The organism is Neorhizobium sp. P12A, assembly GCF_008365395.1.
Taxonomy (GTDB): domain Bacteria; phylum Pseudomonadota; class Alphaproteobacteria; order Rhizobiales; family Rhizobiaceae; genus Rhizobium.
Map to the genome: position 1 here is coordinate 115,344 of NZ_QOVX01000008.1, position 56,125 is coordinate 171,468.

General features: G+C 60.3%; 54 protein-coding genes (2 of these 54 only partly in view). 20 read left to right on the forward strand and 34 right to left on the reverse strand.

Translation table 11 applies throughout. The features are described from left to right. Positions 1–76 carry the 3' portion of a polysaccharide deacetylase family protein gene (locus DTW90_RS21845; RefSeq protein WP_149340890.1) on the forward strand. 671 nt of this gene lie to the left of the window's left edge, so the window shows 76 of its 747 coding nt (coding positions 672–747); its start codon lies off the left edge, out of view; it ends in the stop codon at positions 74–76. On the opposite strand, the gene DTW90_RS21850 is transcribed toward DTW90_RS21845, so the two are convergent. Next, positions 73–903: an MBL fold metallo-hydrolase gene (locus tag DTW90_RS21850; RefSeq protein ID WP_132525706.1), complete on the reverse strand. Its 831-nt coding sequence runs from the start codon at positions 901–903 to the stop codon at positions 73–75. The genes DTW90_RS21845 and DTW90_RS21850 overlap by 4 nt on opposite strands. A 266-nt stretch (positions 904–1,169) precedes the next feature. On the opposite strand from DTW90_RS21850, the gene DTW90_RS21855 reads away from it, so the two are divergent. Genes DTW90_RS21855 through DTW90_RS21870 form a run of 4 tightly spaced genes read left to right on the forward strand, consistent with a single transcriptional unit; the run spans position 1,170 to position 6,016 of the window. Continuing rightward, entirely contained in the window at positions 1,170–2,261 is a 1,092-nt protein-coding gene (locus DTW90_RS21855; protein WP_149340891.1) for an ABC transporter ATP-binding protein, read from the forward strand. Positions 2,262–2,277: 16 nt separating this feature from the next. Further along, positions 2,278–3,234 carry an ABC transporter substrate-binding protein gene (locus DTW90_RS21860; protein WP_149340893.1) on the forward strand — a complete coding sequence of 319 codons (957 nt, stop codon included), beginning with the start codon at positions 2,278–2,280 and terminating at the stop codon, positions 3,232–3,234. 16 nt (positions 3,235–3,250) lie between these two features. After that, positions 3,251–4,930: an iron ABC transporter permease gene (locus DTW90_RS21865; protein ID WP_149340895.1), complete on the forward strand. Its 1,680-nt coding sequence runs from the start codon at positions 3,251–3,253 to the stop codon at positions 4,928–4,930. 3 nt (positions 4,931–4,933) lie between these two features. Then, positions 4,934–6,016: an MBL fold metallo-hydrolase gene (locus DTW90_RS21870; RefSeq protein ID WP_149340897.1), complete on the forward strand. Its 1,083-nt coding sequence runs from the start codon at positions 4,934–4,936 to the stop codon at positions 6,014–6,016. A 23-nt stretch (positions 6,017–6,039) separates the two neighbouring features. On the opposite strand, the gene DTW90_RS21875 is transcribed toward DTW90_RS21870, so the two are convergent. The 3 genes from DTW90_RS21875 to DTW90_RS21885 all read right to left on the reverse strand — a co-directional run bounded on the left by DTW90_RS21875 (position 6,040) and on the right by DTW90_RS21885 (position 10,327). Continuing rightward, entirely contained in the window at positions 6,040–6,807 is a 768-nt protein-coding gene (locus DTW90_RS21875) for an SDR family oxidoreductase (RefSeq protein ID WP_149340899.1), read from the reverse strand. Between the two features lie 196 nt (positions 6,808–7,003). Next, positions 7,004–8,824 (reverse strand): M23 family metallopeptidase, encoded by a 1,821-nt coding sequence (locus DTW90_RS21880; protein WP_149340901.1) that lies wholly within the window; start codon positions 8,822–8,824, stop codon positions 7,004–7,006. A gap of 144 nt (positions 8,825–8,968) precedes the next feature. Beyond that, the gene (locus DTW90_RS21885; protein ID WP_132525720.1) at positions 8,969–10,327 is read right to left on the reverse strand and encodes an Nramp family divalent metal transporter; all 1,359 of its coding nucleotides are present in this window, start codon (positions 10,325–10,327) and stop codon (positions 8,969–8,971) included. A gap of 212 nt (positions 10,328–10,539) precedes the next feature. On the opposite strand from DTW90_RS21885, the gene mntR reads away from it, so the two are divergent. After that, entirely contained in the window at positions 10,540–10,989 is a 450-nt protein-coding gene (gene mntR / locus DTW90_RS21890) for a manganese-binding transcriptional regulator MntR (protein ID WP_132525722.1), read from the forward strand. Positions 10,990–11,028: 39 nt separating this feature from the next. Here mntR and DTW90_RS21895 read toward each other — a convergent pair whose 3' ends face one another. Beyond that, positions 11,029–11,781: a tryptophan 2,3-dioxygenase family protein gene (locus DTW90_RS21895; protein WP_132525724.1), complete on the reverse strand. Its 753-nt coding sequence runs from the start codon at positions 11,779–11,781 to the stop codon at positions 11,029–11,031. A gap of 153 nt (positions 11,782–11,934) precedes the next feature. Between DTW90_RS21895 and DTW90_RS21900 the strand changes: the two genes are divergently transcribed. The 3 genes from DTW90_RS21900 to DTW90_RS21910 all read left to right on the forward strand — a co-directional run bounded on the left by DTW90_RS21900 (position 11,935) and on the right by DTW90_RS21910 (position 13,143). Next, on the forward strand, positions 11,935–12,417 hold the full coding sequence (locus DTW90_RS21900) for an Lrp/AsnC family transcriptional regulator (RefSeq protein WP_132525726.1): 483 nt from the start codon (positions 11,935–11,937) through the stop codon (positions 12,415–12,417). A 91-nt stretch (positions 12,418–12,508) separates the two neighbouring features. After that, positions 12,509–12,748 carry a type II toxin-antitoxin system VapB family antitoxin gene (locus DTW90_RS21905; RefSeq protein WP_132525728.1) on the forward strand — a complete coding sequence of 80 codons (240 nt, stop codon included), beginning with the start codon at positions 12,509–12,511 and terminating at the stop codon, positions 12,746–12,748. Further along, positions 12,748–13,143, forward strand: a complete 396-nt coding sequence (locus tag DTW90_RS21910; RefSeq protein ID WP_149340902.1) for a type II toxin-antitoxin system VapC family toxin — start codon at positions 12,748–12,750, stop codon at positions 13,141–13,143. The genes DTW90_RS21905 and DTW90_RS21910 overlap by 1 nt, the downstream gene beginning before the upstream one ends. A gap of 18 nt (positions 13,144–13,161) precedes the next feature. Here the strand turns inward: DTW90_RS21910 and DTW90_RS21915 are convergent, their stop codons facing one another. From DTW90_RS21915 to DTW90_RS21945, 7 genes are all read right to left on the reverse strand, one after another. Further along, positions 13,162–13,560 carry a tautomerase family protein gene (locus DTW90_RS21915; protein ID WP_149340904.1) on the reverse strand — a complete coding sequence of 133 codons (399 nt, stop codon included), beginning with the start codon at positions 13,558–13,560 and terminating at the stop codon, positions 13,162–13,164. A gap of 227 nt (positions 13,561–13,787) precedes the next feature. Then, a complete protein-coding gene (gene ugpC / locus DTW90_RS21920; RefSeq protein WP_132525734.1) occupies positions 13,788–14,858 on the reverse strand; it encodes a sn-glycerol-3-phosphate ABC transporter ATP-binding protein UgpC in 1,071 nt (356 codons plus the stop codon). After that, positions 14,855–15,790, reverse strand: a complete 936-nt coding sequence (locus DTW90_RS21925) for a PfkB family carbohydrate kinase (RefSeq protein ID WP_149340906.1) — start codon at positions 15,788–15,790, stop codon at positions 14,855–14,857. Before DTW90_RS21925 ends, ugpC begins: the two co-directional genes overlap by 4 nt. After that, positions 15,791–16,810, reverse strand: coding sequence for an SIS domain-containing protein (locus DTW90_RS21930; RefSeq protein ID WP_149340907.1), 1,020 nt, complete (start codon positions 16,808–16,810; stop codon positions 15,791–15,793). It lies immediately after the preceding gene. 2 nt (positions 16,811–16,812) lie between these two features. Then, positions 16,813–17,658, reverse strand: coding sequence for a carbohydrate ABC transporter permease (locus DTW90_RS21935; protein ID WP_149340909.1), 846 nt, complete (start codon positions 17,656–17,658; stop codon positions 16,813–16,815). Next, positions 17,658–18,542 (reverse strand): sugar ABC transporter permease, encoded by an 885-nt coding sequence (locus DTW90_RS21940; RefSeq protein WP_149340911.1) that lies wholly within the window; start codon positions 18,540–18,542, stop codon positions 17,658–17,660. The genes DTW90_RS21935 and DTW90_RS21940 overlap by 1 nt, the downstream gene beginning before the upstream one ends. Positions 18,543–18,616: 74 nt before the next feature. Beyond that, complete coding sequence (locus tag DTW90_RS21945; RefSeq protein WP_149340912.1) at positions 18,617–19,855, reverse strand: extracellular solute-binding protein; 1,239 nt, start codon at positions 19,853–19,855, stop codon at positions 18,617–18,619. Positions 19,856–20,109: 254 nt separating this feature from the next. Here DTW90_RS21945 and DTW90_RS21950 point away from each other — a divergent pair, with 254 nt between their 5' ends. Next, a complete protein-coding gene (locus DTW90_RS21950; RefSeq protein WP_149340914.1) occupies positions 20,110–21,336 on the forward strand; it encodes an ROK family transcriptional regulator in 1,227 nt (408 codons plus the stop codon). 20 nt (positions 21,337–21,356) lie between these two features. Here DTW90_RS21950 and DTW90_RS21955 read toward each other — a convergent pair whose 3' ends face one another. Further along, on the reverse strand, positions 21,357–21,680 hold the full coding sequence (locus DTW90_RS21955) for a hypothetical protein (protein ID WP_149340916.1): 324 nt from the start codon (positions 21,678–21,680) through the stop codon (positions 21,357–21,359). A gap of 239 nt (positions 21,681–21,919) precedes the next feature. Between DTW90_RS21955 and DTW90_RS21960 the strand changes: the two genes are divergently transcribed. Continuing rightward, positions 21,920–22,837, forward strand: coding sequence for an alpha/beta hydrolase (locus tag DTW90_RS21960; RefSeq protein ID WP_149340918.1), 918 nt, complete (start codon positions 21,920–21,922; stop codon positions 22,835–22,837). 1 nt (position 22,838) lies between these two features. After that, the gene (locus DTW90_RS21965) at positions 22,839–23,243 is read left to right on the forward strand and encodes an ACT domain-containing protein (RefSeq protein WP_132525750.1); all 405 of its coding nucleotides are present in this window, start codon (positions 22,839–22,841) and stop codon (positions 23,241–23,243) included. Here the strand turns inward: DTW90_RS21965 and DTW90_RS21970 are convergent. The 10 genes from DTW90_RS21970 to DTW90_RS22015 form a co-directional block, all read right to left on the reverse strand. Next, positions 23,236–25,236 carry a CocE/NonD family hydrolase gene (locus DTW90_RS21970; RefSeq protein WP_149340920.1) on the reverse strand — a complete coding sequence of 667 codons (2,001 nt, stop codon included), beginning with the start codon at positions 25,234–25,236 and terminating at the stop codon, positions 23,236–23,238. The genes DTW90_RS21965 and DTW90_RS21970 overlap by 8 nt on opposite strands. Before the next feature lie 50 nt (positions 25,237–25,286). After that, positions 25,287–26,918 carry an ABC transporter ATP-binding protein gene (locus DTW90_RS21975; RefSeq protein WP_132525754.1) on the reverse strand — a complete coding sequence of 544 codons (1,632 nt, stop codon included), beginning with the start codon at positions 26,916–26,918 and terminating at the stop codon, positions 25,287–25,289. Next, positions 26,911–27,738 carry an ABC transporter permease gene (locus DTW90_RS21980; RefSeq protein ID WP_149340922.1) on the reverse strand — a complete coding sequence of 276 codons (828 nt, stop codon included), beginning with the start codon at positions 27,736–27,738 and terminating at the stop codon, positions 26,911–26,913. The genes DTW90_RS21975 and DTW90_RS21980 overlap by 8 nt, the downstream gene beginning before the upstream one ends. Beyond that, positions 27,735–28,760 (reverse strand): ABC transporter permease, encoded by a 1,026-nt coding sequence (locus tag DTW90_RS21985; protein WP_149340924.1) that lies wholly within the window; start codon positions 28,758–28,760, stop codon positions 27,735–27,737. The genes DTW90_RS21980 and DTW90_RS21985 overlap by 4 nt, the downstream gene beginning before the upstream one ends. 100 nt (positions 28,761–28,860) lie before the next feature. Beyond that, positions 28,861–30,453, reverse strand: a complete 1,593-nt coding sequence (locus tag DTW90_RS21990; RefSeq protein WP_149340926.1) for an ABC transporter substrate-binding protein — start codon at positions 30,451–30,453, stop codon at positions 28,861–28,863. Between the two features lie 133 nt (positions 30,454–30,586). Further along, positions 30,587–31,369 (reverse strand): carnitinyl-CoA dehydratase, encoded by a 783-nt coding sequence (locus DTW90_RS21995; RefSeq protein ID WP_132525762.1) that lies wholly within the window; start codon positions 31,367–31,369, stop codon positions 30,587–30,589. 4 nt (positions 31,370–31,373) lie between these two features. Continuing rightward, complete coding sequence (locus tag DTW90_RS22000; RefSeq protein WP_149340928.1) at positions 31,374–33,431, reverse strand: acetate--CoA ligase family protein; 2,058 nt, start codon at positions 33,429–33,431, stop codon at positions 31,374–31,376. A gap of 4 nt (positions 33,432–33,435) precedes the next feature. Then, positions 33,436–34,596 carry an acyl-CoA dehydrogenase family protein gene (locus tag DTW90_RS22005; protein WP_149340930.1) on the reverse strand — a complete coding sequence of 387 codons (1,161 nt, stop codon included), beginning with the start codon at positions 34,594–34,596 and terminating at the stop codon, positions 33,436–33,438. A gap of 14 nt (positions 34,597–34,610) precedes the next feature. Then, positions 34,611–36,101, reverse strand: a complete 1,491-nt coding sequence (locus tag DTW90_RS22010; RefSeq protein WP_149340932.1) for a carnitine 3-dehydrogenase — start codon at positions 36,099–36,101, stop codon at positions 34,611–34,613. 8 nt (positions 36,102–36,109) lie between these two features. After that, positions 36,110–37,012, reverse strand: a complete 903-nt coding sequence (locus DTW90_RS22015; RefSeq protein WP_149340934.1) for a 3-keto-5-aminohexanoate cleavage protein — start codon at positions 37,010–37,012, stop codon at positions 36,110–36,112. Positions 37,013–37,117: 105 nt separating this feature from the next. On the opposite strand from DTW90_RS22015, the gene DTW90_RS22020 reads away from it, so the two are divergent. Continuing rightward, positions 37,118–38,113: a GlxA family transcriptional regulator gene (locus DTW90_RS22020; protein ID WP_149340936.1), complete on the forward strand. Its 996-nt coding sequence runs from the start codon at positions 37,118–37,120 to the stop codon at positions 38,111–38,113. A gap of 98 nt (positions 38,114–38,211) precedes the next feature. Then, positions 38,212–39,444 carry a peptidase T gene (gene pepT, locus DTW90_RS22025; protein WP_149340938.1) on the forward strand — a complete coding sequence of 411 codons (1,233 nt, stop codon included), beginning with the start codon at positions 38,212–38,214 and terminating at the stop codon, positions 39,442–39,444. A 20-nt stretch (positions 39,445–39,464) separates the two neighbouring features. On the opposite strand, the gene DTW90_RS22030 is transcribed toward pepT, so the two are convergent. The 8 genes from DTW90_RS22030 to DTW90_RS22065 form a co-directional block, all read right to left on the reverse strand. Next, positions 39,465–40,127, reverse strand: coding sequence for a sulfite oxidase-like oxidoreductase (locus DTW90_RS22030; protein WP_149340940.1), 663 nt, complete (start codon positions 40,125–40,127; stop codon positions 39,465–39,467). Between the two features lie 132 nt (positions 40,128–40,259). Then, positions 40,260–40,373 (reverse strand): cytochrome bd-I oxidase subunit CydX, encoded by a 114-nt coding sequence (gene cydX, locus DTW90_RS22035; RefSeq protein WP_132525778.1) that lies wholly within the window; start codon positions 40,371–40,373, stop codon positions 40,260–40,262. 18 nt (positions 40,374–40,391) lie between these two features. Beyond that, positions 40,392–41,546, reverse strand: coding sequence for a cytochrome d ubiquinol oxidase subunit II (gene cydB / locus DTW90_RS22040; RefSeq protein WP_149340942.1), 1,155 nt, complete (start codon positions 41,544–41,546; stop codon positions 40,392–40,394). Between the two features lie 6 nt (positions 41,547–41,552). After that, on the reverse strand, positions 41,553–43,133 hold the full coding sequence (locus tag DTW90_RS22045; protein ID WP_149340944.1) for a cytochrome ubiquinol oxidase subunit I: 1,581 nt from the start codon (positions 43,131–43,133) through the stop codon (positions 41,553–41,555). Between the two features lie 81 nt (positions 43,134–43,214). Continuing rightward, a complete protein-coding gene (gene cydC, locus DTW90_RS22050) occupies positions 43,215–44,906 on the reverse strand; it encodes a thiol reductant ABC exporter subunit CydC (RefSeq protein WP_149340946.1) in 1,692 nt (563 codons plus the stop codon). Beyond that, complete coding sequence (gene cydD / locus DTW90_RS22055) at positions 44,903–46,672, reverse strand: thiol reductant ABC exporter subunit CydD (protein WP_149340948.1); 1,770 nt, start codon at positions 46,670–46,672, stop codon at positions 44,903–44,905. The genes cydC and cydD overlap by 4 nt, the downstream gene beginning before the upstream one ends. A 5-nt stretch (positions 46,673–46,677) precedes the next feature. After that, positions 46,678–47,253: a GbsR/MarR family transcriptional regulator gene (locus DTW90_RS22060; RefSeq protein ID WP_132525788.1), complete on the reverse strand. Its 576-nt coding sequence runs from the start codon at positions 47,251–47,253 to the stop codon at positions 46,678–46,680. A gap of 217 nt (positions 47,254–47,470) precedes the next feature. Further along, the gene (locus tag DTW90_RS22065) at positions 47,471–48,262 is read right to left on the reverse strand and encodes a phenylalanine 4-monooxygenase (protein WP_132525790.1); all 792 of its coding nucleotides are present in this window, start codon (positions 48,260–48,262) and stop codon (positions 47,471–47,473) included. 124 nt (positions 48,263–48,386) lie between these two features. On the opposite strand from DTW90_RS22065, the gene DTW90_RS22070 reads away from it, so the two are divergent. After that, positions 48,387–48,848, forward strand: a complete 462-nt coding sequence (locus DTW90_RS22070; RefSeq protein WP_132525792.1) for an Lrp/AsnC family transcriptional regulator — start codon at positions 48,387–48,389, stop codon at positions 48,846–48,848. A 24-nt stretch (positions 48,849–48,872) separates the two neighbouring features. Here DTW90_RS22070 and DTW90_RS22075 read toward each other — a convergent pair whose 3' ends face one another. After that, the gene (locus DTW90_RS22075; RefSeq protein ID WP_132525794.1) at positions 48,873–49,373 is read right to left on the reverse strand and encodes an Lrp/AsnC family transcriptional regulator; all 501 of its coding nucleotides are present in this window, start codon (positions 49,371–49,373) and stop codon (positions 48,873–48,875) included. Between the two features lie 128 nt (positions 49,374–49,501). Here DTW90_RS22075 and hppD point away from each other — a divergent pair, with 128 nt between their 5' ends. Genes hppD through maiA form a run of 4 tightly spaced genes read left to right on the forward strand, consistent with a single transcriptional unit; the run spans position 49,502 to position 53,722 of the window. After that, positions 49,502–50,611 carry a 4-hydroxyphenylpyruvate dioxygenase gene (gene hppD / locus DTW90_RS22080; RefSeq protein ID WP_132525796.1) on the forward strand — a complete coding sequence of 370 codons (1,110 nt, stop codon included), beginning with the start codon at positions 49,502–49,504 and terminating at the stop codon, positions 50,609–50,611. A gap of 57 nt (positions 50,612–50,668) precedes the next feature. Further along, entirely contained in the window at positions 50,669–52,030 is a 1,362-nt protein-coding gene (gene hmgA / locus DTW90_RS22085) for a homogentisate 1,2-dioxygenase (RefSeq protein WP_149340949.1), read from the forward strand. Positions 52,031–52,067: 37 nt separating this feature from the next. Continuing rightward, on the forward strand, positions 52,068–53,093 hold the full coding sequence (locus DTW90_RS22090) for a fumarylacetoacetate hydrolase family protein (RefSeq protein WP_132525800.1): 1,026 nt from the start codon (positions 52,068–52,070) through the stop codon (positions 53,091–53,093). Beyond that, positions 53,090–53,722, forward strand: coding sequence for a maleylacetoacetate isomerase (maiA, locus tag DTW90_RS22095; protein WP_132525802.1), 633 nt, complete (start codon positions 53,090–53,092; stop codon positions 53,720–53,722). Before DTW90_RS22090 ends, maiA begins: the two co-directional genes overlap by 4 nt. Positions 53,723–53,838: 116 nt before the next feature. Here the strand turns inward: maiA and DTW90_RS22100 are convergent, their stop codons facing one another. Beyond that, positions 53,839–55,041 (reverse strand): MFS transporter, encoded by a 1,203-nt coding sequence (locus DTW90_RS22100; RefSeq protein WP_132525804.1) that lies wholly within the window; start codon positions 55,039–55,041, stop codon positions 53,839–53,841. Positions 55,042–55,134: 93 nt separating this feature from the next. Here DTW90_RS22100 and DTW90_RS22105 point away from each other — a divergent pair, with 93 nt between their 5' ends. Then, positions 55,135–55,911, forward strand: coding sequence for a helix-turn-helix transcriptional regulator (locus DTW90_RS22105; RefSeq protein WP_132525806.1), 777 nt, complete (start codon positions 55,135–55,137; stop codon positions 55,909–55,911). Positions 55,912–55,978: 67 nt separating this feature from the next. Here the strand turns inward: DTW90_RS22105 and DTW90_RS22110 are convergent, their stop codons facing one another. Further along, positions 55,979–56,125: the 3' portion of a mandelate racemase/muconate lactonizing enzyme family protein gene (locus DTW90_RS22110; protein ID WP_149340951.1), read on the reverse strand. 987 nt of this gene lie beyond the right edge of the window; the window shows 147 of its 1,134 coding nt (coding positions 988–1,134); the start codon falls outside the window, past its right edge; its stop codon occupies positions 55,979–55,981.

Below are 56,125 nucleotides of genomic sequence, written 5' to 3' on the forward strand. Positions count from 1 at the left end.
CATCGAGACCTTGTTCGACGTGATGTCGGTCAGTCGTGCCGGCAGCTGGCGGCCCCTTGAGGAGTTTCTCGACTAAAGCTGCAGAGTTTGCTCGTCGAAGGCGACGAAAGCGCCGGGGAATTCCGCTTGCGCCGCAGCCTGAATCTCGTCCAGCTGATCGTCTGTTCGTTCGGGCGCATGATGGAACATGGCAAGGCGTTTTGTTCCGGCGAGTTTGGCGAGCTTTATGCCTTCCTGCCAGGTCGAATGACCGAAGCCGAGACGCTTCGGCATTTCCGCATCGGTATAGGTCGCGTCGTAGATGGCTACGTCCGCATCCTTCATCAGGAAAAGCGCGGCATCATCGGCTTTGCCGGCCATATGCTCGGTGTCGTAGACCAAGGCAACAATCCTGCCTGCCCATTCGATGCGGTAGCCAATGCATCCGCCGGGGTGATTGAGAGTCACGGTCCGCATAACGATGCCGGGATGCGGCTTCAGGACGTCGCCGGCCTTGAAGTCGTGAAAGCCCAGCGTGGCACGGCATATTTCCGGATCGACCGGGAACCATGGCGGACGCATGAACTGATCAACGAGCTCATGCGTCGTGCTCTTGCCGGCAAGGTGACCGGACCAGAGATTGACGGTCACGTCAGAGGAATAAATCGGATCGAAGAAGGGAAGGCCGATCATGTGATCGTAATGCGTATGGGTGAAGAAAAGGTCGATCTCGCCGATGCCGTCGGTCCGGAGCGCGGCAGCGGCTTCCCGAACACCCGTTCCAGCATCGAATAGAATTCTTCTGCCGCCGTGCCGCAGCTCAATACAGGACGTATTGCCACCATAGCGATCAAACTCCGGGCCTGACACGGGAATGCTGCCCCGTACTCCCCAGAATTTGAGTTCGAAATTGTCGTGTTTCATGCGCACGTTGTTACCAGTCCAATCCCCGCCAACTCAATCACACTTTCGTCGTCGTGCGAAGAGTGCATTTTGCGCAATATTTAGTGTCAGGCGCAAAGCGCGTTCGCAAAATCCCTGTTTGGAAGCAATTGTGGCATGGGCAGGTTAGGATTCCACAAACGCTTCATTGAAGCCGATGTCATGCAACTGTCATTAAAATGTCGCCAAACTGTCATTTCGCCTGTCTAAATGTCGCCTTAATTGATCATATCAATCCCCGGTTTCCGATGAATGTTTCGACCCGCCCGCCGCTTGCCGCAGTCTCAGCGGCGGCCCTCGAATTGAGCTATGGGGCGACATCCATCCTGCGCGGGATCGACTTCTCCTTGCCCTCGGGAAAAACGCTGGCGTTGCTCGGCCCATCCGGCTGCGGCAAGACAACCTTGCTGCGATTGGTGGCTGGCCTGCTTGCGCCGACCAAGGGCCGCATCTCCATCGCGGACCAGTTGGTCGCTGACGCGTCCAATGGCACCTTCCTGCCACCCGAGAAACGTGGTCTCGGCATGGTCTTTCAGGATTATGGACTCTGGCCGCACATGACGGTTGGTGGAAATGTCGCTTTCCCCTTGGAAATGCGCGGACTGAACAAGACTGATCGCGAAACCCGCACGATGCGGGCCCTGGAACGCGTTGGCCTTGCTGCCTATGCGACACGCAGACCGAGCGAGCTCTCAGGCGGCCAGCAGCAGCGCGTCGCGATTGCTCGCGCGATTGTCGCCGAGCCTGCGCTCATCCTCTTCGACGAGCCGCTCTCCAATCTGGACCGCGAGCTGCGCGAGACGATGGTCGACGAGATCGGCAGCCTCATCTCGAGTCTCGGCCTGACTGCTATCTACGTTACGCATGATCACAGCGAAGCGTTGAGCCTTGCCGACGAGGTCGCCATCATGCGCGCCGGCCGGATCGAACAGCTGGCGTCGCCTGATATTCTTGTCGATCAGCCGGCGAGTGCCGAGGTGGCCGATTTTCTCCGGCTTGGTTCCGTGATGGCCGTGGAGCGTCGTGATGGGGCCTGGTATCTGGCCCAAGGCGGAGTGCAGATTGCCGCCGATGATAGCGTGCCCGCCGATACCACCCACGCTCTTCTTCCTGCGCGCGCGATGGAAATTGCCGAGGCCTCGCAATCTGCGATCGCCGGGAAGGTCCTCAGATCGCAATTTCGCGGTGATGGCCACATGGCGACGGTCCTTGTCGGATCGCCCGAGAGCAACGCCGAACTGCAATTGATCAGCAGAACGAGACTTCGTTCAGGAGACCATGTCGGTCTGCGGATCGACCCCCAGCGCATTTGCTGGTTTTCACGCCAAGCACATAAATAAGAGGAGATTTTCCAAGATGTTTAAATCGATCAAAAGCATGGCGCTTGCCGCCGTGGCTGCCGCAATGATGGCCGGCGTCGCCCATGCAGACATTACCGTCTATACCGCAGGTCCCCAGGACCTCATCGACAAGCTCTCCCAGGGCTTTACCGCCAAGACCGGCATCAAGGTCAAGGTATTCCAGGCGACGACCGGCAAGGTCATGGCCCGCATTGAGTCCGAAGCCGCCAATCCTGTTGTCGACGTTGTCATCTCGGCTTCCTGGGATACCGCAACCGATTTCGCCAAGCGCGGCTGGCTCGTTCCCTACACCAGCCCGAATGCCGCCAAGGTTCCCGACTTCCTGAAGACCGACACCGCCGTCGCCCAGGGTGTTTCCGCTCTCGGTATCGCCTGGAACCCGAAGAGCAACACGCCGAAGCCGACCGAGTGGGCTGATCTTGCCAAGCCGGAATACAAGGACCTCGTCAACATTCCGGATCCGGCCCAGTCTGGTTCTTCCTTCGAACTCACCGCCGCTCTCGTCGGCATGGACGGCTGGAAGCTGTTCGATGACCTGAAGGCCAACGGTGCCATCGTTGCCGGCGCAAACGCCGACGCTCTGAACCCGGTTCTGCAGGGTGCCAAGGCTGCCGTCTTCGGCGCAGTCGACTACATCGCGCTCGCAAGCAAGGCGAACGGCGAGAATATCGACGTTATCTTCCCAGCTTCCGGCACAGTCATTGCGCCGCGCCCGGCCATGATCCTCAACTGGTCCAAGAACCAGGACGATGCCAAGAAGTTCATCGACTACATGCTGTCGGATGAAGGTCAGAAGGCTGTTGCCGACGACTATCTGATGCCGGCCCGCACCGATGTTCCCGCCAACCGTCCGCTGATCAGCGACCTGAAGGTCATCAAGATCGACACCGCGGCGGTCTATGGCAAGCGCAAGGAAACGTTGAAGGAATTCGCGGACAAGTTCGCGAAGTAAGATTGAAGGCAGGCGAATGAAGACGAACGGCATCAGCGGTGCTGCCCCCGCCGCATGGGTGGCAGCGATAGGACTTGTCGTCCTCGTCGGGGTGCCGTTCGTCGCAGTCGTCCTGCAAGGCATCTTTCCATCTCTCGGGCAGGGCTCCTTCGCGGCGCCCTTCTCGCAGCTCATCGCTACGCTGAGCGACAGCGCGCTCCTTTCGATGAGCGGGAACACGCTGATCCTCGGCGCGTGTGTCGTCCTGCTCTCGGCGCTTGTTGCGGTACCGCTCGGCATCTGCCGCGCGCTTTACAAGGTTCCGTTGGCGTCTTTCTGGGACGTCCTGCTGCTCGTCCCCTTCATGATTCCGCCTTACATTGCGACGCTTGGCTGGATACTCACCCTGCAGCCGCGCGGCTACCTGCAGCAGCTTGCCGGCTTCAATCTGGCGCCGATCCTGTTCTCGTTGTTCGGCATGACCTTCGTCATGGCGATGAATACCTTTCCCATCGTCTATTTCGCGGTCTCGCGTACCGTCGAGGCCGTCGGTTCGCGCTATGCCGATGTGGGTCGCGTTTTTGGCGCTTCTCCGGCGCGCGCCTTCTGGCGCGTAACGCTTCCGCTGTCGGCGCCCGGCCTTGCAGGCAGTCTTATGCTGGTTTTTGCAGCCGCTATCGAGGAATACGGTACGCCGGCGGCGCTCGGGGGCAGGACGAAGTTTCAGGTGCTTGTCACCGGTATCGATCTGCGCATCTCCGATTGGCCGATTGACCTGCCTGGCGCCGCGATACTGTCGCTGATGCTGGTCGCCATGTCGCTGATCACATTCCTGCTGCAGCGCTGGATATTGGCGCGGCGCTCCTATGAGACGACTGGCGGCAAGCCGCAGAATAAGGACAAGCGGCCGCTCGGAGCGCTGGGCGTTCCCGTCCTCATCGCATTTGCCGTCGTGGCATTTCTTGCGACCGGCGTTCCTCTCCTCGCGATCCTTGCGACGGCGACATCCAAGACGATCTCCGGCGGCCTGGCGCTCGATAATCTCGGCCTGAAGAATTTCGTCGCCGTCTTCAACAATGGTGCCGGTGCCTTGCAAGCGCTCGGCAACAGTTTAGCGCTCGGCATCGGCACAGCCCTGCTGACCGGCGTCATTGGCGTGCTGGCCGCCTATACCACGGTCAAGACACGCTATCGCGGCCGCTGGCTGCTCGATGTGATGACCATCCTGCCGAACGCGCTTCCCGGCATCGTCGTTGCGGTCGGCCTGATCCTTGCCTGGAACGCGCCGGGCCTGCCGTTCACGCCCTACAACACGCCTTTCATCCTGCTACTCGCCTATTGCTGCATCCTGTTGCCCCAGCCGGTGCGCTATACGACAGCAGCATTCCAGCAGATCGGTGACAATCTGGAGGCCGCCGCCCGGGTCTGTGGCGCCAGCAGCTTCACCGCCTTTCGCCGGATCATGCTGCCGCTGGTTTTCCCGAGCCTGGCGACCTCGATGCTGCTGGTCTTTGCGGTCGCCTCGCGAGAGCTGGTTGCCTCTGTCGTTATTGCCCCGGTCGGCATGCAGACGATCGCCACTTTCATCTGGCGTCAGTTCGAGCAGGGGTCCATTGGTCTTGGCATGGCCATGGCGTTCATCGCCATATTGATCACGACGCTTCTGCCGCTCTGCCTGATCGGCGTCATGCGCCGCACCAGCGTTATCCAGGACTAAGAAATGAAGATCGAGGCAATTTCGGGCTATGGCGGCAAGACGCCGGCCTGCTTTCTGGTCAAAATCGAGGGGAAGCGTTTCCTGCTCGATCTCGGCGAAGGACCGGAAGCCGGCGTTTTCCCCGATCTTGCAAAGCTTGGTCGTATCGACGCGGTATTGATCAGCCACAGCCACAAGGACCATATCGGCGCATTGCCTTTGCTGGATCAGATCGGCTCCCCGCCGGTTTATACCACTGCCATGGTTCGGGAGATTAGCGCGCACTCCATGCTGAATGTCACACGCGATCTGCCGCTTCAGGGTGCGATCGATATTCTCGGTGTTGCCGTTGAAACGGGCCGCGCATCGCATGCTCCGGGAGGCATCTGGATGAGGATCGGCGGGGAGGGCGGCGTGCTCTATACCGGCGATTGGACGCGCGAAAGCGCACTCTATGGTCTCGATGACTTTCCACGGGCGGCGGCAGCCATCTGCGACGTTTCCTATGGCGATCACGAAGAGCCCTTGTCGATCGGGATAGATCGTATCGCCAAGGAGGCGCTGAGTGGCCCGCTGTTGCTGCCGATGCCGCCTGCGGGGCGGGGTCTCGATTCTGCCGTCTTGCTGAGCGAGGCGGGTTTAAGGGTCGGCCTATGTCCTGCCCACCGAAAAATCGCGGAAAGACTTGCCGCGAGCGGCCGGGGCGAGGTGTCCGCGACAGCCCGGCAGCGCCTGACGGGACTTTTGGAGAAGGCGGCAACGCTCCATGGGGATTCTTCGGCCGAGGGCGTGATGATCGCTGCGGCGGCCGACGCCGGCGATGGCTTGGCTGCTAAGCTTGCTGCCCGCTTCGCCGATAACGACGCGGTCAGGATCATTTTCACCGGTCATGTTGCCGACGGCACGCCGGGAAAGGCGCTGATCGAGGAGGGCATAGCAGGTTTCGCCCGGTGGAATGTCCACCCGCGTGCCAGCGATATTCGCTGGTTTGCTGACCTCGTGCAGCCTCGTGTCATTCTGCCGGCCTTTGCGGGCAAGCCGGCGATGACCCGCCTTGCCGCGCTCTATCCCGACCTTTCGTTCAGCGGGCCGACAATCGACATCTGAAGCGGGACAATTGCGGAAGCGCCCTAAAGGCTCGTCGTGATGCCGCCATCGACCATCAGCATATGGCCGGTCACGAAGGACGACGCGTCGGAGCAGAGAAACACCGCCGCGCCGATGAGTTCCTCCACTTCGCCCCAGCGGCCCGCCGGCGTTCGGGCTTCCAGCCAGGCGGAAAATTTCGGATCGTCGACAAGCGCCTGATTAAGCGGCGTCTTGAAATAGCCGGGCGCGAGCGCGTTCACCTGCAGCCCGTGCCTTGCCCAATCGGTCGACATCCCCCGCGTCAGATTCCTCACTGCGCCCTTGGTCGCCGTATAGGGCGCGATATTGGGGCGCGCGAGTTCGCTTTGAACCGAAGCGATGTTGACGATCTTGCCACGCCCCCGGCGGATCATGTGGCGCGCCACCGCCTGGCCGACATAGAAGATGCTCGAGACATTCGTCTTCAGCAGCTCGTCAAACTTATCGACGGGAAAATCCTCGAGCGGCGTGCGGAACTGCATGCCGGCATTGTTTATCAATATGTCGATCGGTCCCAGCTCCGCTTCGATCCTCACGACACCATCGGAGACCGCCTTTGGGTCGGTGACGTCGAACGCGACACAGTCAGTTTCATAGCCTTCCGCCTGCAAAAGTCGGGCTGCGGCCTGCGCTCTTTCCTCATTGCGCCCGTTGAGCACGATATCGGCTCCGTGCTGGGCGAGACCGAGCGCCAGAGCGAAACCGATGCCTTGGCTGGAACCCGTCACAAGTGCGCGACGACCGCTGAGATCGAATAGGGGGAAGGCCACGATCTTATCCTTTGCCTTGCGAAGGCAGCTTGAGAAGCAGACCGCATTAACTACGGCTCTACCCATTAAGATATTGAGCTGGCATGACTTGTCGACCATGCCCGCGTAAAAACACGCTGAATTCGTGCAAGGATTTAGGAGATTTGGCAGCTCCGCGGAGGCTCGGCACAGATCCCGGATATTGTCGCTCTGACGATCAGGGTCTGCCGAAATGGCCCTTTGGCCTGTGATCGAAGGACGTGAACGGCTCCGGCTGCGGTTCGGGAGCGGCATCAAGCTGCGGCTCAGAGGACGCATCGAGATAGCTCATGATGCTGTCCACGTGGTTGACCTGTGATTTCAGGCTGTCGAGCGACTTGCCTGTCAGGTTGGTGCCGGCCGGCAGATCGGCGGTCAGCGGATTTTCGTATCGGCCGTTGACGCGGAGCTCATAGTAGAGATGCGGACCGGTTGAGTAGCCCGTCGAGCCGACATAGGCGATCACCTCGCCTTGCTTGACACGCTCGCCGACCCTTAGATCGTCCGGCGTGGACGCAATATGAGCGTAAGTCGTCTCATAGCCGCCATCGTGGCGGATGCGAACATATTTCCCGTAGCCGGTCTCCCAGGAAATCTTCTCGACCATGCCATCGCCGGCCGCGAGGATCGGGCTTCCCATCGGTGCGCGGAAGTCGACGCCGTTGTGGAACTTCTTCACCCCGAGGATCGGATGGATACGCCAGGCAAAGCCGTCGCCGAGCTTGCCGCCCGGAACGGGCCGATGTGCCAATACCTTTGCGACCGAATGACCATCTTCGTCATAGAATTCCGACGCGCCGTCCGGCGTGTCCCGATGCAGATAAAAGCGGTGCGCCTCGTCGCCGGAATGGAATTCGATGAACATCAAATCCGTCTTGTTGTTGCCGTCGGACTTGCGGAAAAGAAGATCGACGCTGTCGGGCGCATCATCGCTGCCGTTCAGCGGCACGCCGTTGGCGTCGGCAAGCTTCATCAGATCGTTGGCGGTTACTTCGGAGAGCCCGGCTTTTTCGAGACGGTTGCGCAGCCCCGCCGGGTCGTCGTCATCAAGACCGTTCAAATCGATCGCGGCAACCTCCGAGGAAGAGGGCGCATCCGGCTGGCTTTCGCTATAGAGGGTCGAAAAAAGCCGATCGTCGGAGACGGGTACGAAGCTGTCCGAGTCGTCGCGGGCGACGACCTTCGCGTTACCCTTTTCCCCGTTAAGCTTTGCCATGATCAGCTTCGGGCGGCCGTTTTCCGAATTCTTCTCCATCAGGAGCTCGAGGCTGTTGCCCGGCGCAACCGCATCCGTCGCGAGTGCCCGCTCCAGCTCTTCCCGGTTCTTGTCGCTAACGCCTGCCGTCTCGAGGATGTCCGCCAGCTCCTGGCGGTTCTTCGGCATGGAGACCACCCGCTTGAATTCGCGGGTTGGCACTGCGCCCGCGTTTGCAACGCTGACATTCAGGGGAACACCCCTCACCGGGAAGCGGGAGCGTCGCTGGGACACGAAGGCATCGGGCTGCGGATAGACGCCACTGCGAAAATCGGCAAAGACCGGTGTCGCAACGAGCGCGCCATCCTGTTGGCCTTCGCCTTCGTAATCGGCGTTGACAATGCCACTGCGATCTTCGACATCTTCCTTGAAAACGAGCGTCAGGCGATGGTAGGTGAAGATCTGGGTCTCGCCTGTCGACACCTGCTCGGCCACCTGGGCGAAACGCGCACCATCAAAACGACGCCGCATCGCCAGCCGGCTCGTTTTCGGCATCGCCGGCAAGGACTGGACGATCTGTGCCGGATGAACGGCAACCGCAGGTGCAACGATATAACGATTTACTAGCGGGTAGAGAACTGCGGCCAGAAGGCCAAAAGATCCGATCGCACCCAGCCAGACTGCGATCAAATGCCGGGCATGTGCCGACCGCGGCATGAACGGAAGGTGAAACGTTTCATGGTGGGGCTGTGCAACAAGGGCCGGTTCCGCTGGGAATTGGATATAAAGCGGATTCTCGGCCATTTATCTGTGTAACCTTGCAGATTATATCGGCGCCCAAACTAGGGCGGAACATGGCAAAATGGGGGCAATTATTACGCAGCTATTAATTTTCCCTGGTTTTATCGTACCCAACCGTAATGTCAACAATGACCGCCTTTCCTTGCGTCAACCTGTGATCGTGTCGTAGAGCAGCTTGAAATTCAAAACGAGGATAACCCCGGCAACGCACCACGATAGAATCGCGACGCTTTTGGGAATCACGAATTGCCCCATCTTGCGCTTGTCGGTAACGAACTGGACAAGCGGAATGACCGCGAAGGGCAGCTGCATCGAGAGGATGACCTGGCTGAGAACAAGCAAGTCGGCAGTTCCCTTGTTACCATAGAGGGCCGTGACGAAAACGACGGGGATGATGGCAAGACCACGCGTGAGAAGCCGCCGGGCCCAATGCGGGATGCGCAGCCGCAGAAAGCCTTCCATGACGATTTGACCGGCAAGTGTCGCCGTAACCGTGGAATTGAGACCGGAGGCCAAGAGCGCAACCGCAAAAAGCGTCGAGGCGATCCCAAGGCCCAGCAGCGGCGACAGAAGCTCAAATGCCTGGCCGATCTCTGCCACTTCGGAATGGCCGCTGTCATGGAACGCGACAGCTGCAACGATGAGGATCGAGGCGTTGACGAAGAGGGCCAGCATCAGCGCAATCGTACTGTCGGCGGTTGCCCATTTTATCGCGTCACGCCGGCCCTCGTCGGTGCGCTTGTAGGCGCGGGTCTGCACGATCGAGGAGTGGAGATAGAGATTGTGCGGCATGACGGTCGCGCCGATGATGCCCATGGCTATGTAGAGCATCTCGGGATGCGTCACGATCTCTGTCGATGGGATGAACCCGCGAAGGATCGCTGCAACGGGGGGAGCGGCAGCCGCGATCTGGATCGCGAAACAGATAGCGATGACGGTCAGAAGGGCGACCACGAAGGCTTCCAGGAAGCGGAAGCCCTTGCTCATCAACAGTAGCAGCAGGAAAGCGTCGAGCGCCGTGATGAGTGCCCCGGCGACCAGGGGGATGCCGAAGAGCAGTTGCAGTGCGATTGCCGTTCCGATGACCTCGGCGAGATCGCACGCGATGATGGCGAGTTCGCATGCGATCCACAGCGCGATATTGACCGGCCTCGGATAACTGTCACGACAGGCCTGTGCGAGGTCGCGCCCGGTGACAATGCCAAGACGCGCCGATAGGGCCTGCAGCAGGATCGCCATCAGGTTCGACAGCATGATCACTGTCAGCAGCGTGTAGCCGAATTGCGCGCCCCCGGCGAGGTCGGTCGCCCAGTTGCCGGGATCCATATAGCCGACGGACACCATGTAGCCGGGGCCAAGAAACGCGATCAGCCGCCTGATCCAGGAGCCTCCTTGGGGCACATGGATGGAAGCATTCACTTCAGGGAGGCTCGGTCTCGCATCCTCCGCAGGATCGGAGAATTTCCACGTGCGCCGCGAAATTGCGGCATCCTGAACATCAGACATAAAACACCCAGGGGAGGATCAAATTGTACGGAACTAAATAAATATGATTCTTATAAACATTATGCAATAGGCTATATTCTATACCCATGGCATTTTTAGGCCATAACCGACCGAAGCCCGGAAACCCGGGAAGAAATCGTCACGCGCTTTCAAAATCGAAACCGGTGCTATAATGATGCAAGCCGTTTCGTGATTTGCTCAGGGGGAGAGGCTTGTCGGCTGCAAGACGATCCACACACCGGGACGCGCCGCTACCGGACGCGGAAACCCACTCGGAAGGATTCCGGCAGACCAGACAGGCGCGCCGTGGCGCCCTGGTGGAAGACTATGTGGAACTCATCGCCGACCTGATCGACGACGGAAACGAGGCAAGGCAGGTTGATATCGCCGCTCGCCTTGCGGTCTCGCAGCCCACGGTCGCCAAGATGCTGGCGCGGCTCGCGGATGAGGGCCTGGTTTCGCGCAGGCCCTATCGCGGCGTTTTCCTGACCGAGGCAGGCAACAGGATCGCGCAGGAGATTCGTGCACGCCATCAGACCGTCGAGGCATTCCTACGCTGGCTCGGGGTTAGCGCGGAAACGGCCAGAATCGATGCTGAAGGCATCGAGCACCACGTCAGCTCCGAGACGCTGCAGGCCTTCAGGCGGGCGATGAAGCGGTAGACGTCCGGCACGGTAAATACGTGCCGCCGCGCTCTCAAACTATTCTGCTGCCTTGTCGTGCTTCGAAATAGAGTCGCGCACGACGCCGTATTGGCTGCCCCATTGGTCCGTCATCGAGCAACGGATGTCCCAGAGTTCGGGGAAGAAGCGGTGGCGGGCTCCGGCCTCCAGCAGGTCGACCGGCCGGCCCTTGAGGGATTTCGAGCCGAGCCCGATTGAGCGATGGATCAGGTAGACGTGGTGGGCGCGGAATTTCTGGAATAACTCATCGAATTCGATCAGTGATTCCGCAACGACATAGCTGTCGTCGTGATCATATTTCGTATCGTAGACGTCTTCGACAGACAGGCCACGCTTGTCGAGATAACTTGCCTTGAAGGCCCGCCAGAGGTCAGGCGGCATGCGCAGCAGAAATTTGAAACCCGGCGATTCCTGGCCGCTGCCATTTCCGAGCTGCAGACGGATTTGCTGATATTCCTTCGGCGACATCGTCTCCAAGAGATCGAGCTGCGCCGTCATCATCCGCATCAGCCGATGCACACGGCCCATCAGCGTCACGATGCGGTGCGTGTTCTCCTCCTCGATATAGCCGATGACGTCCACGAGAGTGTAGGCCATCAGCTTCATCCACAGCTCTTCGACCTGATGGACGATCTGAAACTGCAGTTCATCCGCGTTGGCCATGTCAGCCAACGGCTTCTGACAGGCAAGCAGCTTGTCGCATTGAAGATAGACGCCGTAGTCGCGCATTTCCGGCTGTTCGATGCGAGCGTAGTATTCTTGCTTCTGCATGTTTCGTTGTTCCCCTTTGTCGGCGCCCTGGCCAGCGGCATGTTTGCCTAGAATGTACGATACGAAATTTTTCGCCGAACATTGTTCCTATTTGTCACTTTTCGTCTTGTTGATAGAGTACGAAAGATACCTTTAAGCCGAATACTGAGAACGATGTCCCTAAGCCCCATTGATCAGAAGATCGTCTCCGCGCTGGAAGCAGATGCGCGTCTATCCTTTGCTGCCCTTGCCGAAGCGGTCGGCCTGAGCAAGACGCCCTGCTGGAAGCGGGTAAAGGCCCTGGAAGAGGCCGGCGTCATCCGCGGATATAGGACCATGCTTGATCCCGCGCAGCTCGGCTTCGGGCTGGAAGCCTTCGTCCAGGTCTCGATCGATTTCGAGCTGTCGGAGGCGTTCGAGGCGGCCGTTCGCAAGCATCCCCTAATCTGGCGTTGCCATGCCACAACGGGCGACGCCGACTATCTGCTGCATGTTCTTGCCGCGGATATGGGAGCGCTTGACCGGCTGCTGCGCCAGGAGCTTAGCCGCCTTCCCGGCGTGCGCCGCACTGTAACCTCGATGTCTACCCGAGAAATCAAGAACGATGTCTCCTTCGCTGAAGCCGCACGGCATGTTGGCGATGGGAAAGCGCGCTGACGGGACTTTACGGATTGATCGGATGAGGTGATTTTCGGCTGCGCCCGAATCGAGCCACCGGGGCCTCGATCACCGTGCACAGGAATATCTTATGCCACTCTACATTAAGGATGACTCGATCGATCGGCTTGCGCGGCGGTATCAGATCCTCACGCAGTCACCGTCCAAGACCGAAGCTGTCCGTCGCGCCCTGCAGAAGGCGCTTGAGGAAGAACTCGCAAAGCCGACCCTGGAGGATGTTATTGTCGCATTCTGCCGCGATTTGAAGCGCAAGGCAGGCGCGGATAACAGAGCCTCCGCCGACGACGTTAGCGGCTCCGGAGAAGCCTGATGTTCATCGACGCTTCCGCGCTCATGGCGATGATGACCGATGAGGATGAGGCGCGTCGCCTTGCCGTCCGCATGCAAGCTTCAACCACCCGTATGATCTCGCCCCAGGAGGTTGCCGAAACGGCAATCGGCATCACGGCAATCCTCGGATTGGCCATCGAGGAGGCGAGTACCGCAGTGCGAACTTTCCTGCAACTTGCCAACATCCAGCTTCTCGCCGTTCCGCCGCGCGCAGCGTTCCTCGCTGCGGAAGCGTTTGCCGCCTATGGCGAAGGTCGGCATCCGGCCAATCTGGGCCTCGCTCAATGCATGACCTATGCCTGCGCGCGCTACTATCGGCAACCCTTGCTCTGCAGGGCCGAGGCCTTCGCCTTGACAGATATCGAGCGGGCATAAGCTGCCTATGCTCGATCGCTATCGACCATCGAAAACAACGGGTGATGCAAACAGACCCCCGCCAAACGACCCGCTTGATCGATCGGTCTCGACGAAAAACACCATAATATCATTGGCATCAACGCCTGCTTTCACAAGGTTCTCCACCAATTTCACGACCAGCTTCTTCTTTCTGGAGATCTCGGTCCCTGTCGATATAAGAACCTCGATCAGCAGCAGTTGATCGGTGCGTGGTTTGGGCAGGGCCGGATAGTGTGGATCCACTCTCAAATCACCGGAGTCGAGAGCAAGAAAACGCTGGAAAAAATCGTCTTCCGGATACCCCGCGGCGATGGTCGCCGCATGGATAGCCCTGGAAAGGCGATCCTTCTCGGGGGCTGACCGGCTTGACTTCATTGTCACGGTGAAAATAGGCATTGGAGCTATTCCTCGATAGACATCTAGCGCGCTCAACCGAGCCGCCACCTCGAATATCGACGAACGTGACCGTTCAGAAAATCAATAAATATCGAACCGTTGGTTCTCAAATCCGGGATAGTTCGATCACCGGCCCGCAGTTCATCCGCATCGCGTCACCCGGCAGAACATACCCAGGTTCGGGGAATTCCGGTGGACCGAGGACTTGGCAAAGCGCAAGCTTGGCTTTACGCCAGAGCTCGCCCCGTTTCGGGATCGAAGAGATGCGCCACATCCTCGTCGAATGACAGGATCAAGGGGGTGCCTTCCCTCACGCCCGTTCGTGGCGGCAGGCTGGCCATGATCCGCTGCGTGCCGACAAGCGCGGTAACGACCAATTCGGGACCGGTCAGCTCCGCCACATCAGCGCGTGCCTCAAGCGACAGTCCTTCACCGCCAAGCCGCATCGTCTCCGGGCGGACACCGAGGATGAGCTTCCGTCCATCCGTGGCAAGATCGCGGAAGCGGGCGGGCATCGGCAGGCTGGCCGAAGAACCCACGATCTGCAACCGACCATGCCCAACCGTCACCTCAAGCATGTTCATCGGCGGAGCGCCAACAAAGCCTGCCACGTAGAGAGTTGCCGGCCTGTTGTAGATTTCCTCCGGCGTTCCGAGCTGCTCGATACGCCCGTCGCGCATGACGGCGATGCGGGTTGCGAGCGTCATTGCCTCGATCTGGTCGTGGGTCACGTAGACCACTGTCGTCTTCAGCATCTGATGCAGGCGCTTGAGCTCCGTGCGGGTCTCCATCCTGAGCTTGGCGTCGAGGTTCGACAATGGCTCGTCGAACAGGAAGACCTCCGGTTTGCGCACCAGTGCCCGACCAATCGCGACACGCTGGCGCTGACCGCCAGAAAGTTGGCTCGGCTTGCGGTCGAGCAGATTTTCGATCTGCAGCAGGGCCGCGACCTCGCGCACGGCCTTGTCCCGCACGTCCTTTTGCACGCCGCGCATCTCGAGGCCGAAGCCGATGTTGCGGTGGACGGTGAGGTTCGGATAAAGCGCGTAGGACTGGAACACCATCGCGATGTCGCGATCCTTCGGGTGTACGCCGAGCACAGACTTGCCGCCGATCATGATATCACCGGCAGTAGCCTCTGCAAGGCCGGCAATGATGTTCAGCAGCGTGGACTTGCCGCAGCCGGACGAGCCGAGAAGCACGAGAAATTCGCCACTCTCCAGTGAGATGTCGATACCTTTGAGGGTCTCGACGTCCCCATAGGTCTTGCGGATATCGCGGATTTCCAGTGCACTCATCGCACGGCCTCTCCATTCTTCAGTGACAATGGGCCGCCATAGTTGCGTGGCAGGGTGGAGATTGCCTGCGAGGCAATGCGCGTGCCGGCTTCTAGGCAGAGAGACAGCGGTTCACCGGCCGCAAGTGCCGCGAGGAACCCGGCATTGAAAACGTCGCCAGCGCCGATGGTGTCGACCACCGTTACCTTCGGTGCCGCAACCGACACCAACGTTCCATCAGCATCGATGCCGATCGCGCCATCCGGGCCGCGCTTGACGACGACGATTGCGCCTTCAGGCATATGTCGTTTCAGCGCGTGCGCGGCATCGACCGGGTCGCTGAGGCCGGTCAGCGTCGTCGACTCCACCTCGTTCATGATCGAGCAAGTGCTGCGCGCGAGCCAGCCGCGCGTTGCCTGCTTGTTGGCTTCCGTCCAGCCATCCAGTGGCCAGCCGGTATCGAGCGCAACGGCAATGCCATTGCTGTCGGCCCAATCGAAGAACGCGGAATAGTCGGCTGTGAAATCGTCAGTCAGAAAGCAGCCGCAAAGTAGCGCATAGCCTCCCGCAAGGCGCTCGCCATCGAGAACGGTAAGGACGTCAGTCAGTGAAAGACGTGGGAGGTGGCCGCGGGTGGTGAAGAAGGTGCGTTCGCCGTCCGGATGCGTGATGCCGACGGAAAGCGTCGTCCCCTCGGGGCGCTCCGGCCATGTCTCGGCATGCGCGTCGAAGGACTGACGCAGCCAGCGCCCGAATTCGTCGGAACCGACATTGGCCGCAATCTGGAAATCCACGCCCAGCGCTTGCCAGGCGAGCGCGCTATTGCCCGCGGCGCCTCCAACTCGCAGCTCGTCATGGTCGACAATGATCTCGGTGCCGGCCTTCGGCCACGGCTCTGCCGGTCCTAGAATGAGATCGACGTTGACGTTGCCGATGACTGCAAGCGGGCGCATTCACTCGCTCCGGGTGATCTTGGTGGAACGCACCGGCGTTCCCGCATTCTCGACACGCTGATCGGCAAAGGCGATCATGAAACGCTGTGCGACCGGCAGCATGGCGAAGATCGCCGCCATTCCCGTTGCGGGCTTGAAGCGGATGGTCATCGTTCCCGCAGCCGGCTCCTCGCCGGAGGAATCGAAGACGACGACGGGTGCGCCAGCTTCGACGACCGAGACCGCCATGGCGGTTACCAGGCTTGCCGTGTGATCCTTGCCTCTGAAGAGGACGACGCCGATCTCGGGACCAAGCATTTCCATCGGCCCATGGCGCAACTGCCCGCCTTCGAGCGAGAAGCAGGGGCGGCGGGACAGTTCGGTAAGACCGAGCGCCAGAGCTTCCGCGACACCCTGCAGACGACGGCCCGAGGTGACGACGGTTGCGACATTGGCAAAGGCTGCGAGCGCGCCATCGATATCTGAGGTCTCCGGCACATTGAGAGCGGCGAGTGCTGCTGCCGGATCCTCGCCGAGTTCGGCAAGGACGGCGAGATGCAGCGCAAAGGACACGGTGAGGCTTCGGGTCGCGGCAAAGGCGAGCTCCGTACCACCGGCACCGACCAGTGACGGGGCAGCCTTGGCCAGCGAGGAGCCCCCTTCAAGCGTCAGGCCGAACGTATCCTTTGTGCCGCCGCCAATCTCTGCGAACCATCTCAAGACTTCGGCACTTTCCCCGGACTGTGAGGTGACGAGGATCGTGCGCCCATCCAGCAGCAGGGGTTGCCCGAGTTGCTCGGAAAGGGTGACGGCGATCGCTTCGACGCCGAGTGCGCGGTACAGGGGCTCGACGGCGCGACTGACCGCATGCGATCCACCCATGCCAAGCAAGAGAAGACGGCCGGTTTTCTTCAGGGAAGCAGCAATGGTCTTGGCCATATCGCCAGCGCCCTCATAGGAGGCGATGGCATCAGCGTGCTGGCGCGCCATTTCACGGTCGATGGCAAGAAGCCCCGCCGGGCGGTTATTGTTCGAGCTCATGGTCATCCCTTGACGCCGCCGCTGGTCAGCCCCGAGATCAGGGCCTGTTGCATGACGAGACCGATCACCACGGGCGGCAGGGCGGCAAGCACGCCCGCGGTCGCTATCAGTCCGTAATCGGAAACACGGCCGCCGGCGAGATCCGCAATGGCGACGGTGAGGGTCTTCGCGCGCTGATCCGAGGTAAAGAGCAGCGCGTAGAAGAATTCATCCCAGGCAAGCAGGAAGGCGAAGAGCGCCGACGTCGCCATGACGGGCGCTGCCAGGGGCAGGGTGATGATCCGCAGCGTGGCAAACAGGCTGGCGCCGTCGATCATTGCAGCGGATTCGATCTCGCGCGGAATGGAATCAAAACCTGATTTCATCAGCCAGGTCGTGAAGGGGGCAAGGATCGTCAGGTAAACCAGCGCCAGCCCGAAGACGTTATTGAGCATGCCGAAATAGGCAAGCGTCATATAGAGCGGCACGGCCAGCGCCACCGGCGGCAGCATGTAGGTCGCGATCACCATATAGAGCGACCAGCCGACGGAGGGCGTGCGGGAGACCGCCCAGGCGGAAGGAATGGCAAGCGCGATTGCCGCGATCGTTGCCATGCCTGATACCTCGATGCTGTTGACCAGCGACGAGGTGAAAGCCGCGCCCGCACTGTTTTCCGCTCTGGAGAGCAACACACCATAGCGCGAGAAATCGACAGCCTGCGGCCACCAGTGCAACGGCTTGGCGGCAAGATCGGCGGCAGGCGAAATGCTCATGACGAAGAGCCAGACAAGCGGCGCCAGGATGACAGCGGCGAGCAGCAGGGCGCAAACGTAGATGAAGGCAGTAAAGATCGGGTTCTTGCGTTCCATCAAGCGGCACTCCCTGCAGTCTTGCGCACCAGTGCGGCATAGGCAGCGGCAAGCACGGTGACGAGCAGCGTAACGATCAGCGCCAGCGAAGCGCCGGATCCCGCGCGTTGGAAGGAAAACGCCTCCTGATAGACCAGGATGGACAGCGATCGCGTGCTGTTGGCAGGGCCGCCACGGGTCATGACCCAGATGATGTCGAAAACCTTGAAGGCCTCGATGGTGCGCAGCACCAGCGCCACCATCAGCGGTCCGGCTAGATAGGGCAGGATCACGAAGCGGAAACGGTTGAACGGTCCGGCGCCGTCGACCAGCGAAGCGGCCGTTATATCGCGGGGAACGGCCTGCAGCGCTGCGAGCGCAATCAGCGCCACCAGCGGGAAATTCTTCCAGCAATCGGCCACGATCAGCGAGACGAGGGCAGTGCCCGGCTCCCCGAGCCAGGATCGGTATTCGCCGATGATACCGAGCTGGGTCAATGCGGCATTCAGCGCGCCATATTCAGGATTGTAGATCAGGCGCCAGAGGGTGGCGTTGACCACTGTTGGCAGCGCCCAGGGCAGGATCATCAGGCCGCGCAGGATGGTGCGCCCCTTGAATTCCTGATTGAGCAGCAGGGCGGCAAGGACGCCGAGCACCATTTCGGCAAAGACCGAGGCGATGGCGAATTCGGCAGTGGTAATGAGGGTCCGCTGGAAATTCGAACCGGAGATCATCTTCACGTAGTTGTCGACGCCGACAAAACTGCCTGCGGTCCCGACCAGCTTGGCATCGGTGAAGGAGAGGCCGACCGTGTCGACGAGTGGCCAGCCGATGACCGCGATCATGACCACCAGGAGCGGCAGCATCAGGAGCCAGGCGCGGGTCGTCATCCAGGTGCCGGACATCAGCGTCTCTTCTTGTTCTTGGAATTGCGGAGAAAAGTCCGGGCGACGGAAGGCCGCCGCCCGGCTTGTCGAGATCAGAGGCCGCTATTGTCGGCTGCGGTCTTCAGCGCGTCTTCAGGCTTTGACTGACCGAGGAGCGATTCCTGGATCGCCTGCTGCAGGGCGGTCGAGAGCTCCTGATACTTCGGCGTCGTCGGACGCGGGAACATTGCGGCAAGCGCATGCTTGGCGGCGCCGATCAGTTCTTCCTGGCCCTTGGTGACAGCCGGATCGTCATAGGAGGTTGCCCAAATCGGCAGGCTCAGCTTGGCATACTGGTTCTGCACCGGCTGCGAGGTCATGAAGGTAATGTACTTCCAGGCCTCATCCTGATGCTTGCTGGTTGCCGTGATGCCGAGGCCCATGGAGCCGTTGACTGCGGAAACCTGGCTCTTGCCATCGACGCCGGGGGCAGGCACGACGCCGACCTTGCCGGCAACCTTGCTGTCCTTCGGGTCATTCGCCATGTTGTACATGTAGGTCCAGTTCAGAGCGAAAGCAGCTTCGCCATTTTCGAAGACCTTGCGAACATCCTCTTCCAGGAATTCCTTGGAGTTCGGATTGGTCAGGCCCGATGTATAACTGGAGACCATGTACTTCAGCGCGTCGAGACCGCCGCCGTTCTGGAAGTCCGGCTTGCCGTCCTTAAGGAAGTCTCCGCCGTAAGCGCTGACCAGCGTTGCGTAATCGCAGATCGCGGCTTCCGCCTGCGACCAGCTCCAGGCGATCGGCGTGGCGAGCAGGCCCTTGTCCTTGATGATCTTGGCATCGGCGCTCAGTTCGTCCCAGGTCTTCGGCGGGGCGGTGATGCCGGCTTTCTCAAGGATTTCCTTGTTGTAGAAGAGATACTTCGTGTCGAGGATCCACGGCATGCCGTAATATTTGCCGTCATACTGAACGGTCGTCCACGCGCCCGGCAGCACGCCCTTCTTCATCTCATCGGTAATCTTGTCCGAGACGTCGACCAGCACCTTGTTGGTCGCATATTCGGCCGGCCAGATGACGTCGAAGAGAGCAACGTCATAGCCGCCGCCGGAGCCTTGCGCCAATACGGTCTTATCGTGCAGGCCTTCGTAAGGGACGAATTCGAGATTGACCTTGATATCTGGATTGGCCTTCATGAAGGCGTCCGTCATGGCGCGAACATCGGCCTCGCTATAGGCCGCCTGGGCCATGAAAAGCGCGTTGAGCGTTGTTTCCGCGTGGGCATGCGTGGCAAAGGACGCGCCGATGAGGGCAGCACCCAAAAGCGCGTTGCGTGTCGATTTCAACATTCCTACCTCCATTGACTGTTTATTGTGATGTCGCCCGCTGCCAGCTCATCGCGGCATCGGGATCTCGGGTTGGCGCCGCGTCGAGACGCGGCACCGCCATGCGTATTGGAGCGTTGAAACGACGTCGGAAACCTTGGACCTCGCCGTCTGCGTTCCCCGGAACTCTGAACGGTTCCTTATTAAGTCAATTGCATTGACTAATTTCTTGTTCAATATTCTAATCAAGTCAAGAGGGATTTCAGCGGTCGACCGAGATGAACGATATCCGCCCCATCCGGGCCAAGAGTGGTACCAATCAGGAAGGCACCAGCGCCCATAATCGCCGGGTGATGATCGACGCTTTGCGACTGAACGGTTCCCTTTCCCGCGCCGATCTTTCCCGCGCAACCAAGCTTACAAAGCAGACGGTCTCCAATATCATCGAAGAACTCGAAGGTGATGGTCTGGTCGTTTCCCTGTCAGCGGTGCGCAAGGGCAGGGGGCAGCCTTCGACGCCCTATCGTCTGGTCCCTGAGGGTGCGTTTGCGATCGGCCTCCAGATCGACCGCTATGTGACGCGCGCTGCAGCCGTCGATCTGGTCGGCACGGTATTGGTTCGTGCCGAAGCAAACCTGCCGCTCGACGGTCCGGCAAGGGGTGTCAAAGTCATCCTCGACCTAATTGAGGGCGTGCGCAAGGAACTAGCTGTGCTTATCCTGCAATCGGAGAAGCGTCTGGTCGGCCTCGGTGTCGCCATGCCCGGCCCGTTCGGTCTTGAAGCCCCTGAAGACGATCCGTGGATGATGGCGGCCTGGCAGAACTTTCCACTGCTGGAGACGCTGGCAGCCGGCACGGGGCTCGATGTCGGGCTGCAGAACGACGCTGCCGCGTCTGCGACCGCCGAACGAATGGTCGGCGCTGCCCATGGGCTTGATAATGCCGTTTGTCTTTATCTCGGTTACGGTATAGGCGCGGGCCTTATTCTCAATGGCGAACTCTATAGCGGAGCAAATGGAAACGCCGGCGAGATCGGCATGGTACTCTCGCCGCCGGGCAGCAAGGGTAGAGAGCGACAGACGCTGGAGCATCGAGCGTCGTTCGCCTCGCTTTACCAACATATGAGTTTCGATCCGGCAGACCCGATGTTGCGTCAAAAACTGACGGTCGCAGTCGAAACTGCCGATCCCTTGCTAAAAGACTGGATTGAGGCCGCAGGCGTGGATTTACGCTGGAGCGTGCAGATCATCGAGACGATCTTCGATCCGGAGACGGTCATTCTGTGCGGAAGCGCTCCTGAGCCGCTGGCGCGTCGGCTGATCGAAGCAATGCATCCACTGCTGCCGTCAATTGCCGAGCGACGGACAAGGAGGCTGCCGCGACTTCAACTCGGCATGACGGACCCTTGGGCGGTGGCACTTGGCGCCGCCGCCGAACCCATCAGCCGAGCCTTCGACCCTCGCTTTTCGGCAATCCTTAAAACCCGGACGAACAGCCTGGCCTAACGCCTTTGCCGCTCACCCTATTACGGGCAAGGCATGGACATATCAAAGGTGCTTGTTCGCATCCCGACTGTGTTGGGACCGGAGTCGCACAGCATCCGATGCTGACTGGAACTGGTCGTGCCATCATTGCTGTTTGTCAGGCTGCCCGTCACCATTGGGTCCAAATTGATTGTGCCGTCAGGGAGAATGGCATCCTTCGAATGATCGGTGCCGCTGCCAATCACCGATTGCACACGAGAGCCCTTGAACATTTCCGTCGTATGCGTCTTGTGAGTGTTCTGCGCCACGACCGTCGTCGCAACGCCCATTATCAAGGCGGATACCGCGAGGGTTCTAAGAAACATGATCATTGCTCCTACCACCTGGGATTAATCCCCAACCGGGATTAATTGGCGTAAACGCTGGATCGCGCTTTATGTTCCGCGGCAATTCGCAATAATATGCTTTTGAACACTCTCCGGAAATTTGATCTATGACGGACGGCATTTCTGTATCGAATCAGGTCAAAAATTGCAGACTTTCCATAGGCAGTTCATATGATGGTATTGCTGTCACAACATCAGCCACATTTGTCGAGAACACCATGAGTTCCACAACATGCCCCAGGCCTTCGGAAGAAGGTATTCTGCAGTTTCTGGATGTCTGCGACTCCTTCTACCCAGCCGACGCGGTGAACGCCTCCATCGAGCAGCAGCGGCAATGGTATGATGCCTTGTGTGCGCGTTTCGATCGTTCGCTTCCGGAAAGGATGGTCGTCGAAGATTCGATCATCGCCGATGTTCCCGTCCGATCCTATCGTCCTGCCACGTTGCGCAGTTCCACGCTCCTCCTCTATTTCCATGGCGGCGGATTCGTCGTCGGTTCGCGGCAGAGCCATCACGCCATATGCGCCGAGATCGCTGATCATGCCGGAGCAGAGCTCGTATCGGTTGACTATCGCCTCGCGCCCGAACATCTCTGGCCGGCACAGGCGGATGATTGCTTCGCCGTTTTGAGAGAGGTTCTGAGGGACGGCCGCCGTGTCGTCCTGATCGGCGATAGCGCCGGCGGCAACCTTGCGGCGGGGGTGGCTGTCCAGGCGAAGAACGATGGCCTCAATGGCATCGTTGGCCAGGTGCTGATCTACCCAAGCCTCGGCGGTGATTTGATTTCCGGTTCCTACGAGGAAATGGCGGATGCTCCGGGGCTGACAACGTCAGATGTCGCCTACTACCGCCAGCTACTCGGGGCGCCGGAAGACAATCCGATAGCGATGCCGCTTGCCACAGAGTCCTTCGCCGGCCTCCCGCCTGCCTTTATCAGCGTTGCCCATTTTGATCCCTTGCGTGACGATGGTCGGATCTATGCCGGCCGGCTTGCTGCCGCCGGTGTCGAAGTCTGGTTTCGCGAGGAGCCGCAGATGGTGCATGCCTGGCTGCGAGCGCGTCATATGAGCGAAGGAGCGCGCATCGGGTTTCGCGCCGTCTGCGATGCCGTCAGCTATTTTGCGGGAGCTTTATGAGATGGCTGGGATCACGGATCTCTCGATCCTTCTGAAGACGATGGAGCCCAACCTTTCGCCGCTGGAATTCGTTTATTGCAGCGTTCCGACCGAGGACTTTACAAACTATCTGACCCTGAACCCGCTTTGCGTTTTCCACGAGGCCGAGGGCACGACGCTGATCCTGCCGATAGGGGCCGCGAAAGATCACGGCTTGCCACACAGCGCGCCGCTCAGATGCATCACGCTGACCGTGCATTCGGCGCTTGAGGCTGTCGGACTGACTGCGGCTTTCGCGGCGGCACTGACCCGGGAAGGGATCAGCGCCAATGTTGTTGCCGGCTATTATCACGACCACATCTTCGTCCCTTCGGCCGACGCCGAACGGGCAGTCGCTGCGCTGAAGGCGCTTTCGGCGTCTACATGAAGTCGCGCGGAATGGTTTTGACGAATGTCTTCTCGAAGATCTGCTCCTCGCTTTCGTAGGCGACGACCGATCCGCCGACCCGCCAGTCCGTGGCCGTGCAGGTGATCGTCGCTGTGCTTGCTGTGCGGACGGACCAGCCGGGCCGTTCCATTTCGCAGGTCCAGACCGAAACACCTCTCATCGAAAGTGGATCGTCGGGCGAAATCGACCACACCTCGTCGCGTCGCTGGCGTGTCGAGAGCCCCGTGCCTGGATGCTCGAAAAGCCCGGTGTCTTCGTGAATACGATAGTCCGTACGGTTGGCCGAGAGATCACGCATGATCTGGCGTCTCGTCGCAGCGGGCTTGTGCTCGATATAATGCGGTAGCGGATCGGGATTCTCCGGCTCCTTCACTTCGATCGCGTCATGCACGCAAAGCTTCGGCAAGCCAAGTCCAATGGACGCGATATCGATCGTAAGGCCGGGATCGGTCGGTGCGGGAAGGATCGTCGGCCAATAGGCAGTGGAAAGCGAAAGCCGGATACGGTGCCCCTCGCCAAACCGGTAGCCACAGGCGTCCAGAACAAGACGGATCTGCGTCTTCTCACCGGGCTTCATCGGGGTCGGTTCGGTATTACCATCGCGATGGGCGAGGTTCAGCACGCCATAGGAGACGCGTGTCGCGGTGCCATCGGGGTGGACATCGACCAGGCGGGCGCAAAGATTGGCAATCTCCGCTGTGCAGCTGAGCGTCACTGTCACCACCGGCCGTCCCAAATAGTCCTGCGCTTGGGCGAGCGGTGCAGTCTGGAATGTCAGCGAACCGGCATCGTCGATACGCTGGTCGATCGCGAGTTCCGCATCCGGTTTCAAGGTGAACCATTCGCCGGATGCGGTCCCGGTATCCAAAGGCGACTTGATATAGACATCATGCGCCGGCGCATGTGGGATCGGCATCCCCTCCATCAGCGTCCCGAACTGCTCAACATAGAAGCACCGCATCTCCGGCTGCGTCCAGGCGTCCTTGGCAATCCAGAAGCCCGGATCGCGGTCACGCCTCGGTGCCGGCCTTACCGCGTCAAGAATGTAGGCTCGAACCTGCGGGCCTTCCTCGATGCCGTTTTCCTCTCCGCGTAGCCAGCGGTTCCACCAGCGGATCGCTTCGCCGTGGAAATCCGCTCGCGGCTTCGGCCAGGCGAAATGCGGATATTTATGGATCCATGGTCCGATCAGCGCCTTGGCTTTCTCGCCAAGCCCCTCTGCGGCGGAAAGCGGCGTGTTGCGATAGCCGTCAGCCCAGCCGGCGATAACGAGAGCAGGGACCTCCAGGGCAGAGAAATCCTCCCGGATCGAGCCATGCTTCCAGAAATCGTCGCGGCGCTGATGGGAAAGCCACTCCTCCATGAAGAACGGCTCTTTCTCCAACCGCTCCAGCCACATCTCCTTCCAGCGTTCTCCAACGATCTCGGGATCGGGGGCGCGGGACTGATAGGCAAGCATGGTGGCCGCCCAGGAAAGCTGCGCCGACAGATGGCAACCATTCTTGTAATGAATGTCGTCGTTGTAACGGTCGACTGTGGAGGCAATCGAAATCACTGCCTTCAGTGCAGGGGGCCGAAGTGCGGCGACCTGAAGGCAATTGAACCCACCCCAGGAAATGCCCATCATACCGACGGAACCGTTGGACCAGGGCTGTTCCGCGATCCAGGCAATCAATTCGCAGGCATTGGCAAGTTCCAGCTCGGTATATTCGCCATCGATGACACCATCGGATTCGCCGGACCCCCTGATATCGACCCGCACCCCGGCAATGCCGGCGGCCGCAAAGACGGGATAGGTGGATTCGTCGCGGACACTGGTCCCGTCACGCTTGCGATAGGGCAGGAATTCAAACACCGCCGGCACCGGATCGACCTCGGCATTGTCGGGCATCCAGACACGCGCCGCCAGCCGCGTGCCGTCCTTGAGCATGATCCATTCGTTTTCGATGACGGTGAAGCTGCGGTCAGTCATTGTCAAAATCCATGTTCCATTACACCTGTCGGTCCCGAAAGACCGCTTGGTCAATTTCCGGCACTGGCCATCTTTCGCGTCGTGAGCACCTTCTCAAGCCAACCGATTTCCATTTCGGGAACGGATTTCAGCAGAAGATCGGTGTAGTCGTCGAAAGGCGGAGAGAGCACTTTCGACTTTGGCCCGAAGCGTACCAATTTGCCTCGATGCATCACGGCAACCGAGTCCGCGATAGCGCGGACAATGGCGATGTCGTGGGTGATGAAAATATAGGAGAGCTGCTGCTCTTCCTGCAGCCGCATCAATAGCTTGAGGATGCCTTCTGCAACCAGTGGATCAAGCGCCGATGTCGGCTCGTCGCAGAGGATCATCTCCGGATTGGCCGCCAGTGCTCTGGCAATCGCAACGCGCTGCTTCTGGCCACCGGAGAGTTCGGCGGGATAGCGATCGACGAAGCCGTTGCTCATTTCGATATGTTCGAGCAACTCCTTCACCCGCGCTGTCTTCGCCGCGCCCCGCAAGCCGTAATAGAAGGTCAGCGGTCGGCCGATGATGTCACGCACCGTCTGGCGGGGGTTCATCGCGGTATCAGCCATTTGATAGATCAGCTGGATACGACGAAGATCGTCGTTCGACCGGCCCTTCAGTGCCTTGGATAACGGCTTGCCGTCGAATGAGAGGGTACCCTGCAACGGTGGCAGAAGCCCGGTGATGACGCGGGCGAGCGTCGATTTTCCGGAACCGGATTCGCCGACGACGGCAAGCGTCTGTCCCTTCGGCACATGCAGCGAAATGTCAAACAAGACCTTGAAGCCGTTGGGATAGCCGGCGGTGACGTTCTCCACCTTCAGCAGGGCCGAACTCTGGTCGGGAGCCTCCTCACGCTTGTCCTGACGGACATTGACGAGGGCCCTCGTATAATCTTCGCGAGGCGCCTCGATGATCTGTTGCGCGGTACCGTATTCCACTCGTCTGCCGTGGCGCAGAACCATGATGTCGTCGGAAATCTGCGCAACGACGGCGAGATCATGGGTGATGTAGAGCGCCGCGGTATTGGTCTCCTCAATCGCGTGCTTGATGGCGGCGAGCACGTCGATCTGGGTCGTGACGTCAAGAGCGGTGGTCGGCTCGTCGAAGACGATGAGCTCGGGATTCGAGCAGAGCGCCATTGCCGTCATGGCGCGCTGCAGCTGGCCACCGGACACCTGATGGGGAAAGCGATCGCCAAAGCCCTCCGGATTGGGGAGGCCGAGGACGCGGAACAGATAGAGCGCCCGCTTCTTCGCCTCTTCCTTGCTCATCAGGCCGTGCTTGACTGACGCTTCGATCACCTGGCCGCCGAGCTTGTGAGCGGGGTTGAATGCAGCAGCGGCCGACTGCGCGACATAGCAGACGCGGGCGCCGCGCACCTTGCGAATGCCTGACTTGCCGAGGGTCAGGAGGTTCTGCCCGTCGAGCAGCACTTCGCCGCCGGTGATCTCGGCACCGCCACGACCATAGGCGAGGGCAGAAAGGCCGATGGTCGATTTGCCGGCGCCTGACTCACCGATCAGCCCGAGCACCTTGCCTTTCTGGAGATCGAAGGAAACGCCGTCGACGATGGTCACCCGCTTGGGCGGCTCGCCGGGCGGATAGCTTGTCGCCTCGATCTTCAGATCACGAACCGAAAGAAGTTCAGGCATCGCCGCGTCCTCCCTTGAGGCTGGATGTCCGTTTCAGGAGCCAGTCGACCACCAGATTGACACAGACGGCGAGCGCCGCAATGGCGGCGCCAGGCACGAGTGCAGCCGAAACGCCGAAAATGATGCCGTCCTTGTTGTCCTTGACCATGCCGCCCCAGTCGGCCGCCGGCGGCTGGATGCCGAGGCCGAGGAAGGAGAGGGTCGAGAGGAACAGAATGGCAAAGGCGAAACGCAGGCCGAACTCTGCCAGCAGCGGCGACAGCGTGTTCGGTAGGATCTCGCGAAAGATGATCCAGACCTTGCCTTCGCCGCGCAGCTTCGCGGCCTCCACGAACTCCATGACAGCGACATCGAGGGCGACGGCGCGGCCGAGGCGATAGACGCGGGTGGAGTCGAGGATCGCCATGACGAGGATCAGCACGATTAGGTTCTGCGGCAGAACCGCCAGCACGACCAGCGCAAAGATCAGCGTCGGGATCGACATCATCAGATCGTTGAAGCGCGAGAAGATAAGGTCGATCAGGCCGCGGGAAACCGCCGCCGTGAAGCTGAGGATGATGCCGAGCGAGAAGGAGATGAGCGTCGCGCCGAGTGCGACGAACAACGTCGTCCGCGCGCCGTAGATCAGGCGCGAGAGGATGTCGCGGCCGAGATTGTCGAGGCCGAAGAAATAGTTGGCATCGGCCGGCGCCCAGACGTCGCCAAGAACCTGGGTCTCGCCATAGGGCGCAATCCAGGGAGCAAAGATGGCGCATATGAGTGCGAGAAGGATGCCGAGAATGCCGACCCAGGCAGTGATGGGAATATCTCTCAATCTCATCGCGGATGCCTCAGGCGTGGATTGGCGACGATCGCCAGAATGTCGGCCACCATGTTAAGGAGGATATAGACCGCGGCGAAGATCAGGCCGCAGGCCTGCACGACGGGCATGTCACGCACCGTCACCGCATCCACCATGTATTGACCCATGCCGGGATAGACGAAGACCACCTCGACCACGACGACGCCGACGACGAGATAGGCAAGGTTAAGCGCTACCACATTGATGATCGGCGCCAGCGCATTGGGTGCCGCATGCTTGACGATGGCCCGAAAGGCGCTGAGGCCCTTGAGCTCTGCCGTTTCCATATAGGCCGACGACATGACAGAGAGGATCGCCGCCCGCGTCATCCGCATCATATGGGCAAGGACGACAAGCACGAGCGTGGCGGTCGGAAGCGCAATCGCCTTCAACCGGTCAAGGAAATCCATGCCGTCGAAAACCGTGGCCGGAAAGGTGGCGACGCCGAATTTGACGGCAAAGAACATGATCAGCAGATAGCCGATGAAGAATTCCGGCAGCGAGATCGCCGCGAGCGAAACGACGTTGATGATCTTGTCTGGCAGCCGGTTGCGATAATGAACCGAGAGCATGCCCAGGCCGACGGCAAGCGGCACGGCAATCAAAGCCGCGAAGCCGGCAAGAAAGAGCGAGTTGCCCAAACGGTTGCCGATTTGCTCGCTCACCGAATTCTTGCTCGCCCAAGAGGTTCCGAAATCGCCCTCGACCGCATGCCCGAGCCACTGGAAATAGCGGGTCGTCACCGGTTGGTTGAGCCCCAGTTCCTCGCGAATGTTGGCGACGGCCTCCGGCGTTGCCGACTGGCCGAGATAGGTCGTCGCAAAGTCGCCGGGAAGCGCCTGGACGCCGCCGAAGATGAGGATAGACACGGCAAACAACAGGATGATGCTCAGCACCAGTCGTTCGAAGATGAGAAAGACGAGCGGAAAACGCTCGCGCAGTCTTCGACCTGGAAGGCCGCCGACTTCGACAGGATTGGCGACTTCTACGGGATTGGACATGGCAGGCTCGCCTCGCGCTGAAACAAACGGGGAAGGACCGCAGGCGGATCGCCTGCGGTCCTGGTTCCGGATTTTCGGGCAATAGGCCCGGCTTCAGGCATCAGGTGTCGAGCCAGACGCGGGTGGCGACGTAGCCGTTCGACATGTCATTGCCGATGTCCTGAACGTAGTTCATCAGCTTCTTGGTGCCGGCGTTCACGAAGTCGTTGAACATCGGCAGGATAGTGCCGCCTTCGTCGCGAACCATCATCGCCATCTGGCGATAGAGGTCCTTGCGCTTGGTCTCGTCGAGTTCGGCGCGGGCCTGGATCAGCAGCTTGTCGAAATCCGGGCGTTTGAAACGGGTGTCGTTCCAGTCGGCGGTGGAGAGATAGGCACCGGAATAGAACTGGTCCTGCGTCGCGCGGCTGCCCCAATAGGAAGCGGAGAAGGGCTGCTTGTTCCAGACGTTGGTCCAGTAGCCGTCGCCCGGTTCGCGCTTGATTTCCAGCTGGATGCCGGCCTTCTTGGCGCTTTCCTGGAACAGCACGGAGGCATCGACGGCGCCTGGGAAGGCGACTTCCGACGTGCGCAGCAGGATGGAGCCGCTATGGCCGGACTTCTTGTAGTGGAAGGAGGCCTTGTCCGGATCGTATTTGCGCTGCTCGATGCCCTCGGGGAAGAGAGCATAGGTGTTGTTGATCGGGAAGTCGTTGCCGAGCGAGCCGTAGCCGCCGAGGATGCGCTTGACCATCTCCTCGCGATCGATCGCGTATTTCAGAGCGAGGCGCAGGTCGTTGTTATCGAAGGGCGCGGTGTCGCAATGCATGATGAAGACGTAGTGGCCGCCGCCGGCCGTCGTCAGCAGCTGGACGTTCGGAGCGCGCTTCAAGAGGCTGACCGTCTTCGGGTCGACGCGGTTGATATAGTGCACCTGGCCTGATGTCAGCGCCGCGATACGGGCCGTCGCATCGTTCATGGTGATGAGTTCGACGCTGTCGACATAGCCGCGATCCGTGCGCCAGTCGTTGGGGTTCTTCTCGAAGGTCATGCGAACGCCGGCCTGGAAATTCGTCACCTTATAGGGACCGGTGCCGATGCCTGCGGTCGGGTTATCCACGCCGCCATTCGGCTGGATGACGAGGTGATAGTCGGTCAGCAGCGCCGGCATGTCGGCATTGCCCTGGTCGAGGCTGATGACGAGGTCGCCGTTCTGGTTCTCGATCTTCGTCAGCGCTTTCATCATGCCGAGCGCGCCGGATTGCGACTTCTCGTCGGAATGGCGGTGCAGGGTGGCGACGACGTCGTCAATCGTCATTTCCTTGCCGTTGTGGAACTGCACGCCCTTGCGGATCTTGAAGGTCCAGATCTTGGCATCCGGCGAAGACGACCAGGATTCGGCAAGCGACGGCAGCGGCTTGCGGGTCTGCGGATGCGTTTCGACGAGCGTGTCGCCCCAGGTGCGCACGGCGCAGAACATGACCTGCGAGGTCGCTGCTGCCGGATCGATCGAATCCGTCGAGGCGCCGCCTTCGAGGCCGAGCTTCAGGTGGCCGCCCTTCTTGGGCGTATCGGCAGCGGAAGCGCTTGATGTAAACAGGCTGTCGGCCGCGGCGAGCGTCAACCCGGCGGCCATGGCGCGGCCCATGAATTCGCGGCGGCTCATGCCTCCCGCGGTCACGCGACCGGCGAGATATTTGGTATATTCGGTCATTCCCCTTTTCCTTCTTGTTCGAGTTTTAAAAGTGAAATCCCGGCCAGTAGGTTCAAAGCTGCGTTTCCTCTCGCAGATTGCCCGGCTGCCCACGATCATTCGCGGTTATTCGGCACGGTTGTCGCCGGCCTCGTCATTTCCCTTTCCAGACCGGCTCCCGCTTCTCGGCGAAAGCGCGGGCACCTTCCAGTTGATCCTCACTCGAATAGAGGACGTCGACCGTCCGAAACTGCCTTTTGGTGATTTTGTTCATGGCAGTCTGAAAGGTCATGCCCTCCGCTTCGCGAACCACTTCCTTGATGGCCGCCTGAACGAGCGGCGGCCCTTTTTCCAGAAGACGGGCGAGTTCCCAGGCTCGCTCCATCAGCTTGTCTGCGCCAAGGATTTCGTTGACGAAGCCCCAGCGATGCGCTTCCTGCGCATCCAGCCAGCGGCCCGTCAGCAGCATGTCCATGGCTATATGATAGGGAATGCGCTTTGGCAGCTTGATCGAAGCCGCATCTGCAACCGTACCCGAACGGATTTCCGGCAGTGCGAAGGTGGCGGACTCCACTGCAAGGATGAGATCGGCGGAGAGCGCAATCTCCAGCCCACCGCCGCAACAGATGCCGTTGATCGCCGCGATGACCGGCTTGTTCAGGTCGCGCAATTCCTGGAGACCGCCAAAGCCGCCGACGCCATAATCGCCGTCGACTGCATCACCGGCGGCCGCTGCCTTCAGATCCCAGCCGGCCGAAAAGAACTTTTCGCCCGCCCCAGTAATGATGGCCACGCGCAATTCGGCGTCATCGCGAAAGCCGCGGAAAATCTCTCCCATCAAACGGCTGGTAGCAAGGTCTATAGCATTGGCCTTCGGTCGGTCGACCGTGACCTCCAATATGCCGCCGACACGCTTGGTGCGAATGGGGCTATCCAATGCCTTACCTCCTTCGCCTGACGAGCGCATCTGCCGCAACGACACCTTCGCCGTCTGCGAGAACCATCAAGGGATTAATGTCCAGTTCCTCCAGCATTGCAGCGTTTGAAGCGACATAATCTGCCACCGATGCGACGGTCCGGACCAGAGCCCGCCAGTCACCCTTACGGCCGTTGCGATAACCCATGATCAACTTGCTGATCCTAAGTTGCGAGAGCGCCGCGGCGATTTCCTCCTCCGTCGTAGGCAATACCAAAATTGCAGAATCTTCAAGCAATTCCACAAGGATTCCGCCGGCACCAACCGTGAGGTAAAGACCGGCGACGGGATCGCGCGCCGCGCCGATGATCAGCTCGGCTACTGGCGCGGGGATCATTTTTTCGACGAGGAAACCTGAACTGATCCCAGCCATCGATCGAGCTGCGGCTGAGACGCTCTCCGCGTCTTGAAGATTGAGCCGAACCGCCCCCGCTTCGGTTTTATGAGCTACACCCAGCCCTTTGAGGGCGACCGGAAAGCCGATTTCGGCCGCGGCACTCGCCGCCGCGTCCGGTGTCGTGGCCGTGCGGCTCTTGGGTATCGCAACGCCGAACAGCGCCAGTTCAGCCTTTGCTTCGGCCTCCGTCAAAAGAGTGACGTTGCCATCTTCAGAGGCGGCGTCCAGAAACTTCGGTGCTTCTGCGCGTTGCCAGGCCGCTCCAATGGCCGCAGCCGTTTCCGCTGCTGCAAGGGTTTCGCTGATCCCGCTGAAAGGGACGACCCCGGTCTGCGTCAGCCCCAATGCGACCTGTTCGGGCATGTTCTCGCCAAGCGTTGCGACGATGCCGGCGCGTGCGCCCGTAGCAGTGGAGGCATCGATCACGGCGTCCACTGTTGTCATCCAGTCGGCTCCATCGCAGCGGTCGGCTCTGGGGAAATCCAGGACGACGAGATTGAGAGCGTACCCTCCGGCAAACATCGCGGAAAAAGCCTCCGTCAGCCGGATGCGATCTCCCCAGACGAAGGTGTGGTAGTCGAGCGGATTGGACAGGGTGACCATCTCGCCGAGGGTTCGGCGTAGGGGTGGTACCTGCCCGGGTGTCAGTGCGCGAAAGTCAACGCGGCGACCTACCGCTGCATCAGCCATCAGCGACGCCTCACCACCGGAACAGCTCATCGACGATATCTCGGCGCTGGCGAGAGGGCCGGCGATATGGAGCAGCTTCAACGTTTCGATCATCTCGGGCAATGTCGAGACGCGGCCGATGCCCAGGCGATCCAGTATGGCGGCGGAAACCGCATCGCTGCCGGAGAGCGAAGCGGTATGCGAGACGGTCGCCCGTCGCGCCTTTTCCGATTTGCCGACCTTTAACGCGACCACCGGCTTCTTGAGTTCGCGGGCGCGCATTGCAAGGCGTTGCAAGGCCGCAAGACTATCGAAGCCCTCGATGTGTAGGCCGACGGTAGTGACGCGAGGATCTTCGAGGACCGCGCAGGCGAGGTCCGAAATTCCTGTCTGCGCTTGATTGCCGGCGGTCATCAGATAGGCGATCGGCAGACCGCGTGTCTGCATGGAGAGATTGATGGCGATGTTGGACGATTGCGTCAGGATGGCAACGCCGCCTTCGGTGCGAAGGACGCCGTGTTGGTCCGGCCAAAGCAATGCGCCATCAAGGCCGTTGATAAGGCCATAGCAGTTCGGACCGATAATCGGCATATCGCCGGCGGCATCAACAAGCGCCGCCTGCAATTCGGCGCCATCGGCAAGTTCAGCTACAGCTTCGCGAAAGCCGGAGGCATAGCAGACAGCGCCACCGGCGCCCCGTTCGGCCAGATCTCGGACGATGTCGATCGTCAGCGTTCGGTTGACGCCGACGAACGCCGCGTCCGGCGCTGCCGGTAAGTCAGCGACGGACCGGTAGCATCGGCGACCAAGCACCTCGTCCAGCTTCGGATGCACGGGCCAGATCTCTCCGGCAAACCCCATGCGATCACATTGCTCGATCACCCGCCGCGCTTCTCTGCCGCCGAAAACGGCGATGGATTTCGGTCTGATGAGGCGGTCGAGTGACGCTTGGACCATCCGGTTACGCTCCGAAGGGCCGCAACAGGTCGCGGCTGATGATGTGCCGGTGGATTTCCGAGGTGCCGTCCCAGATGCGCTCGACGCGGGCGTCGCGCCAGAAACGGGCAAGCGGCAGGTCATCCATCAATCCCATGCCGCCATAGATCTGGATTGCCTCGTCGGTGACGCAGGCTAGCATCTCTGTCGCAAACAGCTTGGCCGAGGAGATTTCCCTGTTGGCCGGCAGACCCAGGTCGACCCGCCACGCGGCAGCCAGCGTCATCCATTCGGCGGCATCGATCTCAGTGATCATGTCGGCAAGCTTGAAGGAGACACCCTGGTTGGCGCCGATGGGCTTGCCGAACTGCTTGCGTTCCGCTGCATAGGAGAGCGCAAGATCGAATGCGCGCCTGGCACGGCCGATGCAGGTTGCAGCCACGGTCAAGCGTGTGCCGGAAAGCCATTGATTTGCAATCTCAAATCCCTTGTGCAGCTCGCCGAGAATTTGCGACGCCGGCAGGCGGCAATCGGTAAAGTTAAGAATGCAGTTGTGATAGCCGCGATGGGATACCGACTCGTAGCCCTTGCGGATTTCGAAGCCCGGCGTATCTCGGTCGACGAGAAAGGCGGTGATCTTCTTCTTCGTGCCCTTTGCCGTCTCCTCCTCGCCGGTCGCGGCAAAGACGATGACGAAATCCGCAACATCGGCATGAGAGATGAAATGCTTCGTGCCGTTCAGCACCCAGTCCGAACCATCGGGTCGGGCCGCGCATTTCATGCCGCGCATGTCGGAGCCGGCATCAGGCTCGGTGATCGCCAGTGCGTCGAATTTCTCGCCGCGAACCGCAGGCAGGAGATAGCGATCGCGCTGCTCGCCCTCGCAGGCCATCAGGATGCCGGACGGACGGCCGAAATAGACGGTGAGGCCGAGCGATCCTCGCCCCAGTTCCCGTTCGACCAGCGTGAAGGTTAGCGTGTCGAGGCCGGCGCCGCCGACCTCTTCGGGGAAATTGCATGCGAAGAAGCCGAGATCGAGGCACTTGCGCTTGATTTCCTCGCCAAGTTCTCGCGGCACGATGCCGGTGCGCTCGACTTCGTTTTCATGCGGATAGATTTCGGTCTCCACGAAGTCCCGGACCGTCTTGACGATCAATTCCTGCTCTTCGCTCAATCCGAAATTCATGATCCGCTCTCCCCTTAGCGTTTTTGTCCCACATGTCGGCCGGCTCCCTCCGGCGTCGGCAGTTTGGCGTGTTCCGCCGCAATCGCATTGACCTTCGCGAGTACCTCTGCTGGTGCGGGCGTCGCTCTTCCGGCCTTCGTATCCACATGCAGCAGCATCTGCTCCGCTGTGGCAATCGCCTCTCCGGAAGCAGTCTCGTAAATCGTATGGAACACCTGCAGTCGCTTTTCGTCGGCCGAAAGAACCTGGCAGGTCGAATAGATGGCGTGGCCGAGCTTGGCCTCGCCGATATGGCGAATATGCGTCTCGACAGAGTAGTAGCTGTGGCCGCCCTCCACATAAGCGAGATCGACGCCGATCAGCCGCAGCAGCGCATCGGAGGTGTCGCCGAAGACCTGCAGGTAGCGATGCTCGGTCATATGGCCGTTGTAATCGACCCAGGCGGGGCTGACCTTGGTTTCAACGAGACGGAGTGGTCTTGCCGTATCATGCAGGGTCTTGTCGCTGCCTGCCGAGGCCCAAAGCGTCGCCTCGAACTCCTTGAGCAGCTTTCCAGCGCCCCAGCCCTTGCCGCCATGTCCACCCTTCAAGGCGTGGAAAATGCCGACAAGATTTTCGTCGCGGATGCGCTCGAGTTCGCGGATCGACAGGCCGTCGGCCTGTTCGTCGGATTGCTGGCCGATTTTTTCGACCAGAGCATCATCGAGATCGACGACATCGGTCAGCTTCGTCCAGGGCCACGCAAGGCAGGGGCCGAACTGGGCGAGGAAATGGCGCATGCCTGCTTCACCGCCGGCGATGCGGTAGGTCTGGAAGAGGCCCATCTGGGCCCAGCGCAGGCCGAAGGAATAACGGATGACGTCGTCCAGTGTCTCGACGGTGCAGATGTCGTCCTTGATAAGCCAAAGAGCCTCGCGCCAAAGCGCTTCCAGCAGGCGGTCGCCGACGAAAGCCTCGATCTCCTTGGCGATGTGAACGCCCTTCATGCCGATGGGGACAAGCTTGTCCATCGCGGACTTGATCGTCTCGGCCGACGTCTTCTCACCGCCGACGATTTCGACCAGCGGCAGAAGATAGACCGGATTATAGGGATGCGCCACGAACAGCCGCTTGGGATGTTTCATGTCGCGCTGCAGATCGGTCGGCAGAAGGCCCGAGGTGGACGAGCCGATCAGCGCATCGGGCCTAGCCGCGGCATCGATCTGCGTCAGCACGTTGCGCTTGAGGTCGAGCCGTTCCGGTACGCTCTCCTGGATCCAGTCGGCACCCGCAACGGCTTCCTCAAGCGTCTTGCTGAAAGTCACCTTGCCACGCGGCGGTAGCGGAGCCCCTGTCAGCATCGCATATGCTTTTTCGGCATTGGCCAGCACTTCGCCGACGATGCGTTCGGCATCCGGATGCGGGTCGAACACCTTGACGTCAATCCCGGCCAGCAGGAAGCGGGCGATCCAGCCGCCGCCGATGACGCCGCCGCCGACGCAGGCGGCCTGTCTGATCTTGCTCATGGCCACCCTCAGCGCTTCGTCAGTTTCAGCTTGGTGCGGACCTCTTCCGGTCCGATGATCCGCGCGCCCATTCCCTCGATGACGGTGACCGCCTTTTCGACGAGCTGCGCGTTGGTGGCGAGCGCGCCCTTGCCGGCATAGAGGTTGTCTTCAAGGCCGACACGGACATTGCCGCCCGCAAGCACGGCGGCAGCCGGGTAGGCGAGGGCGTTTCGGCCGATCGAGAATGCTGAGAAGGTCCAGGATGACGGAACGTTGTTGACCATCGCCATGAAGGTATTGAGGTCGTCCGGCGCGCCCCACGGAATGCCCATGCAAAGCTGGATCAGCACCGGATCCTGGATCAGGCCTTCCTCGACCAATTGCTTCGCGAACCAGAGATGGCCGGTGTCGAAGGCTTCGATTTCCGGACGGACGCCGAGATCCGTCATCTTCTTTGCCATGGCGCGCAGCATGGCCGGCGTATTGGTCATGACATAGTCGCCGAGATTGAAGTTCATCGTGCCGCAATCGAGCGTGCAAATCTCCGGCAGGCATTCGGCAACGTGCGAAACGCGCTCCGTGGCGCCGGCCATATCCGTACCCTTGGGGTTGAGCGGGAGAGGGCTTTCGACATCGCCGAAGATCAGGTCGCCGCCCATGCCGGCGGTCAGGTTGAGCACGACATCGATATCCGCGGAGCGGATGCGATCGGTGACTTCCTTGTAGAGGTCGTTGCGGCGGCTGGCAGTGCCGGTCTCCGGATCGCGGACGTGGCAATGGACCACGGCGGCGCCGGCCTTGGCAGCGTCGATGGCGGAATCGGCGATCTGTTTCGGCGTGATCGGCACGTGGCTCGACCGACTGGTGGTGTCGCCGGCACCGGTGACGGCGCAGGTGATGAAGACATCTCGGTTCATCGCAAGAGGCATTTTGTTCTCCCTCGTTTTGTGACCATTACGAGACAAGAGCGACGAACATGCTTTGCATTTACGGATGCATTCTATACATTTTCGGAAAAAGACGGGCGATCCAATATGCTAACTGCCTCCAATGAACGGCTCGATATCGATCTTCTGGTCTTGCCGGAGACCAACCTCATTTTGCTCGCATCTGTCATCGAGCCCTTGCGCGGTGCGAATCGCATAGCGGGCAGCGAGATATATCGTTGGCGGGTCTTCACTTCGGAAGGAGAGCCGGTCGAAACGACGAGCCATCTCGCGGTGTCCGCAGAGGGCCCCTTCCGGCCGCAGCGTGATGCAGCCCCGCTTTTTGTGGTGGCGAGCTACAATTGGCAGCGGAGTGCGACCTCGTCGTTGAAGATGCAGTTATCCCAGACTGCGCGTTATCGTTCCTTCATCGCAGGTATCGAGTCGGGCACGTGGTTGCTGGCGGAATCCAGCCTGCTCGATGACGTGTCCGCCACCATCCACTGGGAGGATTTCGAGGAGTTTTCCGCCGCCTATCCGCAGGTGAGATGCGTGCAGGACCGCTTCGTCATAGACGGCAAGCGGATAACGACAAGCGGCTCGCTACCGACGATCGACCTCATGCTCGAGGTGATCAGGCGGCGGCAGGGTTATTCGCTGGCCTTGGAGGTCAGCCGTCTCTTCAGCTATCAGCAGGCGCCATTCCAGCTGACCGACGGATCGCTTTCGCCGGCAACGGCGGGACTTGACATGCGCGATCCACGGGTCGCGCAAGCCGTCAGAATGATGGAGGAGAACATCGAGCAGCCATTGGTGCTAACCCGACTTGCGCGCCGGGTGGGCGTCAGCGCCCGCCACCTGCAGGGGCTTTTCCAGGAAAGCCTGGGTGCCCCGCCGCATGTGCATTACATCGCCCTGCGGCTCAATGCAGCACGTCGCAAGGTCATCGAAACAAGGTCCTCCCTTGCAGACATCGCAGCGGCAACCGGCTTCAATTCAGCCTCCGCGTTTGCGCGGAGCTACCGGGCGAGTTTCTCCGAAAGCCCTTCCGAGACGCGGCGCCGGCTTCGCGCACGATCCGTTGCCATGAGCTCGGCGAGCTGAACGGCGAAGAGTTCCTTTAAGGGAAAAAAGGCATTCACGAGAGCGACGGTGGAGGTTAAGGTCGGCGCTTCAAGAGCACATATTGGACCTGTTGCACCATGACCGATACCGTTACCGACCGCTTTCTTCGCTACGTTGTCATCGACACCCAATCCGACCCCAAATCCCTTGCGCAACCCTCTACGGAAAAGCAGAAAAACCTCGGCCGCCTGCTCGTCGAGGAATTGCTGGCCATCGGCCTTTCCGATGCGCATCTGGATGAGCACGGCTATGTCTACGCAACCGTTCCGTCGAACACGGACAAGTCGGTCCCGGTCATCTGCTTCTGTTCGCACATGGACACGGCGCCGGATTTCACGGGAACGAACGTCAAGCCCCAGATGGTGCGTAACTATCGCGGCGGCGATCTCCAGCTTTCCGGTGATCCGCAGCAGATCATTCGCTTGAAGGATCATCCGGCGCTCGCCGAGCAGATCGGCAATGACATCGTCACATCGGATGGCACGACCCTGCTCGGAGCCGACGACAAGTCCGGCTTGGCCGAAATCATGACCGCGGCGAAATTCCTAGTCGACCATCCGGATATCAAGCACGGAACGATCAAGATCCTCTTCACGCCTGATGAAGAGATCGGGCGCGGCGTCAACAAGGTCGATCTGGAAAAGCTCGGCGCCCAGTTCGCCTATACGATGGATGGCGAAACGGCGGGCCATATCGAGGACGAAACCTTTTCGGCCGATGGTGTCGAGATCACTATCCAGGGCGTTGCCATCCATCCGGGCTTTGCCAAGGGAAGGATGGAAAATGCCATCAAGATCGCCGGCGCGATCATCGACCGCCTGCCGAAGGACGTTGCGCCTGAAACCACCGAAGGCAGGCAGGGCTTTGTTCACCCGACCGGCGTGGTCGGCTCGATGGAAAAGGCCACGATCGGCTTTATCATCCGCGATTTCACGGATGAAGCCCTGACGACCAAGGAAGAGATGCTCGAGGCGATCGTGAAGGAGGTCATGGTCGGCTATCCCGGTTCTTCCTACACGTTCGAGGTCAAGCATCAGTACCGCAACATGAAGGTCGTCCTCGATCGCTACCCGGAGATTGTCGAAAACGCAGTCGAGGCCATCGGGCGCGCGGGCATGACACCGGTGCGCGGCAGCATCCGGGGTGGTACGGATGGGTCCCGGCTGTCATTCATGGGTCTGCCCTGCGCCAACATCTTCGCTGGCGGCCATGCCTTTCACTCGCCGCTCGAATGGGTCAGCCGGCAAGACATGGAGAAAGCCGTCAAGACAATTGTCGAGCTCGCGAAGGTCTGGGAGGAGCGGAGCTAGTCTCGCCGCAAGGCGGATGATCAATCCTCGGAGTAGCGCTGTTCCTTCCAGGGATCGGCATACATGTGATAGCCGTTCATCTCCCAGAATCCGGCTTTATCCGCCCGCAGCAGGTCGATACGACGCAGCCACTTGGCGCTTTTCCAGAAGTAGAGGTGAGGGACCACCAGCCGCATCGGTCCGCCGTGCTCGGCACTGAGCGGCTGGCCCTCCCAGGCCGTGGCGAGAATGGCGTCTTCAGCGGCGAAATCGACAAGCGGCAGATTGGTCGTATAGCCGTCATAGCTGGTCAGCATGACGTAATGTGCTTCCGCCTTCGGCATGACGAGGTCGAGCAACTCGCGCGTAGAGACACCCTCCCAGCGATTGTCGTAGCGCGACCACGTCGTCACGCAATGAATGTCGGTAACGCGCGTGCTCTGTTCGAGCGCCTGGAAATCTGCCCAGCGGAAGGTCAGCGGATTTTCGACAAGGCCGCTCACTTCGAGCCGCCAACCGGATGTCGAAATCTCCGGCTGCTGTCCAAGGTCCAGCACAGGCCAGTTCTTGACGAGATGCTGGCCAGGCGGCAGCCGCTCCGTTTCAGGACGGCTGATACGGCCGGTGAGAAACTTGCCTTCGGCCGCCCAGCGGCGCTTCGAAAGCGTGAGCTTGCTATCGGTCGCTGCGTCTTCGTCGCTCATGTGGGCCTTCCCTATGCAAACAGTTCAATAGGGCATCCGCATCGACGCGGTGTCAAGCGGGGAGCGGCGATGGGGCGCGAGGCTCCATGTGAAAGGCATGCGGCCGGGGATTAGGCCCGGCCGCGATATGTACTAGCTGCGCTTTTTCTTCTTCGCTTCGTCATCCATCAGTTCGTACCATATAGCGTTGAGGACGGCGAAGGCGGCTGCCAGGGGCAGGCCCAGGAGCCAGGCGAAATACCACATTTCATTCTCCTTTCCGGATCAGTAGGCGTGACCGCCCTTGTCGTTGACGGTATCTGCATCGACCTTGCCCCAGAGCACACGGTAGACCCAACTCGTGTAGGCGAGGATTATCGGCAGGAAGATCACGACCACGACGAGCATGGTGAACAGCGTCGTGTGGCTGGATGAGGCATCCCAGACGGTAAGGCTCGATCTCGGATCCAGCGACGACGGCAGGATGAAGGGGAACATCGAGAGGCCGACAGTCGAAATGATACCGAAGATCGACAGCTCGCTGAACATCATCGTGGTGCCTGGGCGCCGCGCCAGCATCAGGAGGAATGCCGCCATCGCGCCGACGAAACCGAGGATCGGAGCGATCAGCATCCAGGGGTGCGTGCTGTAATTGGCAAACCAGATGCGCGAACCGCGATCGACCGTCTTCAGAAGCGGGTTGGACGGCCCGATCGTGCTGATCTCGCTGGTGATGCGATACCCATCGATGCCGTACCACAGAAAGAGCCCGCCAAGCGCAAAGAGCACTATGACGACAAGTGCCGCGAAGCTGCCATAGGTGCGGGCGCGTTCAGCGACCGGACCGGATGCCTTGAGCTGAAGCCAGGCGGCGCCATGCATGATGAACATCGCGACGGACAACAGGCCGCAGAGCAAGGCATAGGGGTTCAGCAGACCGAAGAATGAGCCCTCATAGAAGATGCGCATGTCGTCAGCGAAGCGGAAGGGTACCCCTTGCAATACGTTGCCGACCGCAACGCCCAGGATCAGAGACGGCACGAAGCCACCGATGAACAGGGCCCAGTCCCAGCCCGCTCTCCAGGCGGCGCTGTCGCGCTTCGATCGATACTTGAAGCCGACCGGACGCAGGATGAGCGCAAAGAGGATTGCAAACATCGCCAGATAAAAGCCCGAGAAGGAGACGGCATAGAGGGGTGGCCACGCTGCAAAGATCGCGCCGCCGCCCGTTATCAGCCACACCTGGTTGCCTTCCCATACGGGGCCGATCGTGTTGATGGCGACGCGCCTTTCGGTGTCTGTTTTTGCCACGAATGGCAGCAAGGTGCCGACGCCGAGATCGAAGCCGTCGGTGGCGGCAAACGCGATCAGCAGCACGCCAAGCAACAGCCACCAGATCATGCGTAATGTTCCATAGTCGATAAGTTCGTGCAGGATCATGGCGTGTTACTCCGCAGCGGAAACGAAGGTTTCGGGAATAAGTTCTGCTTCCGGTCTGTCGTCAGGTTCCGGACCTTTGCGGATGGCCCTGATCATCAGGGTCATCTCGATGATGATCAGCACCGTATAGAGCGCCGCAAAGCCGATGATCGTCAGCAGAACCGAGCTGGCGCCGAGGCTCGAAACGCCGGCTGCGGTCGGCAGCACGCCTTCGATGATCCAGGGTTGGCGGCCGAATTCTGCGACGACCCAGCCAAGCTCGATGGCAACCCAGGGCAGAGGGATCGCGAAGACTGCGATCCGGAGCAATAGCCTATACCGATCGAGCTGCCTGCGAGCAGAGAGCCAGAAGAAGGTCATCATCAGCAGGATGAAGAACATGCCGAGACCGACCATGATGCGGAACGACCAGAACAGCGTTGGCACGTTGGGAATAGTGTCGCGAGCTGCCTGTGTGATCTGCTCGTCCGTGGCTTGGCGGGGATCGTCGACATAGCGCTTCAGGAGAAGGGCGTAGCCGAGCTCGTGGCCGAGATCCTCGAACGAGGAACGGACTTCCGGCGCCACAGCGTCAAGCTTCGGCGCCGAGCGGATCTGCAGCAGCGCGTCGTAAGCCTTGATGCCGTCACGGATACGCGTCTTGGCCTGTTCCTCCAGCTGATTGATGCCGGGGATTTCCGTGGTGAGCGAACGCGTGCCGATCAATCCCATCACCCAGGGAATATGGACGGCGAAGTGCGTCTCGCGGGCCTGCTGATCCGGGAAACCGAAGGCGGTAAAGGCTGCAGGCGCCGGCTCGGTGTTCCACATGCTTTCGATGGCGGCGAGCTTCATCTTCTGGTTTTCAGTCGCCAGATAACCGCTCTCGTCGCCGAGGACGACGACCGAAAGCGCGGAGGCAAGGCCGAAGGAAGCAGCAACCGTCATAGAGCGCTTCGCAAGTTCCACGCTACGGCCGTTGACCAGATACCAGGCCGAGACGCCGAGGACGAAAACGGAGGCGCAGACATAGCCAGCCGAAACCGTGTGAACGAATTTCGCCTGGGCGACCGGATTGAACACGACATCGTAGAAGCTGGTGATCTCCATGCGCATGGTCTGCGGATTGAGTGCAGAGCCAACGGGGTTCTGCATCCATCCGTTTGCGATCAGGATCCAGAGTGCGGAGAAGTTGGACCCCAGCGCGACCGCCCAAGTCGCCGCCAAGTGCCCGACCTTCGACATCTTCTCCCAACCAAAGAAGAAAAGCCCAACGAAAGTCGCCTCCAGGAAGAAGGCCATCAGCCCCTCGATCGCCAGCGGCGCGCCGAAGATATCGCCGACGTAGTAGCTGTAATAGCTCCAGTTCATGCCAAACTGGAATTCCATGACGATGCCGGTGGCGACGCCAAGGACGAAGTTGATGCCAAAGAGCGTGCCCCAGAATTTGGTCATCTGGCGCCAGATCTGCCGCCCGGTCATGACATAGGTGGTCTCCATGATGGCAAGCAACACGGATAGGCCAAGCGTCAGCGGCACGAACAGAAAGTGATAGAGCGCAGTCATGGCGAACTGCAGGCGCGACAGCGCCACAATGTCGAGTTCCATTTGTCTTTCTCCCACGGTCCCACGGGGTTCGGTTACACACCGCCTATCAATGCGGCATGGTCATGCACTTGAACTGTCGTCTCAATCGGGCTTTAGCCCGTCGAGTGCGATATCGAATTCGGGTTCACCGCGCCGTGCAGTGGCGATGATCCGGCCTCGGTCGAGGATCGCGATGCTGTCGGCAATTGCCGCTTCGCGCCGGATGTGTGTGGCGATGACCAGGGATCGGCCCTGCGACCTCTGGACGAGCCGATCCATGACATCGCGGGCCGTCTCTCCATCCAGGCTTTCAGTCGGCTCGTCGAGAAGCCAGAGTGGCGTATCCCGCAACAGCAGACGGGCGAGCGCCAGGCGCCGCGACTGCCCACCAGACAGTCCGAGCCCGCCTTCGCCGAGCCGGGTATCGAGCCCCTTTGGCAACACGTTTACATCGGCCAGCAGCCCGGCAGCGGCGAGAGCATCACTGAGCTTGCCGTCGGTGGCTGCCGGATCGGCGAGGCGAAGATTGTCGCGCAGCGTGTCCTGAAAGAGTTCGGTGCGCTGCGTCAGCAGAGTTGCGCGCTGCGTTTCGAGCAAACCGCCATCCGGAGCCATTTCGCCGGCAATGAGTGCCAGCAAAGTGGATTTGCCCGCGCCACTCGCGCCGATGAGGGCCAGCCGTTCGCCAGCCGCGAGCGAAAGCGTGATGTCGCGCAGGGCCGGATGGTGCGCATGCCGGTGCTGCACCTTGATCCGGTCGACGCGGAAGGCACTCCCATCCGTTGGAACGGCGATAGGAGGAGAAGCTTCTTCCGGCGCAAGGCGAGGGCCGATACGCTTGGCGGCAAGCACGGTGCGGCCGAGTTCAAGCGCGCCACGGCGCAGCGCCGCGAAAGGTTCGATTGCGGCAAGGGCGACGAGCAGGCCGAGCGCTGCAACGGGGGCCGTTATATGCCCGGCTTCCGAAAGCGCGGCAACTGCAAGGAGCGTACCCGTGAGCAGGATGGCTGATGCAAGACCGAAGCCGAAGGCGCCGGCACTTTCGATGCGGTTCAAAGCGTCGTCGGCGTCTGCCAACCGACGGTCCGCCTTGCCGATCGCGATCCGCTGCGCCTGTAGCCGCCCGGTCATGGCAAGGTCCGTCTGACCGGCGACGAGATCGATGACCCGCGACCGCAGCGCTTCGATCGCGTGCGCCCTTCGCCGGGCTGGCGCGAGAGCCTTTCGTCCGGCGAGGAGCGGGATGCCGAGGCCAACCGCAGTCAGGAAGAGGCCTGCCGAAAGACCGAATAACGGCTCTATCAGGCCAAAGGCCAGGCCGACGCCGAGAGCAGAGAGAACGGCCACGCCGGCCGGGACGAGAACGCGCAGATAGAGGGAATCGAGGGCGTCGATATCAGCAGTCAGCCGGAAGAGCAGCTTCGCCGGCCGATGCAGCAGAAGCGAGGCCGCCCCTGGCGTCGCCCAGCCGCGAAAGAGCCTTTCGCGCAACGATGCCAAAACCCTCAAGGTGGCCTCATGCGTGGTCAGTCGCTCGCCGTAGCGCGCAGCCGTGCGACCAATCGCCAGCAGGCGGATGCCGGCCGATGGGGCGAAAACATCGAAGGCTATTGCGCCTCCAGCCGAAAGCCCGGCGAAGGATGTTGCGGTGATGAACCAGCCTGAGAGGCCCAGCAGCGCGATACCTGCCGTGACGGTCACGAAGGACATCAGCGCACCGAGCAGCAGCGCGCCGCCATGCTGGCGCATGAACAGCCGCAGGATCGGCCGGAGGGATCTGATCATCTGGCTCATGCGGCCACCTCCTGCATCTCCATGCCCAGGCGGATCGTGCGGTTCATTCTTGCGGCCAGCACCGGGTCGTGCGTGGCGACGATCAGCGTGCGGCCTTGTGCCAGCGCCAGGAGGCTCTCGGTGATCTCGCTTGCCATTTGCCCGTCCAGATGCGCGGTCGGTTCGTCGGCGAGGATGATGTCGGCGCGGGGATTGGCGGCTGCGCGAGCGAGCGCCAGTCGCAAAGCCTCTCCGCCCGAGAGGCCGATACCACCTTCGCCGATCAGTGCTTTGCCGCGCGATTCCTCGATGTGCCCGAGATACATATGATCGATGGCTTGTCGGACGGCATCGGTGGTGATCTCGGGGCGGCCTAGCGTGATGTTGCCGAACAAGGTGCCGGCGAAGACATGAGGGCGCTGGCCGATCCAGGCCATGCGGTGGCGCAGAGAGTGCGCGGTGACGTCGCTGAGCACCGTATCATCGATCTGGATCGTACCGCTGTCGGCCGCTGCCAATCCGGCAATCAGGGACAGAAGCGTCGTCTTTCCCGAGCCGCTCGCGCCGAGCAGCGCGACATGTTCGCCCGGTCGAACGGCGAGACTGAAGTGATTGAAAATCGGCCGCCGGTTTGTCTCTCGCGAGAAGTTGAGGCTCTCAATGCGGATTGCGGGTGGTGACTGCACAGGCGGAATTGCGGCTGCGTCTTCGGCACCGCTGGCACCAAGCAAAATCGGGGCCTCCGCGGACAGTTTGTCCAACGCATCCAGCGCAGCTTCGCCCGCCGCCCGATCGTGCCAGACAGCGGAAAGCTCGCGTAGGGGCTCGAAGAATGCCGGAGCGAGCAGCAGGATGAACATGCCCTGCGTCAGGCCGAGCTTGCCTTGCCAGGTGCCGACATCGATCGAACCGAGCAGGCCGAAGCCGACATAGACCGCCGTGGCTGCCACGCCGAGAGCGGAGAAAAGTTCCAACACGGCAGAGGAAAGGAAGGCAATCTTCAGTACGGCCATGGTGCGCATCCGCAGCGAATCCGCATCGGCGCGCAGCCTCAGCGCCGTCGCATCCACGGCATCAAGGGCACGGATCGTCGCCAGCCCGCGCAGCCGGTCGAGTAGAAATGCATTGAGACCGCCGGTCTCGGCGAGCTGCTTTTCGCTCGCCTCCTTGGCGCTCCAGCCGATCAGCGCCATGAAGACCGGGATCAGTGGCGCTGAAAGAAGGAGTATCAGCGCAGCTACCCAGGAGATTGGCAGGACGCAGACGAGGATAGCCAAGGGCACGAAACTCGCTTTCATACGGGCCGGCAGAAAGCGCGCAAAATAGGGCACGGTTGTCTCGGCCTGTTCGGCGAGAAGGCTGGCGGCAGCGCCGGAAGCAGGTCGATCAATATCGAGCGGTGAACGGGCAGCGAGCGCTTCCGCTGCTCTCTCGCGTCGCTGTGTTAGCTCGGTTCTTGCGGCCCGGAAGGCCATGCGCATGCCCATAGCGTCGAGGCCTGCGCGCAATATGCCCAGCGCAAGAATAGATGCAGCCGCCGGCGCAACAGCGGCAAGGCCGCCGCGATTGACGATCGCGCCAACGCTCCAGGCAAGCAGCGCCGCCTGCGGAATCCAGAGTGAGGTCCCCAATGCCTGGACCAGAGCCGCCCGCGGCAGGCCCTTGGGCTGCGCACGCTTCGGCTTTCTGTAACGGGGAGGCGCCCCGGCCGGCTCATCGGTCGCGTGCGGGTTCCTTGTCCGCCGCCCCTTGGGCGCAGCACTGGCATCGAAGAAAGCGCTGGCCATTGGGCTCACCTCTTGTCCGCAGGATTGGGACGGCGGCGACCCAGGGATACGACGCGATCCTTCGCTTCCAGCAATTTTGTTACTTTAGCACCAAGCGATAGTAATGTCGCGAGCCTATCAGTTTCCAGTTGCCGAACGTCATCATACCAATTGGTAAGTTGCTCTATCAGTCCGTGCATTTCGTTCATGCGCACCTGCGCATATCGCTCGTCCTCGGTAGAGGGGCGCTGCATCAGGATTTCGCGGAGAACCGAGAGGGTTGGATCGACTTCGCGCTTCTTCCGCTCCTCGGCGAGCGTCCTGAGAATCTGCCAGACGTCCTCCGGCGTGGTGAAGAAGTCGCGTCGGTCGTCCGGCTTGTGCCTGAGCAACACGAGGTTCCAGGTCTGCAGTTCGCGCAGGCTCATGGAGACGTTCGAGCGCGAAATGCCGAGGGCGTCGACAATCTCTTCGGCGCAAAGCGGCGAAGGCGAAACGTAGAGCAGGGCGTAGATCTGCCCGACCGTGCGATTGATGCCCCACCGCGAGCCCATTTCGCCGAAGTGAAGCACGAAGGATTGGACGAGGGGAGGGAGGTTCATGGCGATTTCAGCCTCTACAGTGATTTCAGTAATTTCTGAAATCACTGTAGAGAATATCGCGAATTTGCCAATCGGTATTTCGCAACTGCGTCACTCTGCGCAGGTTGCAGACCAACGCTGTGCCATCCTGCCTTTCGAGACAGGTTACAACATGCTGATATCGATCAAACTTTCGGAAGTTTGCACTGCAAAAGAAATAGCCATCGCCGCCAGCAGGTCACGAGGCCTTGGCTTCGAAGGCGGGGGCGAAATCACCCAGCGACTTTGCGTGCAGGATCATTTCCCCGATATCCTGTTGGACAATGGCCTCAAGGTCGGCGAAGCTGTCGATGACATAATAGATCGGCTGGACGATATCGATCCGATAGGGGGTCCGCAGCACGCTCAACAGGTCGAATGGCCTGAATTCGCAAGCTTTTCCTTCCATCGCTGCCTTCGCTTCGCTGGGTGAAGAGACGATGCCAGCGCCGAAACAGCGGCGCCCCTCCGGCGTATTGATCAGGCCGAATTCGACAGTGAACCAGAAGATGCGGAACAGATGCCAGGAATAGCCCTTGCCGAGGCGGACGGCGGTTTCGCCGAAATGCCGCACGAAATTGGCATAGCTCTGGTTGGTCAGCAGCGGGCAGTGGCCGAAGACCTCGTGGAACAGGTCGGGTTCCTCGATATAGTCGATATGTTCACGACGGCGCAGGAAGGTTGCGAGCGGGAATTTGCCTTGGGATAGAAGTTCGTAGAAGCGCGATGGCGGAATGAGCGCAGGCACACCTTCGACGCCGAAGCCGGTGGTTTCGTTCAGACGTCGGTTGACATCGAGGAGCTGGGGCACCTTGTCTGGCCTAAGGCCCAAGGTTTTGACGCCCTCCAGATATTCCTTGCAGGCCATACTAGCCAGCAGCTTGATCTGCCGTTCATAGAGCTCGCCCCATATCACATCCTCTTCGGTAGTGTAGGCATAGAAGCCGTCCGGGCCGGGCAATTTGGCGGTGTAGCTGCTTTCCTTCGGCATATGCTGATCCTCCCTGGAAACTGCGGTTTTCTTGCAATTATGCTCCGGGGGTTGAGGGTTTTCTTTTCTTTTATGCTGGCCAGCGACATAGTGATGAAAAATATCTTCGGCTTCGGGGCCAGTCATGAAAGAATCTGGGACTTTCAATCGCAAGCTCCTGCAACTCATTCAGGCCGACGGCAGTCTTTCGCTGGCGGAACTGGCGGAAAGCGCCGGCATGTCGCAAAGTTCAGCCTGGCGGAAAATCCAGGAACTGGAATCCGACGGCGTCATCCGCAAGCGCGTGACCCTGCTCGATCCGTCAAAGCTCGATCTCAAGCTCTGCGTGATCGCGCATGTGACGCTGGAGGATCATCACGAAGAGGCGGTGGCATCCTTTGCCTCGGTCGTGCTGGAGAGGCCGGAGATCATGGAGTGCTACGCGCTTTCAGGCGCCTTCGACTACATGCTGAAGATCCGGGCAAGCGATGTGGAAAGCTATGAGGCCTTCATGACCCGCTACCTCATGCGCAACCCGCATGTGCGTACGGTCGTGTCGAGCTTCGTGCTGCGCGAATTGAAATTCTCCACCGAACTGCCGATCTAGCCGTTCATAACCGAGGCGCCAAACTCACCGCGCACTGTCGCCATGCCAGCCAGTTGGCATAAGCACCGGCAGGCCTTCGAATGTCTTGAGCGTGTCGAGAACGATGGACGTCTTCACATGCTGCACCGACTCGTGAGGCAACAGGACGTCGTTGACGAACCTGGAGAGATCATTCAGCCCGCGGACCGCGACCTTCAGGTGATAATCCATCTCGCCGGTCAGCGCATAGGCTTCAAGAACTTCCGGTAACCCGTTGATGAGTTGGGAAAATCTGCGCGCATTGTCCCTGTTGTGGGTTGCGAGCGTCACGGAGATGACCACAAGCATATCGAAACCCAGCTTCTGTCTATCAAGGTTCGCCTGATAGCCGCGAATATATCCTTCCGCCTCCAATCTCGTCCGCCGGCGGGAGCATTGAGAAGGGGAAAGCGCGATCCGCTCGCCCAACTCATTGTTCGTCAACCTGCCGTCTTTCTGAAGCTCCTGAAGCAGACGAAAATCCAGTTTGTCGAGCTGCTCATTCATTGCGCCAAATCCCAATAATGCTCACGGAACATGCGTAATATCTTCATAGGATACGAAGAATGCAAGAACTTTGCGCGCGTTTTGGGCCACACTTTGCATAGTCGAAGCACCATTCTCAGGAGGAGAAAATGGGCCCTTATCCGCACGATGCACCGCCCCCGGAAATCAACGCCAAAAACCCGGCCGGCACGGATGGCTTTGAATTCGTCGAGTTCGCTCATCCTGAACCTGAGAAGCTGCGCGACCTCTTCACGGGCATGGGCTATGTCGCCGTCGCCAAACACAGGACGAAAGACATCACCGTATGGCGTCAGGGCGATATCAACTATCTCCTGAACGCTGAGCGGGGCAGCCACGCCACTCGGTTCGTCGCAGATCATGGCCCCTCTGCTCCTTCGATGGCATGGCGCGTTGTCGACGCCAAGCATGCTTTCGACTACGCGGTATCGAAAGGCGCTGTTCCCTATGAAGGGGATGACAAGGCGCTCGACGTGCCTGCGATCGTTGGCATCGGCGGCTCGCTGCTCTACTTCATTGAGACCTATGGTGCGAAGGGCTCGGCTTACGACAGGGAATTCGATTGGCTTGGCGAGCGCAATCCGCGTCCCGAAGGTGTCGGTTTCTACTATCTCGACCATCTGACGCACAATGTCTTCCGCGGCAACATGGACAAGTGGTGGGACTTCTACCGTGAACTGTTCAATTTCAAGCAGATTCACTTCTTCGATATTGACGGGCGCATCACGGGGCTGGTCAGCCGCGCTATTACATCGCCCTGCGGCAAGATCCGCATTCCGCTGAATGAATCCAAGGACGATACGAGCCAGATCGAGGAGTTTCTGAAGAAATACAAGGGCGAGGGCATCCAGCACATCGCCGTCGGAACGGAGAACATCTACGAGGCCACTGACCGGCTTTCTGAGAATGGCCTACGCTTCATGCCAGGCCCGCCCGAGACTTACTACGACATGTCCTACGCACGGGTGAATGGACATGACGAACCCATTGAGCGCATGAGGAAACACGGTATCCTCATCGACGGGGAAGGTGTGGTCAGTGGCGGCATGACGAAAATCCTGCTCCAGATCTTCTCAAAGACCGTCATCGGCCCGATCTTCTTTGAGTTCATCCAGCGCAAGGGGGACGAAGGCTTCGGCGAGGGCAATTTCCGGGCACTCTTCGAGTCGATCGAAGCGGATCAGATCAAGCGTGGCGTCATCGGCACTGCGGCAGAGTGATCTCTCGGCGACCCACGTCTGCGTGGGTCGCCCTTAGTTTTCGAGAGGAATTGAGCAATGGAACAGACGGTAACTCAGTCCTCCGACGGCGGGGCCTCGGCGGCGGACCGGCCGAAATATATGTCGGGGTTCGGCAACGACTTCGAAACAGAATCGCTTCCCGGCGCCCTGCCGCAAGGCCAGAACAGCCCGCAGAAATGTAATTACGGCCTTTACGCCGAGCAGCTTTCCGGCTCGCCCTTCACTGCCCCGCGAGGAACGAATGAGCGGTCCTGGCTCTATCGTATTCGTCCGAGCGTGCGCCACACACGTCGCTTCTCCAGCACATCCTATCCGCTCTGGAAGACCGCGCCATGTGTGGAGGAACATTCGCTTCCCCTGGGCCAGCTTCGCTGGGGACCTCTCCCAGCGCCAACCGAGAAGCTGACCTTTATCGAAGGAGTGCGGACGATTACGGCGGCCGGCGACGTGCTCACCCAGACCGGGATGGCGGCCCACGCCTACGTCTTCAACGAAGACATGATAGACGATTACTTCTTCAACGCCGATGCCGAGCTGCTGATCGTGCCGCAGCTCGGCGCTATCCGCGTCTTTACCGAGATGGGCATCATAGATGTCGAGCCGTTGGAAATATGCCTCATCCCCCGCGGCATGATGTTCAAGGTGCTGCGACAAGGCGAGAGCCAAGCTTGGCGCGGCTACATCTGTGAAAACTACGGCGCGAAATTCACCCTGCCGGATCGCGGGCCTATCGGCGCGAACTGCCTGGCGAACCCGCGCGACTTCAAGACGCCCGTCGCAGCATTCGAGGACAAGGAGACGCCTTGCCGCGTGCATGTAAAATGGTGCGGCAGGTTCTACACCACGGAAATCGGCCATTCGCCCCTCGACGTGGTGGCATGGCATGGCAACTACGCCCCTTTCAAATACAATTTGCGGACATTCTCCCCCGTAGGCGCGATCCTCTTCGATCACCCCGATCCGTCGATTTTCACGGTGCTGACCGCCCCGACTGAATCGGCGGGCACGGCGAATGTTGACTTCGTGATCTTTCCGCCGCGCTGGCTGGTCGCCGAACATACGTTCCGTCCGCCCTGGTACCATCGGAACATCATGAGCGAATTCATGGGCCTGATCCATGGACAGTATGATGCAAAGGCAGAAGGCTTCGTGCCTGGTGGCATGAGCCTGCACAACATGATGCTTCCTCACGGGCCGGATACGTCTGGCTTCGAAAAGGCGTCCAATTCCGAGCTCAAACCCGTGAAGCTCGATCACACAATGGCCTTCATGTTCGAGACCCGATACCCGCAGCAGGTGACGAAATACGCCGCCGAGCTCGAGACGCTGCAGAACGATTACCTGGAGTGTTGGGACGGGCTGGAACGCAGGTTCGACGGAACCCCAGGTATCAAGTGAAAGCCAGCCACATATTCTCTGCCAGCGGAATTGGGACATGAAGCTCGCGACATTGAAGGACTCCACAAGGGACGGTCGGCTCGTCGTCGTCTCCCGCGACCTGACCCGCTGCTCCGAGGTCGGTCATATCGCCCGCACTTTGCAGGCGGCTCTCGACGATTGGGAACATGCGGCTCCGCGACTTGCGCAGATCGCCGAAGGGATCGAGACCGGCGCCCAGCCGACGATCCGGTTCCACGAACATGAGGCCGCGTCGCCTTTACCGCGAGCCTATCAATGGGCCGACGGCTCGGCATACGTGAATCATGTCGAGCTGGTGCGCAAGGCCCGCAATGCCGAGATGCCCGCCAGCTTCTGGGCCGATCCGCTGATGTACCAAGGAGGGTCGGATGGCTTCCTGGCGCCACGCGACCCTATCCTTATGGCCGACGAGACCTTTGGGATCGACATGGAGGGTGAGGTCGCCGTCGTGGTCGGCGACGTTGCCATGGGTGCCAGTCCGGACGCGGCCCGTAATGCCATCCGTCTGGTGATGCTCGTCAACGATGTGTCCTTGCGCGGTCTGATACCGGAGGAGCTGGCAAAGGGATTTGGCTTTTTCCAATCCAAGCCCGCATCCGCATTTTCTCCGGTCGCCGTAACACCGGACGAACTCGGTGAAGCGTGGGATGGTGGCAAGGTGCATCTTCCGTTGCTTGTGAGCCTGAATGGCAGTGCATTCGGCAGGGCCAATGCCGGCGTCGACATGACATTCGATTTTGGCCGGTTGATCGCCCACGCTGCCAAGACCCGCAATCTCGTGGCGGGAACGATCATCGGCTCCGGCACGGTTTCCAACAAACTGGACGGTGGAGCGGGTAAGCCGATCGAGGAGGGCGGAGACGGCTATTCGTGCATCGCCGAGATACGGATGATCGAGACCATCGAAACCGGATCGCCGAAGACCCCCTTCATGCGGTTCGGGGACCAGGTCCGCATCGAGATGAAGGACCGGGCAGGGCACTCGATCTTCGGGGCAATCGAGCAAACCGTCGAGAGATATGAAGGGCCGGCGCAGCCATGAAAGAGGTCGTTCTTTACGACTACTGGAGATCGTCCGCCAGCTATCGCGTCCGTATCGCGCTCAACCTGTTGGGGATCGACTATACGACTGTGCCGGTTAACTTGCTGGAGGGAGCGCACAGACGCCCCGATTATCTCGCACTCAATCCTCAGGGCTTGGTGCCGACATTGGTGATCGACGGGAAGACGCTGACACAGTCCCTTTCAATCATCGAATATCTGGCGGAGCTTCGGCCGGAATGTGGGCTACTGCCATCGGACATTCTGGATCGACAACACGTGCGGGCGCTCGCATATGCGATCGCCATGGACATCCATCCGATCTGCAACACGCACGTGGTCGCTCATCTCATGACCATAGTGGATGAAACTGATGCCCGCGAAGAATGGATGAAGCACTTCATTTCGGACGGCCTTCACCGGCTGGAGGCTGTGCTCGACAAGCTGGATGGGCAGTTCAGCTTCGGGGATGCGCCGACAATGGCGGATCTTTGCCTTGTGCCGCAGGTCTACAATGCCCGCCGCTGGGGCGTTGATATGAGTGGCCTCAAGCGCATCGTCGATATCGACAGCCGGTGCGCGCAATTGCCTGCCTTTCAGGCGGCGCATCCCGACCGCGCAAAACCATAACGCAAGATCGGCGGATTTCCATTCGTCGGCAAAGCTGCTTAAAAGCAATCAACCGCGAGGACTAATCGCTTTTTGAGAGGTCAGGCTAATTCCGTCACGGAACCAGTTGCTTTTACTCAATGTTCCACGTTCGGCAGCAGCGCCGTCAGCAGACCGATCAGTGGCAGGAATGCGCAGACTTCGAAGACGAATTCGACGCTCGTCCAGTCCGCCAGCGCACCGAGCGCCGCCGCTCCTATCCCGCCCATGCCGAAAGCAAAGCCGAAGAACAGGCCCGAGACCATGCCGACCCGTCCGGGCATCAGTTCCTGAGCGTAGACGACGATCGCCGAAAAGGCCGAGGCAATGACGATCCCGATGATGACGCTCAGGACGACCGTGATCGGAAGGTTCGAGTGGGGCAGGGCCAAGGTGAAGGGAAGGATGCCGAGTATCGATCCCCAGATGACCTTCTTTCGACCGATGCGATCACCGACGGGACCACCGATCAGCGTGCCTGTCGCGACGGCTGCAAAGAAAACGAACTGGTAAATCTGAGCCGCCTTCGCCGATATCCCGAACCGCTCCACGAGGTAGAAATTATAGTAGCTGGTGAAGCTGGCGAGGTAGAAATACTTGGAGAATATGAGCGCGACGAGAATGGCGATCGCAGTGCCGATTTTCCAACGGGAGAGCGCAGGGGTCGTGGCTGAGGCCGCCCTCTTGCGCGGCGCCGCAAGGTGCGGTGCGTTCACTTGGTACCAGCGGCCGAGGCCTGTCAGGATGAGAATGCCGACCAAGGTGATGACCGAAAAATGGGCAAGATAGTGCTGTCCGTTGGGCAATACGAAAAATGCCGCCAGCAGCGGGCCGAGCGATGTCCCGAGATTGCCGCCAACCTGAAACAATGATTGCGCGAAACCATGCTTTCCGCCGGAAGCCATACGAGCAATACGTGACGATTCCGGATGGAATATCGAGGACCCGATGCCAAGCATTGAAGCGCCGATCAGCAGCACGGGGTAGCTGGGGGCAAATGCCACCACCAGCGTCCCTGCCATCGAACACGCCATTCCAAAAGGCAATGAATAGGGCTGTGGCCGGCCATCCGTATACCAGCCGACGACAGGTTGAAGGATCGACGCAGTGATCTGATAGACAAGCGTCAGCACGCCGAGCTGACTGAACGACAAGTCGAATGCAATCTTCAGGACGGGATAGGTCGCGGGAAGAAGTGCCTGCGTTACGTCGTTGATGAAATGGCAGAGACTGGCCGCCACCAGGACGGGCATGATTGTCATGGAAGCCGAAACCCTCGGCGCTTCAATTGTCTGGCTCATCGTCGCCTCTTTACTTGCTTTACGCTCCTGATAATGAAATGGCAGTCGGCCCGCCACCGCGAGTAGGCGAAATTATAACGAGACTGGGCCAGGATGGTCAGAAACATCAGGATTGAAGATTACATAGACGCTCCAAGGCCGCTGATTGCCTTGGGCAACGACTATAGGGATGGCCATTTTGTCGAGCCGCACCACCATAGTCGCGGCCAACTCCTGTACGGCTATTCGGGTGTCGTCATGGTGACAACGCCCACGGGGACATTTGTCATGCCGCCGCAACGTGGGATGTGGATCCCGGCCGGCGTGATCCATAGTGTCCGCATGCTGGGGGCGGTCACGATACGCAGCCTTTATGTCGACCCGCGATGCGTCGAGGGGATGCCCGAGCACTGTCAGGTCGTCGAGATAACGCCGTTGCTGCGCCAGCTCGTCACCGAGGCAGTGGATATATCGGTGGAGTATGACGTCTCAGGTCGCGACGGCGCGCTCATGGCACTGATAGCGCACGAGCTGGTGCGGCTTCAGCCATTGCCGCTGTCCCTTCCGCTTCCAGCGGATCAGGCCCTTGCAAAACGGTGCCGTGCCTTCCTGATGTCGCCGACAACGCACGATACCATCGATGCCTGGTCACAATCGCTGAACATGAGCCGCCGTGCCTTCACGCGTCTGTTTCGCCAGGAGACTGGCCTAAGCTTCGTCGAGTGGAAGCAGCAGGCCTGCCTGGTTGCCGCCTTGCCCCGATTGGTGGCGGGCGACCCGGTGACGGCAATTGCGCTTGACCTCGGATACAAAAATCCCGCCGCCTTCACCTCGATGTTCAAGCGGAGCTTCGGCTACTCGCCGCGTGAAATCAGGCGTGATCGGACTTGAACCAACCGCGCCAAATTTTTATTTTTCAAGAGAAATCACCGATGCGGAGACCTCTCGATAGGCAGCCTCATTCGGAGATGATCTTGCGAGCAATAGTATAGGGTTCAAGGATCGAGGCATTCAGCTCGATTCCGAGCCCAGCGCCTTCGGGTACGGAAACCGTGCCATCACCATTGACCTTCGGCCTGCCTGCCAGCTCCAGAAGCGGATTCGG

What these genes read in the sequence shown, in the direction of transcription:
- DTW90_RS21885 (WP_132525720.1), bottom strand. Translation starts at nt 10,327, where the DNA reads ATGTCTGATGTTCAGGATGCCGCAATTTCGCGGCGCACGTGGAAATTC.
- DTW90_RS21910 (WP_149340902.1), top strand. Translation starts at nt 12,748, where the DNA reads ATGTTCATCGACGCTTCCGCGCTCATGGCGATGATGACCGATGAGGAT.
- DTW90_RS21980 (WP_149340922.1), bottom strand. Translation starts at nt 27,738, where the DNA reads ATGAGATTGAGAGATATTCCCATCACTGCCTGGGTCGGCATTCTCGGC.
- DTW90_RS22005 (WP_149340930.1), bottom strand. Translation starts at nt 34,596, where the DNA reads ATGAATTTCGGATTGAGCGAAGAGCAGGAATTGATCGTCAAGACGGTC.
- DTW90_RS22000 (WP_149340928.1), bottom strand. Translation starts at nt 33,431, where the DNA reads ATGGTCCAAGCGTCACTCGACCGCCTCATCAGACCGAAATCCATCGCC.
- hppD (WP_132525796.1), top strand. Translation starts at nt 49,502, where the DNA reads ATGGGCCCTTATCCGCACGATGCACCGCCCCCGGAAATCAACGCCAAA.
- cydD (WP_149340948.1), bottom strand. Translation starts at nt 46,672, where the DNA reads ATGGCCAGCGCTTTCTTCGATGCCAGTGCTGCGCCCAAGGGGCGGCGG.
- DTW90_RS21895 (WP_132525724.1), bottom strand. Translation starts at nt 11,781, where the DNA reads ATGCAGAAGCAAGAATACTACGCTCGCATCGAACAGCCGGAAATGCGC.
- DTW90_RS21930 (WP_149340907.1), bottom strand. Translation starts at nt 16,810, where the DNA reads ATGAGCTCGAACAATAACCGCCCGGCGGGGCTTCTTGCCATCGACCGT.
- cydC (WP_149340946.1), bottom strand. Translation starts at nt 44,906, where the DNA reads ATGAGCCAGATGATCAGATCCCTCCGGCCGATCCTGCGGCTGTTCATG.
- DTW90_RS22045 (WP_149340944.1), bottom strand. Translation starts at nt 43,133, where the DNA reads ATGGAACTCGACATTGTGGCGCTGTCGCGCCTGCAGTTCGCCATGACT.
- DTW90_RS21935 (WP_149340909.1), bottom strand. Translation starts at nt 17,658, where the DNA reads ATGGAACGCAAGAACCCGATCTTTACTGCCTTCATCTACGTTTGCGCC.
- cydX (WP_132525778.1), bottom strand. Translation starts at nt 40,373, where the DNA reads ATGTGGTATTTCGCCTGGCTCCTGGGCCTGCCCCTGGCAGCCGCCTTC.
- DTW90_RS21945 (WP_149340912.1), bottom strand. Translation starts at nt 19,855, where the DNA reads ATGTTGAAATCGACACGCAACGCGCTTTTGGGTGCTGCCCTCATCGGC.
- cydB (WP_149340942.1), bottom strand. Translation starts at nt 41,546, where the DNA reads ATGATCCTGCACGAACTTATCGACTATGGAACATTACGCATGATCTGG.
- DTW90_RS22020 (WP_149340936.1), top strand. Translation starts at nt 37,118, where the DNA reads ATGCTAACTGCCTCCAATGAACGGCTCGATATCGATCTTCTGGTCTTG.
- DTW90_RS21850 (WP_132525706.1), bottom strand. Translation starts at nt 903, where the DNA reads ATGAAACACGACAATTTCGAACTCAAATTCTGGGGAGTACGGGGCAGC.
- DTW90_RS22075 (WP_132525794.1), bottom strand. Translation starts at nt 49,373, where the DNA reads ATGAATGAGCAGCTCGACAAACTGGATTTTCGTCTGCTTCAGGAGCTT.
- DTW90_RS22015 (WP_149340934.1), bottom strand. Translation starts at nt 37,012, where the DNA reads ATGCCTCTTGCGATGAACCGAGATGTCTTCATCACCTGCGCCGTCACC.
- DTW90_RS21985 (WP_149340924.1), bottom strand. Translation starts at nt 28,760, where the DNA reads ATGTCCAATCCCGTAGAAGTCGCCAATCCTGTCGAAGTCGGCGGCCTT.
- DTW90_RS21960 (WP_149340918.1), top strand. Translation starts at nt 21,920, where the DNA reads ATGAGTTCCACAACATGCCCCAGGCCTTCGGAAGAAGGTATTCTGCAG.
- pepT (WP_149340938.1), top strand. Translation starts at nt 38,212, where the DNA reads ATGACCGATACCGTTACCGACCGCTTTCTTCGCTACGTTGTCATCGAC.
- DTW90_RS21860 (WP_149340893.1), top strand. Translation starts at nt 2,278, where the DNA reads ATGTTTAAATCGATCAAAAGCATGGCGCTTGCCGCCGTGGCTGCCGCA.
- maiA (WP_132525802.1), top strand. Translation starts at nt 53,090, where the DNA reads ATGAAAGAGGTCGTTCTTTACGACTACTGGAGATCGTCCGCCAGCTAT.
- DTW90_RS21965 (WP_132525750.1), top strand. Translation starts at nt 22,839, where the DNA reads ATGGCTGGGATCACGGATCTCTCGATCCTTCTGAAGACGATGGAGCCC.
- DTW90_RS22070 (WP_132525792.1), top strand. Translation starts at nt 48,387, where the DNA reads ATGAAAGAATCTGGGACTTTCAATCGCAAGCTCCTGCAACTCATTCAG.
- DTW90_RS22030 (WP_149340940.1), bottom strand. Translation starts at nt 40,127, where the DNA reads ATGAGCGACGAAGACGCAGCGACCGATAGCAAGCTCACGCTTTCGAAG.
- DTW90_RS21865 (WP_149340895.1), top strand. Translation starts at nt 3,251, where the DNA reads ATGAAGACGAACGGCATCAGCGGTGCTGCCCCCGCCGCATGGGTGGCA.
- hmgA (WP_149340949.1), top strand. Translation starts at nt 50,669, where the DNA reads ATGGAACAGACGGTAACTCAGTCCTCCGACGGCGGGGCCTCGGCGGCG.
- DTW90_RS22065 (WP_132525790.1), bottom strand. Translation starts at nt 48,262, where the DNA reads ATGCCGAAGGAAAGCAGCTACACCGCCAAATTGCCCGGCCCGGACGGC.
- DTW90_RS21950 (WP_149340914.1), top strand. Translation starts at nt 20,110, where the DNA reads ATGAACGATATCCGCCCCATCCGGGCCAAGAGTGGTACCAATCAGGAA.
- DTW90_RS21855 (WP_149340891.1), top strand. Translation starts at nt 1,170, where the DNA reads ATGAATGTTTCGACCCGCCCGCCGCTTGCCGCAGTCTCAGCGGCGGCC.
- DTW90_RS21925 (WP_149340906.1), bottom strand. Translation starts at nt 15,790, where the DNA reads ATGCGCCCGCTTGCAGTCATCGGCAACGTCAACGTCGATCTCATTCTA.
- DTW90_RS21940 (WP_149340911.1), bottom strand. Translation starts at nt 18,542, where the DNA reads ATGTCCGGCACCTGGATGACGACCCGCGCCTGGCTCCTGATGCTGCCG.
- DTW90_RS22060 (WP_132525788.1), bottom strand. Translation starts at nt 47,253, where the DNA reads ATGAACCTCCCTCCCCTCGTCCAATCCTTCGTGCTTCACTTCGGCGAA.
- DTW90_RS21870 (WP_149340897.1), top strand. Translation starts at nt 4,934, where the DNA reads ATGAAGATCGAGGCAATTTCGGGCTATGGCGGCAAGACGCCGGCCTGC.
- DTW90_RS21905 (WP_132525728.1), top strand. Translation starts at nt 12,509, where the DNA reads ATGCCACTCTACATTAAGGATGACTCGATCGATCGGCTTGCGCGGCGG.
- ugpC (WP_132525734.1), bottom strand. Translation starts at nt 14,858, where the DNA reads ATGAGTGCACTGGAAATCCGCGATATCCGCAAGACCTATGGGGACGTC.
- DTW90_RS21970 (WP_149340920.1), bottom strand. Translation starts at nt 25,236, where the DNA reads ATGACTGACCGCAGCTTCACCGTCATCGAAAACGAATGGATCATGCTC.
- DTW90_RS22100 (WP_132525804.1), bottom strand. Translation starts at nt 55,041, where the DNA reads ATGAGCCAGACAATTGAAGCGCCGAGGGTTTCGGCTTCCATGACAATC.
- DTW90_RS21975 (WP_132525754.1), bottom strand. Translation starts at nt 26,918, where the DNA reads ATGCCTGAACTTCTTTCGGTTCGTGATCTGAAGATCGAGGCGACAAGC.
- DTW90_RS22105 (WP_132525806.1), top strand. Translation starts at nt 55,135, where the DNA reads ATGGTCAGAAACATCAGGATTGAAGATTACATAGACGCTCCAAGGCCG.
- DTW90_RS21915 (WP_149340904.1), bottom strand. Translation starts at nt 13,560, where the DNA reads ATGCCTATTTTCACCGTGACAATGAAGTCAAGCCGGTCAGCCCCCGAG.
- DTW90_RS21900 (WP_132525726.1), top strand. Translation starts at nt 11,935, where the DNA reads ATGTCCCTAAGCCCCATTGATCAGAAGATCGTCTCCGCGCTGGAAGCA.
- DTW90_RS22090 (WP_132525800.1), top strand. Translation starts at nt 52,068, where the DNA reads ATGAAGCTCGCGACATTGAAGGACTCCACAAGGGACGGTCGGCTCGTC.
- DTW90_RS21880 (WP_149340901.1), bottom strand. Translation starts at nt 8,824, where the DNA reads ATGGCCGAGAATCCGCTTTATATCCAATTCCCAGCGGAACCGGCCCTT.
- DTW90_RS21990 (WP_149340926.1), bottom strand. Translation starts at nt 30,453, where the DNA reads ATGACCGAATATACCAAATATCTCGCCGGTCGCGTGACCGCGGGAGGC.
- DTW90_RS21955 (WP_149340916.1), bottom strand. Translation starts at nt 21,680, where the DNA reads ATGTTTCTTAGAACCCTCGCGGTATCCGCCTTGATAATGGGCGTTGCG.
- DTW90_RS22010 (WP_149340932.1), bottom strand. Translation starts at nt 36,101, where the DNA reads ATGAGCAAGATCAGACAGGCCGCCTGCGTCGGCGGCGGCGTCATCGGC.